The sequence below is a fragment of the Thermosinus carboxydivorans Nor1 genome (genome assembly GCF_000169155.1).
In the GTDB taxonomy this organism is placed as follows: Bacteria; Bacillota; Negativicutes; order Sporomusales; family Thermosinaceae; genus Thermosinus; species Thermosinus carboxydivorans.
Genome location: NZ_AAWL01000006.1, coordinates 1 through 57,671 on the forward strand (window position 1 = coordinate 1; position 57,671 = coordinate 57,671).

Below are 57,671 nucleotides of genomic sequence, written 5' to 3' on the forward strand. Positions count from 1 at the left end.
CCAGTCGCGGCAAATACCCACAATCTTCAAGAAGCGCGAAAGCCAGGAAAAAAGTACCAACAATTGGCAGGATGATGACCACAGCATAGCGGACGCCGAGGGTAAAAAGGCCATAATCCCCGAGGATTAGGGATCGCATCCATTCCTCGGGCAAATAAGCGAAAACCGCCCTCTCCACCATAGGATTTATTAAGTCTGCAAAAAGCCGCTTATCCAGACAGTCGACCAAAAAACCTGCACCAAAACGACCGACAAACTGGTATAACCCCAAATACAGCACTAGACACAGTAACGGTAGGCCGGTCAAAGGTTGACGGACATAATTATCGATACGGTCGGCTAATCTCATCTGCCGGTTTGGACCGTACCGAACGATACCTGCCAAAATTTCGTCGACCTGGGCTTGCCGCTCGGCTGCCAGAGCATACTCCAGTCCGTCCGGATACCGTGATGCCAAATCGCAAATAATTTCACGAATTGATGCAAACCGGGGCTCTTCCTGAAGTTTTTTCTGCATCTCCGGATCATTCTGCAGCATTAGTAGTGCCGCCATTCGTTTATTCATGCCGTAATCCTGCATCAACATGCCGGCGATGCGTTCGAGGGCTTCCTCAATTGCCCGGCTAAACTTGGGCAATAAGGGCTGTCGATATTGGTAGCGGCTAACCGCTATTTTTAATTCTTTTAGTCCCAGTTGGTAAACGGCCGACGTAGCAATGACAGGAATGCCCAGTTTCTCCGCCAGCAGGCTGCGCTTTATATAAACGCCGTCGCGTTCAGCTTCGTCCATAATGTTTAGGTCCAAAATCACCGGCAGACCTGCCTCTAGCAATTGGAGCGTCATATTGAGCATTCGCCTGATATTTTTAGCGTCGATGACATGAATGACTACATCAGGACGCTCACTAATTAGCAGCCGCCGGGTAACTTGCTCTTCCTCCGTTATAGGAATAAGGGAGTACAGTCCCGGTGTATCAATGATTTCCCAAGTATTGCCGTCAAACCTTCCCATTCCCCGGCTGATATCAACGGTTGTACCTGGATAATTCGAAACAGTGACATACACACCAGTGAAATTGTTGAATAAAACACTTTTACCTACGTTCGGCGCACCCACCAGCACCGCTTTTTTCTCCACACGCTGCGTCATGCTTTTCCTCCGCTTTCCAGTTACTACGATATTTCCTATTCACGGAGGAAGCCAATTATGAATCGCACTTAAATTAAAAAGGCGCATCAGGAAAACCCGATGCACCTTTAAACTATACCAGCGGTGATATCTTGGCAGCAATGGCCTGTTTAGGCATGAAGCCGATCAGTTTTTCGCCAGGCTCGCCATTTTTAAACAAGATCATGGTCGGCAGGCTCATCACACCGTACTTTTGCGCCAAAGACCGGTTTTCGTCGACATTGACTTTGACCAGCTTCACCTTGTCGCCCATTTCGTTGGCCAACTCATCGAATACCGGCGATAATTTAGTACAGAACCCGCACCAGGGAGCCCAAAAATCGACCAAGACCGGTTTGGATGAGTCTAGCACCTCTTCTTGGAAATTAGTCTCATTGACGTTCACAACATTCGCCATCTTAATTCTCCCTTCGGTTACAATTTAGTTTATGCTTTACGGTTGCGAATTTCAACCATAACGCAAGCATGATGGACAACATTAAGACCTAAGGTTTCCGCTGTACGGATTACTTGTTCGGCATCAGCCCCTGGCTGCAGCCACACATTTTTAATATTTAGTTTGGCGCATTCATGCATAATCTGCTCCCCTACGCGCGGAGGTACGACAATGTCTACGACATCTGGCTTTTCAGGAAGGTCGCTGAGCGTCGGATAGCATTTTTCGCCCTCAATTTCCGCAATGCCGGGGTTTACCGCATACACTTTATACCCTGCCTCACGCAAGAAGCGAAAAATTTTAAAACCAAACTTGTCCCGATTATTCGTCGCTCCGACTACGGCCCATGTTTTTAATTTGAGAAAATCATCTATAAGTTTCATTATTTACCTCCTTGTCCGTAAATTTTATTTACATTATATTCCTCTTGCTATTGTGAGTCAACTCGCGTCTTAATATACAGCTTTATGGTTTATTTACAACCATCCCCATATCCCCGTGCATTTACCGGACTAAAATGAAACCCGCATGCTTAATCGCATGCTTAATAACACTTAGACTTAGCCCTAAAAAGCAAAAAACTGAAACGGATGACTTCCGCTTCAGTTCATCTATATGTAAATTAGCCCGCGATGCCGTCACCTTAATATGTTCGAAACCCGCTTCTCGCAGGTGGGCATCCTAAGACGTGCTTTTGCCTTCCACTCAAAGGAGGCTTGGCAGCCACACGCCATCGGATTCCCGATGTCATTCCGTAGGTTGAACATAACTCAAGGCTAACGAACATCCCAGGCATATTCCGTATCAGCAGGATGTATAATACCATGAGACAATGACCGCGCTCAAGTCCGATCAATAAGAATTAAGGCTGTTCTCAATAAACTAAATTAAATTAAGCCGGTAAAGCTTTTTTATGCTCTTGTATAGCCGCTAATCCTATCTAGCACAAGAACGCAAGGATTGAGCGGCTAGCGCGAAACCCACCGGAGCAGACAGAACAATACAAAGGCAGATAATTTTGAGGATCCTCCATTTAGGCGGCAGTTGGTTCTGAGTCCCATAGTAGTGCAATCCTAATAATAAGATGAGGGATGGTATCCATAATAAGGCGTAAAAAAAGGCTAACGGCGCACCGGCTTCAATATAACCCTGAAAAAAAGTCTGGACTGTATGACTAATGTTTTGGAACATGCTCTTTCAACCCCCGCGGGTTACTACTGTGTACTATGATTTTATATACTCCTTTTCTGTAATAAAACCCTGCTGCCGTAAAGCGCCAAGGCCACCTATATTTTCGTCCCGGGACGGAAACTAGAGTCCTTTTAGGTGATGTACATCATTCACCAAGGTGACAACAGCACGATCGCGGTAATACTCAATGATATTCACCGCAGTATTATCCTGCCGGATATTCCATACATAATTAAGATGTATATTTAAAGCGGCGCACAAAAGGGTACGTATTGTGCCGCCATGGGATACAACTACAATCGTCTGGTTGGGATGTTCACTTACAATACGTTCGATAGCCCCCTCGGCACGAGCCTTAAGTTCCCGAAATGTCTCCCCACCCGGAATTACCACATCGTCCGGGTGGGTATATAGTTTTTTCATAATATCCGGCCACTGGCTATTGATGCCGTCATAGGTCAGCCCTTCCCACGCGCCGAAACGTATTTCCCGCAGCGCTGGTACGCTAACCACGGGCAAGCCATGTTTGGCAGCGATAAATTCGGCCGTTTTGTACGCCCGGCTTAAGTCGCTGGCAAATACGGCGGCAACGTTCTCACTCGCCAAGCGTTCGGCCACCAGTTGCGCTTGCCTGATTCCCAATTCCGTCAATTCGATGTCCGTATGTCCCTGATATTTTTGTTCCAGATTCCATCTCGTTTGGCCATGGCGAACCAATATAACCTTAGTCATTCCGTCCCCCGCATACTGTCGCCAGAATTCGCAGCAGCTGGTTATTTTCTTCCTCTTTTCTCACGGCCACACGTACATAATAAGGCGTCAAACCGGGATAGTTGCTGCAATCGCGAATTAATACATGCTCCTCCATCATAGCTTTCCGCAACGCAGCCGCCGTCATCCCCGTTCCGGCCACGTCGACAAGAATAAAATTGACTGCCGGCGGAAAGGGCTTCAGTCCGGGTATTTGGGCCAGCCCATCGTATAAAGCCTTCTTGGCGGCAGCTACATATTGGCGGCTCTTACTGCGGTACTCTTTATCCTGCAGGGCGGCGACACCGGCGGCCTGGGCCAAGGCATTGACGTTCCATGGATCTTTGCTGGCATGCATGATAGCAGCCAACCGGGGAGCAGTCAGCGCAAACCCCAACCGGAGCCCTGGGATAGCATAAAACTTAGTAAGCGAGTGAAGAACAACCAAATTAGGGTAGCGAGCGAGCAAAGTGCGACAGGTATATATGTCATCATTAAAAAGAAAATCAATGAAAGACTCGTCGACAACGACCGCAACATTTTTTTTGGCTGCGGCGTAAAGCAGCGGTTCCAGTTCAGCCGCCGTCAGCACCGTCCCGGTCGGGTTGTTGGGATTCCCGACAAAGACCATATCAATAAACGGGAGGGCGGAAATAATATTGGCTACCGGAAGGGCGAATCCTTCATCCGGTGAAAGCGGTAGATAGCAGACATCGGCTTTTGCCGCGCGAGCCGCTCGTTCGTATTCACTGAACGTAGGCGCTGCAACCATCACCCGTTGGGGACGAACGGCATGGCAAAGCACATAGAGCAGTTCCACCGCCCCATTCCCAACCGTAATTTCCTCGATAGGAACGCCGTAATGCCGGCTAATGGCTTCCTTTAACGCCCATGCTTCTGCATCGGGGTAGTTCACAACATCGTCGATGCCGTCCAATAAACTCTTCCGCACGCTAACCGGCAGACCAAAGGGGTTAATATTGGCGCTGAAATCAAGAAATTGTCCCACTTTTTCGCCCATTAGGCGGGCGGCTGCATAAATATTCCCCCCATGTTCATAGTAACCTTCCTGTACCATATACTAATCCCTCACAATCGTAAGGCCACCGGCAATAAGCCGAACCGTTCTAAAGAAAGTTATACTCGGACACGCTGCCAGAACAGCATTCACGCAAGGGCCAATGGCCGCTTTCCTGTCTGCCGGAAACAGGACGCCAAGGACAGTGCCGCTATGCGCGACATTTACCCCCACCGCGCCAAAACGCGCAGTTATTTCAACGATTGTTTCGAGACAAGGCTTATAAAGAATGGCTTGGTTGGCTATGGCACTAATGGTTGCCCCCTGTCCAATAAGAGAACTATCACCCGTCTCCAAGCCACGCCGGACTAAATCCAAGGCCTGCCGTACCTGTTTTTCCTTGGCAGCATTTAAAATAGCCAGATCACTGCGCCGATTAAAATACTCGGTATCTACTTCTCCACCCACGTCGAAAACAGCAATGAAAAGCGCTGGCGGCATGCCCAGAAAACGGCGGATGCGACCGTAGACATGATCCATCATCATAATACCCGGATAGAAAAGGCCGTCCGTTGGTTCAATACTGAGCGCAATATCAGCAATTTGATCAGGAGTCAAGCTCCTGCCGGCAAATAAGGCGGCAGCCTGACAGGCGGCGCTAATGTCGGCGCTGCTCGAAGCCATTCCCTTGCCAATGGGAAGATCAGAACGTACCCTGACTCTTACCCTAACATCGCCATGGCCAAGAAACTCGAGCGTTTTCCGCACGGCGGTCAGTGTCTTGTTCCCGGCATTCTGGTGCGACCGGCCGTCGCAAGTAATTTCCACTTCTGAATAGAGATCTACCGGACAAGTGATTAGGAAATTTACCCCGTCGATCGTGCCTTGGACCAGTTCCCCGCAGGTACCGGGGGCTCTAACTTTTACACCCATAGCGTCTCTTCGCCCACTTTTTATATTAGTTCAGTCATGTTACCGGCAAATCTTGTAAGGCATAGGCCACGCGCGCCTCGTCAAAGGTCGCCATTTCATTGAGAACCTTAACGCCGGCGTCCACTAGCGTTAACCCGAGGGCAGCGCCTGTACCTTCGCCAAGCCGCATACTGAGTTTTAGCATGGGCTTAAGGTTCAAATGTTCTAAAATAACTTTGTGACCTGGTTCGGCCGATAGGTGAGCTGCAACCAGATAGGGCTGAACACGGCTGGTGAGACGATAAGCCGCAAGCGCCGCAGCAGATGAAATGAACCCATCAAGTACTACCAGCACTCGCCGTGCGGCCGCTGCCAAAATTACGCCAGTCAAGGCGACAATCTCCAGCCCGCCCACCTTTGCCAAAACATCATAAACATTCTTAGGGTCCGGCCGGTTGACCGCGATAGCTTCCTCTACTACTTTAATCTTATGCATCAACAGTTTTGAACTAATCCCCGTACCCATGCCGACTACCTCATTGGGGGCTCTACCGGTTAAAACGCTCGTTAAAGCCGAACTGGCCGTCGTATTGCCAATTCCCATTTCGCCAAGGGCGATAACCTGAACCCCCTTGTCGATAACGGCGTTGGCCACATCCAGGCCGACATGAAGCGCTTGAACGACCTGTTCCTGACTCATGGCCGGCCCAAAGCGCATGTTAGCGGTTCCTGCCGCTACTTTGCGGTGTTGGATGGGCAAATCAGCGGGCAAATTAGCTCGGACGCCAACGTCAACTAACACGAGTTCGGCGTTGGCGTGGCGTGCCAGCACATTAATCGCGGCCCCACCTTTTATAAAATTATAAATCATCTGTTCCGTTACTTCCTGTGGATAAAGACTAACCCCTTCAGCAGCAACCCCATGGTCGGCCGCCATCAATATGACCGCTTTTTTGGGTAGTGGCGGTCGTTCTTGGCGCAGCGCTCCAGCTAGCTGCTTAGCCCTTTCTTCGAGGGCGGCTAGGCTCCCCAACGGTTTAGTCAAGTTATCCAACCGGAGTTGAACCCTGGTCATGACATCGTTATCCAAAGGCTCTATTTTGGCAATTGTAGCGTTTATTCTTTCCATGGCTATAACTCCATTTCTATACATATTATAAAGACAAAAAGGGTCAAAGCTTCGGTCATTTCTGTTATAGCCCCGTAGATATCGCCGGTAAGACCGCCAATTATCCGGGTGACATAGCGGCCAAACAGTACAGCGAAAACAAGTCCTGCCACCAGGCTAAAAACGGCGGCCCGACCGAACGGGATAATCAAAAGCAGGGTAAAGACAGTGGCTATATACAAAGCCCTTTTCCCGGCGTATTGGGCAAAAGCCTTGCCTATTCCTTCCGGCCGGGCGTAAGGAAAAATAGTAATACCGATTACCATGGCCATGCGGCCGATAACAGGGGCGATAAAAAGCGCTATGGGCCGGGAATAGGCGTCGATATCCAGCAGCATCGACCATTTCAGCAGCAGCAGCGCGCCAAAGGCCATAACACCGTTGGCCCCGACCCGGCTGTCTTTCATAATTTCAAGCATTCGCTGAGGCGTCCTGCCGGAAAAAAGGCCGTCAAAAGTGTCCATAAATCCGTCGCCATGCAGCCCGCCGGTCAGAACAAGACCGATAACGACCAACATTGCGGTCCAAACATGAGCCGGCAAATAGGCATTAACAACACTGTCAAGCACGGCAAGCATACTGCCGATAACCGCTCCGACTAAAGGAAAATACTTAACGCTGCTGCCGAATTCTTCCGGCGACCATGTATTTTGCCGAACAATATGCAGCCGGGTCAAAAACTGGAGGGCGATAAAAAAGTCACTCATCATTTTGGTTCGGCTGTTGCAACGCCGGCCTCCTCAAAAGTAGCCATATCCCGGAGAAGTTTGATGCCAGCGTCAAGTAGTGTCATGGCTAGACAAGCCCCAGTCCCTTCACCTAACCGCATCCCCATATCAAGCACCGCCCGAAGGCCTAAAACTTCAAGCATCTTGCCATGAGCAGGTTCTGCGGAAAGGTGCGAGCCAATCATATAGTTTCTCGCTGCGGGCGCTAAGCTGGCAGCGATAAGGGCCGCTCCTGTAGCAATAACGCCATCCACAACGGTAGGTACCCGCCGAGCGGCTCCTCCGAGAATAACGCCGGCCAGACCGGCAATATCGTAGCCCCCAAGTTTACTGAGAACATCCAGAGCATCGTCACGATTTGGCTTGTTAACCTTCAAGGCTTGCTGCACGGCTTGTAGTTTAACTTTCAACCGGCCGTCGCCAATGCCTGAACCGCGCCCCACTGCGAGCTCGGGCGGCAGACCGGTAAAAACGCTGGCAATAGCCGCCGTGGCCGTAGTATTGCCAATTCCCATTTCCGCCAGCGCAAAAAGCCCATACCCTTGGTCGATACACATGTTGGCAATTTCGATTCCTACCTCAAGGCCTTTCACGGCCTGCTCGCGGCTCATTGCCGGCCCCCGGGTGAAGTCTTCGGTACCATAGGCAATCTTACGGTTGATAAGACGGGGGTGTTCTTTAAGATCCACGCGAACTCCCACGTCAACAATAAACATATCGGCGCCGGCGTGACGAGCGAGCACATTGGCTCCTGCTCCCCCTGACAAATAGTTATAAACCATTTGTACGGTTACTTCCTGGGGATAGGCGCTTATGCCGTGAACGGCGACGCCGTGGTCTCCTGCCATCAAGACCATGGCCTTACGGGGAATTGACGGCAGCGGTTCGCCCGTCATGCCGGCATAGTTGGCCACGAGCGTTTCCAACTCGCCAAGGCTGCCTTGCGGCTTGGTCAGACTGTCGTAGCGGCGTTTTACCGCAGCAGCAGCTTGGTGATCTACGGGAGGAATGTTATGAATGGTTTGCTGTAATAGTTCCAATTCGTATTAACCTCCTCGGTATTACCATATAACCAACAACAAAAAAATCACCGTTAAAAACGTAACCAAATACATTATCCGTATCGTTTGTTTTATGTGACAAGGCGCCAAAGGGCTTTTCGCCTCCCCCATGTAGGGTCGGAAGGAAGGAATACCGCCATAGTAGTTTAACCCGCCCAACCGAATTCCCAGAGCCCCAGCCGCACCTGCCTCAGCTATGCCACTGTTCGGGCTGGGGTGTTTGGCCGCGTCGCGCCAAATAGTCTTAGCAGCCCCCCATGCGTCAAACCGCAGCAGCCACGCGGCAATAATGATAAAAATACCTGTCAGGCGTGCCGGCAGGTAATTAAACACATCGTCTGTTCGCGCGGCAACCATGCCGAAATTACGATATTTTTCGTTCTTATAACCTACCATCGAGTCGAGCGTATTCACCGCTCGATACAGAAAAGCGAGCGGTACTCCGCCGATAGCAGCGTAAAACAAGGGGGAAACGACGCCGTCGACAATATTCTCTGAAATCGTTTCTACCGTTGCCCTGGTTATTTCAGCTTCATCCAGTTTGTCGGTATCCCGCCCGACAATCCAGCCAACCTTGAAACGGGCCTGCGCCAAATCACCCGTCACCAGGTAGCCGTAAATCTCCTGACCAGCCTCGGCCAGACTGCGGGGCGATATGGCAAACGACAATAACAACGCTCCCCCGGCTAGCGCCGCTACCGGATGCCACGCCTGCAAAACTTTCATAATCAGCCAGGTTATCCCATAAACAATGGCAAGCACGCTCACTACCAAAACAGCCCCGGCCAGCTTTTGCGTAAAGGGCGCATGCTGCGAGCGCCGAAGTCCCTTCTCCAGACTGACAATCAGCTTGCCAATTAATACCACGGGATGAAATCGGAAGCGGGGATCGCCGATAAAGGCATCAACGCCGACTGCAATTAACGGCAAAAATTTATCCAATCCGCTCAACATCACCGGACACCCATGATATGATACAAAAGTTCCATGTTTAAACTATTGCGGACAACCTCAGCCAAACGATCGTAATTGGCCTGCTTCTTTGCCTGAATATCGGTGACCGTCGCCAGTGGGGCCAAACCTTTTCGCACCCGCAGTGCGTTAACCACGGCCCGGCGGTATTTGTCATTATCGAAAATACCATGAATGTAGGTTCCCATAACCAGACCGTCAGACCGTACCACACCGTCAGCATGATAGCAGGGCTTTCCGGAACGGCTGGTAATGATAAAGGCCGGCTGGACCGGGCCCGTAAACTCCGTACGGCCCATATGGATTTCATAGCCCTGCAGGTCGGTTTCGTCATGTCCCAAGCCCAAAAAGCCATGGCTAATGCAGCGCGCCGTTACCTGATGGGTAATTTTTTCCGGGGCAAAAGTCGTGACGGTATCAAGCAGGCGCAGTCCGTCCACCCGCTCATTATCCGATTCGGTGCGGTATGGGTCGCGAATTTCCCGTCCCAGCATCTGATAACCGCCGCAAATACCGACAATCGGTGTGCCTGCGTCTACCAGCCGAAGGATTTCCCGGTCATAGCCACTGCGGCGCAGATACAACAGATCCTCGGTGGTATTTTTGCTGCCCGGCAGTACAATAAGATCCGGCTTGCCAAGCGGCTCACCCTGTCGCACATAGCGGACGGTAACACCCGCTTCACTCGCCAAGGCATCAAAATCGGTGAAATTGGAAATCTTCGGCAGGCGAAGTACAGCGATTTCAACCTCACCCCTGCCGTCCGGCCGTTTATCATCAAGGGAAACCGAATCTTCGTCGTCGATTCCCAAGTGTTCAAGATAAGGTACTACACCAACCACCGGCTTGCCTGTCTTTTGTTCCAAAAAATCCAGCGCCGGCTGCAAGAGGCTTATATCGCCGCGGAACTTATTGATAATAATACCTTTGACCAAATCGCGCTCATCCGGTTCCAACAGTTCCAGGGTACCGACTACCGACGCCAAAGCCCCTCCCCTGTCAATATCAGCTACCAAAAGTACCGGCGCCGGCGCAAGTTTAGCAATACGCATATTGACAATATCATTGGCCTTGAGATTAACTTCCGCAGGACTGCCCGCCCCCTCAATGACGATAACGTCGTACTCGGCATGAAGCTTGCGTAAACACTCCTTAATTACCTGCAGTGCCTGCGTGCTGTACCCGGAATGATACTCCTTTGCCGACATAGTTCCGACCGGCCGACCAAGAACAATTACCTGAGAACACGCGTTGCCGGTCGGTTTTAGCAGTACCGGATTCATTTCTACTACAGGCTCAAGACCCGCCGCCTCGGCTTGGACCACCTGGGCCCGTCCCATTTCACCGCCTGTTTTTGTTACATACGAATTAAGGGCCATATTCTGGGCCTTAAAGGGCACAACACGCATAGCATCCTGGCGGAAGATACGGCATAAAGCGGTAGTCAGGATGCTTTTCCCAACATGCGAACCCGTTCCCTGCAGCATAATCGTTTTAGCCATTTACCTTCCCCCTGTCCTAAGGGCCAACTGTTTAATATCTACCGCTAAGCCGCTAACTACCAGGTATACTTCGTCAGCGGCCGCGGCCACCCGTTGGTTGACCTTACCGGCTACATCGCGGTACTCACGGGCAAGAGCATTATCTGGCACTATCCCCATGCCCACTTCATTGGTAACAAAAATTACGGTCGCTTGACTGGCCTGCGCTGCCGCAATCAGTTTATCAATGGCGTCGATAATGTACCGGTGGCGCTCGGCCGGCTCGGTCAATGTCGCGGCGGCCAAAAGCAGATTGCTGGTATAAAGCGTCAGACAATCAAATAGCACTACCTTAGCCGTTTGGGCGGCCTGAGCAATTGCCCGGTCCGCATCGGCAGGGGCTTCGATCGTAAGCCATTCGGCCGGCCGGCGACGCTGATGAAGTTCTACCCTTAGCCGCATTTCTTCATCACCGACTTGCGCGGTCGCAATATAGGCCACCGGTCCGCCCGCCGCGGCGGCGTACTGTTCGGCAAAAGTACTTTTGCCGCTGCGGGCGCCGCCGGTAACCAGCACAATTTTACTTCGCATGTCTGTCACGTCCTTTAAACTTAATGCACCGTTCGATGAACCTTCCGGCCGCCAACCTATTGCCGGCAAAATGAATATGCAGGTAAGAAGCCAGGATATTATCTGTCGCAAAACCCCCGCGGTAGGTTGTACCCGTGCGTACTTTCGTAAATTCGAAAGCCCAGGGAAAACCCGTGTGGTCGTCGGGAACCATGCGGGAAAAGTGGAATTCATGGCCCCGCAGCTTCTCACCGGCCAAACATAATACAGTATCGTGGAGCGCCCTTGTCTCCACGTATCCAACCGTTTGCAGGTTTGACTGCATTTCGCACACGGCTGGAATTAATCCCACCATATCAAAGGCTTGACCACCAAACCCGGAAATTTGTCTACATAAATACATCAAACCGCCACACTCGGCATAAATGGGCATGCCGTCTTTACCAGCCCGGAAAATAGCATCACGCATCGGGCGGTTGGCCGCAAGCCGCTCCAAAAACATTTCTGGGAAACCACCGCCTAGGACTAGTCCGTCGACGGGCGGTAAAAATTGGTCATATAGCGGGCTGAACTCTACCAGTTCCGCTCCCTGCGCAGTCAAAACCTCTAAACTTTCCGGATAGTAAAAGGAAAATGCCTCATCCTGGGCCACGCCGATCCGTACCTGTCCCCTGTCGCAACGATAATTATCCAATGGCGCGACCAGGGGCGGAGCCTGCTTAGCCAGATTGATCAATTCATCAACTGCGATTTGTTCAGCCATCCGGTCCGCCATAACGTCGACCGTTTTCCGCGCGTCGTGCTCAGTTACCGGTGTTAACCCGAGATGCCGCTGCGGCGTCGACAGCCGGTTATCGCGAAAAACAGCGCCGAGCAAAGGAATACCCAGACGCGAAAATGCTTCGGCCACCATGGTGCGGTGCGTTTCCGAGCCAAGGCGATTGACAATTACCCCGGCCAACCGGATATCTTGGTCATACAGTTTATAACCGAGCGCAATGGCGGCAGCGCTTTCGCCCATAGATTTGGCGTCAATAACCAGTATTACCGGAGCATCGAGCCTTTTGGCAATGGCCGCCGTACTGCTGACCCCACCTCGGCCGCCGTCATACAGCCCCATAACCCCTTCGATAAGGGCCAGCTCGCAACCGCTTGCCGTCTTTACAAACAGGCGAACCATTTCCTCCGGTGGCATCAGCCATGTATCAAGGTTATGCGCCCGCTTCCCGCTGGCCAGTGCGTGATAGCCAGGGTCAATATAATCGGGACCGACCTTATAAGATTGAACATTAAGACCGCGCCGGGCCAGCGCCGCCAGCAGACCGGTCACAATTGTCGTCTTGCCGACCCCGCTATGCGTGCCGGCAATGACAAGCCGCGGTATTTGAAAATAAGTCATGCACGATCCCCCTAATATTCCACGCCGCGCCTGGCGTCGATGCCCTGCGCCATGGGGTGTTTAACGGCTTGGCAAATTGTTATGCTATCGGCAAGATTTAGTATTTCTGCCGGCATCTTTCTTCCTGTCAAAACAAGCTTCATCTTTTCCGGCCGCAGACTGATCAGCTTTATTACTTTAGCGACCGGCAGCAGGCCGCGGTTCACGGCATGACTAATTTCATCCAATATGACCATATCGGCGGCACCAGCGGTAATAACGTCTGCCGCATATTCAAAGGCGCGGTCGACAAAGCCGTGGACAGGGTTACGGTTTTCCCGGAAGCAGCGACCGCATTTGCAGCACACCTTTATACCCATGCGAATTTCGACTGCATCTGGGCAACCGAACCCGAATTGGCGGAGAATAAACCGCCCGTCAAAATTGGGCGCAGCGAATAACTCCCCCGTATATCCCGTACCCTTTAGAAACTGGACCATGACAACGCGTTCACCGTTACCTGCCGCGCGCAGACCCATGCCCAAAGCAGCAGTGGTCTTGCCTTTGCCATCGCCAGTATAAACGTAGACTTTTCCCTTTTGCAGTGCAATACCCATCATGCATCCAACATGTAAAGAAGTGCATTAACGGCCGCCGCGGCTATAGGACTGCCGCCTTTGTTGCCGATAACCGTAATATACGGGACAGGGGACTTGGCTATTAAAAGCTCCTTCGCTTCAGCGGCACCGACAAACCCAACGGGTACGCCGATAATCAAAGCCGGTCTAATCTCCTGCTGTTCCATTAAACGAAAAATTTCAAACAACGCGGTTGGCGCGTTACCGATGGCGACAATGGCGCCATTAAGCCGCTGGCCAAAGGCGCGAATGGCCGCCATCGCGCGGGTGATGCCCTGCGTTTTCGCTAGGCGGGCAATTTCATTGTCGGCGACAAGACAATGCGCTTCGCCCCCATACTCTGCCAACTTGCGCTTGTTGATGCCGGTACGCACCATTTCGACGTCGGTAAAAATGTGGCATCCTGCTTTTAAGGCCGTACAGCCGGCATGAATGGCCTCAGGGTGAATCCGGATAATACGAGCATAATCGGGATCGCCCGCCGCGTGGATAATCCGTGAAAACAACTTGATTTCCTGGGGCGACAAGTTCAAATCGCGAAGATACGGAGCGATAATATCCATACTGCGAGACTCAATGGCTATTGGGTCAGTCAAAAATTCAATCATAAGACCTCCTGCACACGCTCCATTAAAATATCAGCAATACGGGGGTCGGCGCCGATATGCGGCGTCATAGTTATTGCTACATCGGGGAACTCCTGTTTGAGAGCATTGATTTCCTCGGGAATATCGCTTTGAATATGCATACCGTTAGCAAAAAACATAGGTACAATAATCACCCGTCGCGCCCCCCGCGCTATTAACTTCCTTACCGCCCCGGGGAGGTCCTGCAGTCCGGACTTGCGGTTCATGATTGCCGTTTCCACTAAGTCATGACCTGCCCGCGCTTTTACCATATCTGTAACCTGAAAAACCACTTGGTTGGCCTCGCCCACACTGGCGCGACTACCATGGCCAAGCACCACAATCCCTATATTCATCATAATTCCTCCCGTAGATAATCTAAAACCTCTGCCGGCGATGATGCCTTACGGCCATAATCAATACGCGGCCGGTCGATAACCACCAGCGACAATCCAAGCTCCATTGCCGCGGAAAACTTGGTATCCGTGCCGCCGATCGCGCCACTGTTTTTGGTAACGACGACCTCTGCACCACAGTCGCGAAACATGGCGACATTGAGTTCGTGGGAAAAAGGCCCCTGCATTGCAATAATATCACGCGGACTAAAACCAAGCTGCAAGCATTCGGCCATGACAGTAGGGTCAGGCAGCACGCGGGCAACAAGCCGGTGACTACGGAGCAACGGTTCCTGTTTGAATAACGCCAACGCCCGGCTACCAACAGTGAGAAAAATTGTTCGTCCCAATTGAGCCGCCATTCGCGCCGCTGCTGCCGCATTATCCGCAACGTACAGTCTTTCGTAGCGCGGCAGCGGCGTACCAGGCCGTTCATAACGCAGGTAAGGAACACCAGCGCGTTGACAGGCGGCGATGGCGTTTTCGGACGCACCGGCGGCATAGGGATGGCTGGCATCAACTACTAGCTTTATCGCGCGAGTACGAATCAAGTTATACAATCCATCCCTATCCAGCGGACCGGTATGCACAAACAAGCCCGTTTGCTGGGCCAAATCCCGGCCATAGCCGCTCACTACTGACACAAGCACGGAAAACCCAGCGCGCTCCAGTAGCGCAGCCAGCTCCCGCCCGTCTTGTGTTCCGGCAAGAACCAAAATCACAGCCGGTACCCCCGGGGTGTAATCATCCGGCCATCCTTTACATAAGTCTGGCTGTTCCCAATGATCACCAGCGAAAACATGTCAATGAACTCTTTGGTAAAATCAGCTAACGTGGACAAAACTACTTTTTCCTTCGGACGGGAAGCATGATGAACAATGCCAACAGGGGTGGCAGCCGGCCGGTGACGAAGAACAATTTCCCGCACTTCCTCAATTTGGCTGACCCGCCGCGTACTTTTCGGGTTATAAAGGGCAATAACAAAATCGCCGGCAGCGGCCATTTCCGTCCGTTTACGAATGACTTCCCAAGGAGTTAGCAAGTCGCTTAAGCTAATAACCGCGAAATCATGCATGAGCGGCGCGCCCAAGAGAGCTGCCGCTGCCCCTACAGCGCTAATACCGGGAATAATGTCGACGGCAGGCCGCACATCGGCCGGCGCTTTCAGCGCCAGTTCCAGCACCAGCCCGGCCATGCCGTAAATTCCCGGGTCACCGCTGGATACAACCGCTACCCGTTTACCGGCAATCGCCTGATCGACGGCGACCTGGCACCGTTCTATTTCCCGCATCATCCCCGTACCGATAACCTCTTTGTCCGCTAAAAGTTCCCGGACAAGTTCTAAATATGTGTCATAGCCTACTACCACCTCAGCCGCCACCAGGGCTTCCCGCGCCCGCGGACTCATGTCGCTAAGATGACCGGGTCCTATTCCCACCACCGATATTTGACCTCGGCGATGGCCACTGTTACATTGGGATATACCGTTTTGGGCAATAAAAGCGTTTGCGTCTGACCCCCGCACAGCGCCGCCGGTTCGCATACATTCCCCACTCCAATCTTTTCTTCTACAAATCTTGATGTTTCCAACCTGTGTTTATCGATGCACTGCTGCAATTGTTCGTTGGTAAAAAATTCATAAGGTACCTCAAGCTGCTGCACGGCCGCGAGCAGGCCGACCTCATCCTGCTTGACAACTGAGCTGGCAATAACCGCAATGCTTTTCATGCTCCGGCCGATTTTACGGCAGGCGTCGCCGAGGGCCGTCAAAATTTCGGCACTGGTCGTTCCCCTACGGCAGCCAATGCCTACCGCCAGCGTCGCCGGCCGGAGATAGACATGGGGCTTTACCATATAAAGCTCCTTGTCGGTAATGACTACGGCCGCGTCATATTTATCGGTATAAACCAGTTCCCCCATGTTGCGCAAGACTACCCCCATCTCTGCCGCCAAGTGGATATAATGGCTGGCATTGGCAAGGGTCTGGTCGATAAAAAAGGCTACTTGTTTGCCATTGACAATTGCCGCATTGATATGTTTAAGCTGATCAAAAGGTTCAATGGTTAAATCCAGTTTTACGGCCAAGATATCGGCGGCAGGCAGATTGGACACATCAGTCGCGGTGGTAATGACCGGTCTGGCACCGATAGCATTGGCTACTAACCTGGCAAGATCATTGGCGCCGCCGATATGGCCTGACAGTAAACTGATGGCGTGTTCGCCAGCTTCGTCGACTACGACAACCGCCGGATCAAACCGCTTATCGTGGATATGGGGGGCCAGCACGCGGACGACAATCCCGGTAGCCATAATAAAAATCAACCCGTCATACTGGTGAAAAACCTTATCTACAAGGTCGCGCAGACAGTCATAAACCTGCGGAATCCCCTGCGGATTGCGGCCAGCTTTTGCATAGACGTCAACGGGCCGCCCCAAGGCGTTAGCCAACCTTTCAGCGAGAAAAGCACCTTTGTTCGTTACAGATATAATTGCAAGTTTCATTTTGCCTCCCGGAACATATGCCCAAAGTCAGGCGAATAGAGACGGGACAAAGCGTACTTGCCATCAAGGCATTTTCCGACCACAATCATGGCCGTACGGTCAACTCCTGCCTCCGCCGCAATTGAAGCAATCGTAGCCAGCGTTCCCCGCAAAATCTTCTCATCGGGCCAGGATGCTTTTTGCACTACCGCTACTGGCGTATCTGGCGGATACCCGCCGGCGATAAGTTCGGCCACTACCGCTTCCAACATATGAACACTCAAAAAAATGCACATGGTTGCATTATGACTGGCGAGACTCGCCAATTTTTCCTTGGCCGGCACCGGTGTTCTCCCTTCCAGCCGGGTAATAATCACTGTTTGGCTAACTTCGGGCAGCGTATACTCCCGTTTTAAAGCGGCCGCTACTGCCAGGAAGGAGCTCACACCAGGCACTACTTCATACTCGATGCCTTTTGCCGCCAGTACGTCCATCTGTTCTTGAATGGCACCATAGATACTCGGATCGCCCGTGTGAAGCCGCACTACTTTCTTCCCCATCGCTACCGCCTCTTCCATGACTGTGATGACTTCGTCCAAAGTCATGGATGCGCTATTATGAATTTGGGCTCCCGCTTTCGCATACTGCAGCAGGGCAGGGTTTACTAAGGAACCGGCGTAGATAATAACATCAGCCTCGGCAAGCAACCGGCGACCCTTAACGGTAATGAGTTCCGGATCACCCGGCCCGGCGCCGATAATATAAACCTTCATTTAAAAGCCTCCCTGCTTCACCAGAATTAAAGATAAATAATCCCGTTTTTTCTGTCTCATGCTATCCAGGTCATCAGTAACAAACTGGTCGGGATAACCCAGCCGACTGATATAAACGGCACTGTCCTTAAGTCCCATATCTGTCAGCACGTCCACGATTTCGTTATACTGGCCGGCCACTTTCATCAATACAGCATTAGGAAAAAGCCGTAAAACTTCCCGTAATTGCCCTGGATCGTCGACAGCCGGTATTATGGCCAGCTTTTCATTTCCCTCGGCTAATGCGGTATTTAAGTGCGCCGCGGCAGCAGCAAAGGAGGTAATGCCAGGTACACTCTCGACCTCAATGTCAGGCAATAACTGGCATACCTTTTTAAGCAAATATGTATATGTACTGAACAGCATGGCATCCCCGATCGTTATAAAAGCTACGTTCAAACCTTCATTCAGCTTTGCGGCAATTTTTTCCGCTCCGCGCCGCCATTCGGCTTCGAGCACTTGCCGGTCCCGCGTCATCGGCGTGGCCACTTCCATAATTTCCGCCGTGGCCGGTATATATTTGCCGGCGACCGTTAAGGCGAGACTATCGTTATCTGCCTTAGAACGGGGAATGCATACAACATTAATAGATTTTAAAATTTCTATTGCCCGGAGAGTGAGCAGATCAGGCGCTCCCGGCCCCACCCCGATACCAAAAAGTTTGCCCCGTTGTTTAGCGGTTGAAACCGTTGGCCTGTAAACCTCCGAAGAACTAGTTCGTAAGTTCATGGTCTCCTCCTTTTGTTCCCGCAATAATATAGACGGGATTTAGCGCTTGAAACATATTGGCAGCTCCTGCAGAACGGATACGCGTAACCTGCACCCCACAGGCTTCGGTTGCATAATCTGGTTTTTCGCGCAAAAAGTGAAGGGCGCTGTAGAGCGTTTCGACAGTCACAGCCATGATAACCATCCGCCCGCCCGGCCGCAGCAAACAGTCGCACCGCTGTAGTATTGCCGGCAGATTACCGCCGCTGCCACCGACAAATATAACATCGGCCAGCGGCAGTCCAGCCATAGCCTCAGGGGCGTTTCCCTGAATAACCGTAATATTCTCCCGCCCGAAGCGGCGGGCATTTTGCCTGATTAAGTCAACACCATTCCCATCCCGTTCAATCGCGAATACCCGCCCTTCTTTAACTTGAAAGGCCGCTTCCACACTCAGGGAACCTGTACCTGCCCCGATGTCAATAACCGTATTGCCGCTGGCAATTTTCGCTTTTGCCAAGGCAACAATGCGAACTTCCTGCTTGGTCATGGGCACATCGCCCCGAATAAACTCTTCGTCGGCAATGCCTGGAAAATAACGCTTCACGCCGCCACCACCATTACACAGTGGGTAAAACCTGTGATTAGCTTTGCTTCTGCCAGGCTAAGCCTGACGATTTTTTCATCCTCATAAGACAAATTCGCACACAGATGTACCGTCGCCGTCGCCGGCCAACCGAGGTCAGTTAGCAAACTCGCAATATAAGCGGGACTATGCTCCGCATCGGTCAAAATCCCCAATTTTTTGCCAGGAGTGTAGCGCAATGTTTCGGCAGGCGCCTGCCGTCCATGCAAGCTAGTTAAAATGGCATCTTGCCAAATATCGGCTATTTTAGCAAAGGCCAGTTGAACCGAGCTAATACCGGGAATTACTGTTAATCTTTCCGCGCCAAAAACCTGGCGCAGTACCGCGAGCAAACTATAAAACCCAGGGTCACCCGACACCATCACGACGACATCGCACCGGTCAAGCTCGGTGCGGATATAGGCGATTGTCCCTTCAACATCCTTATCAATTATCCATGTCCGGGCCGTTGGCGGCGCAAAAGCGGCCAGCGCCCGCCTGCTCCCCACCACTACTTTGGCGCTGTCAATGGTTCTTTTGGCCACCGGTGGCAAATAGTCGGGCGATCCCGGGCCGATACCAACGACAATTATTTTATATTCCACCCTAAATCGCCTCCTATCTTGCGTGCGTTATTGTCTAACCCCAGCATTTCGCCTTTCAGTGTAAGAATTACCGTTCCCACTGTTAATTCGCCGAAAACGTATCGCTGGGCGCGGGTACTAGCCCGTTCGGCGAGCACCTGATACACGGACGTAAAACCTCCGTTTTCAATGATGGTAACAGCCGCTTCGGCCGTATTGCAAGCGAGAATTTCCCTGATTACCGAAACCGGCGCCCCGCCTGCCGCCAAATAGGCGGCAATGGTCTCCAGCCGCCCATCGGCTACCCGGTTGTGGGTATGAAAGATACCGGCCGCCACTTTAACGATCTTACCGAGGTGACCAATGAGCAATACCTGTTTTAAGCCATGACTCACCGCACTTTCCAGCATGTGACCGATAAAGTTGCTGGTCTGTACTACCGCATCACCCGGGAGACCATAGCGTTTGACGGCATATTCCTGCCCCATTTTGCCGGGAACGAAAACAATACTGTCATAGCCTAACGCCTTTACTACGCTAATTTGGGGCGTAAGTGAATTTTTGAAAGCCTCCTCGGACATAGGTTCAACAATACCGGTTGTGCCAATGATCGAAAGACCGCCCACAACCCCCAGATAGGGATTAAGCGTCCGGGCTGCTAATTGTTCTCCGCCCGGAACAGAAATAGTGACAACCGCGCCGCACTCAGGCAATACATCCCGCACCGCCCGGATAATCATGGTGCGCGGTCCCGGATTAATCGCCGGCTGTCCAACCGGTACGGCCAAACCTGGTTTAGTAACTATTCCTACGCCTTCACCGGCCTGGAGGACAATCTCCGATAAAGAAGGGTCGATTTTAACGCTCGCCCAAATCGTGACCCCATTCGTAATATCCGGATCATCGCCTGCATCTTTTACTACCGAGGCCCTTCCCCCTTCGGCGGCGGCCGCCGCTTCTGCCACCGGCACCGTAATAACCCGGCCTTGCGGCGATATTACCTCGACAGTCTCCGGAAACATGCCGCGCCAGGCTAATACGGCCGCTTTGGCCGCCGCTGCCGCACAGGCCCCTGTCGTAATGCCCGAACGTAATTGTTGCGCCAATAAAAAAACCTCCTGCAGGCAGGAGGTAACTATAAACAAACAGACGTGCTTACATTACCCACCTGCCTATCTTCCGTAGGTCATAACGGTGTGTGTTAGAATAGGCAGGTCTCCTGACTCTGGTTCATTGCTAGCCGCACCTTCCCAGATTGCTCCAGTGGCATAACGCAGCCAGACTCCCCATTACAGTGGCGGGACCGTGCCGGTTTTTCACCGGACTTCCCTATTAAGCCGCAAGGCACCTATTCCCTTTGCCATATGAATTTGCTAATATGCCATTATTATGTTCTTATATTCCACCCTTATAACTTTATTCCTTCTTATATTGCGCAGAACCTTGAAATTTAAATTTTCAGTCCAGCAAAGAACATTGGGGCAAAATTATGCGAAATCACTGAATATCTTAATAGTTTTTTTATTTTTTGCTCCCTGATGCAAGGAATTGGCCCCTGCTTTTTCGAATAAATATTGGCAAATTTGTATCCTTTCGTAAGGCAAGGGAGTGAACATATGAAAAAGGTATGTGACAACTGGAACCAAGCTTTCCAAAAAGGCCGCACGGGATTAGAATTCTTTCCTGAATTTGAAATGCGGGCCAAGAATGCCGCCGCAGAAGTAATCCGGGTTAAAACGCTTGTTGAAGCGAAAAACGCTGCCGTTGATCTCATTAAACAGTCAGGCGCTAAAAAAGTAGTGGCAGTCGAATGTCCGCTCCAGCGGGCGGCCGGTATTCATCAAGCCATCCAAGAGTTGGGAACAGAGCTGCACTCTGCAGCCGCTGACATTGCCGCTCATGCCGCGACAGCCGATATTGGCATCTCGGGCGTAGAATTTGGCGTTGCCGAAACAGGCAGCGTCTGCCTGGACGCCTACTCGATCGAAAGCCGTCTCGTTTCCACCCTGCCTCCGATTCATGTCGTCTTCATGAATAGCAATAATGTAGTTCCGGATATTGCTGCTGCCTTTGAAATTTTTTCCCAAGTTTTTGAACGGGGTTATATTAGCTTAATTACTGGCCCCAGCCGTACTGCCGACATTGAACGCGTACTGACAATTGGAGTTCACGGCCCGAGCCGGTTTGTCATTATTGCTGTCGACGAGGAAATCACCGGAGGTGAAGCATAATGCAAAAGAGCGACCGCAATATCCGCAAAGAAATTCACGAAAAACTGCAGGATGAGGTACTGCGCGGCGCCCTGGGACGGTTTGCCGAGGCCTATCCTACGGCCCGGGCCAAAGCCTATGAGAATGTGGAAGATTTTGAAGCTCTACGGGAAAGCATCCGGCAAATTAAACAACAAACGGTAGCCCAGATTGAAGCGGTGGCTGACCGCTTTGAGGCCGAGGCGACCAAACGAGGGGCCAAAGTTTTTCGGGCCAAAGATGGCGCCGCTCTGAAAGAGTATCTTTTAAATCTGTGCCGGGAAAAAGGGGTTAAGCGGATTGTTAAATCTAAATCCATGGCCTCGGAAGAAATTCACCTTAACCACGACCTTGAAGCCGCCGGTATCCATGTCCGCGAAACAGACCTGGGTGAGTGGATTATTGCCCTGGCCGGACACAAACCATCCCACATGGTAATGCCGGCCATTCACCTTAACCGTCAGCAAGTGGCCGAATACTTTTCCAAAGAACTTAAGCAAGATATTCCCGATGATATCCCCTTCATGGTTCAAACGGCCCGGCAGACGCTCCGCGAGGAATTCTTGCAAGCCGATATGGGCATTTCGGGAGCTAACTTCGGTATCGCCGAAAACGGCGCCATTGGGCTTGTCACCAACGAAGGCAATGCCCGTCTCGTTACCAGTCTGCCCCGGATCCATGTCGTCATCATTGGCTACGAAAAACTCATTCCCACTATAAAAGATGCCGTGCCAATCCTTCGTACCCTGCCGCGTAACGCCACCGCTCAATTAATGACCAGTTATATGAGCATGATTGCCGGCCCTACTCCAATTATGGTAAACAAAGACGGCAAATGGGTAGAAGAAGAAAAGGAACTCCACATTATTCTGTTTGATAACGGCCGACTGCAACTTGCTAAGGATGAACGATTTAAGGAAGTTTACCAATGCGTTCGCTGCGCTTCCTGTCTCAACGTCTGTCCGGTATATACGCTTGTGGGCGGCCACGTATACGGCCACATCTATGCCGGCGGTATCGGCGCCATTCTTACGGCCTTCCTCAATAGCATGGGCGATTTTGAAAAAATTAACGAACTGTGCATTGGCTGCCGGAAATGCACTACCATCTGCCCCGGCAAAATCAATATTCCCGATCTTATCGAAGAACTGCGGGCCCGAGCAGTGAAAGAGCATGGTCTTCCTCTGGCCGTTCGCACTCTGTTTGAAAAAGTTCTCGCCAACCGTAAAGTTTTCCATACCCTGCTCCGCCTTGGCGCCATCGGGCAAAAACCGGTTAAGTCGGGTAATTTTATCCGCCATCTTCCCTTGTTCCTGACGGGACTGACGAAAGACCGTAGCCTGCCGGCCATTGCCGACGTGCCGCTCCGCGACCGTGTTGCCAAGATTACCAAAAAAATCGACAGGCCCGCCAAGCGGGTGGCCTTTTTCAGCGGCTGCAGCATGGACTTTGTTTACCCTGAAACAGGTGAATCGGTTTACAAGGTTCTCCAGGACCTCAATATGGAAGTCGTCTTCCCGCAGGAACAAAGCTGTTGCGGCAAACCCGTCTTAGGAATGGGCGACAAAGAAACAACAAAGCGCATGGCCAAGAAAAATATTGAAGCCTTTGAAGCGGCAAATGCCGATGTAATCCTCGCGGCCTGCCCAACCTGTACGGAAACCTGGCATGACGCCTATGTTAGCCTGCTAGCCGATGAACCGGAATGGAAAGAACGGGCCGAAAAACTGGCAGCCAAGTTCCGGGAATTTACCAGTTTTGTGGCTGAAGAATATGAAAAAGCCGGACGCCTTGCCCCCACCGCCGGCGGCGTCAAAGTTACCTACCATGACTCTTGCCATATGAAACGTGGTCTAGGCATTTATGAGCAGCCCCGTAAGCTAATCGAAGCAGCGGGCCATGAACTTGTGGAGATGAAAGATTGCGATAAATGTTGCGGTATGGCGGGCGCTTTCGGCGTAAAGCATGCCGAACTGTCGATGCCGATTCTGAAACAAAAATTAGACAATATTAAGGATACCGGCGCCTCAATCGTAGCCGTAGCTTGTCCTGCCTGCATGATGCAGATAAAAGGCGGGCTCGATAAACAAGCTCCCGCAGTCCAAATTAAGCACGTGGCTGACATCTTAGCTGAAAATATAAAAGATTAACAGGCTCTCATAAAAAAGTCTCCGCTTGTTGCGGAGACTTTTTTATGAAAGGTTTATGCACCTGCTGAAAAACCTTGCTTGTTTGCTTTGCTTTTGCGCCACTGCAAAAATAGTCCTGACGCCAGCATGACAAAACCGATGATATCGGTCGTCGAACCAGGGTCAATCAGCATAAGCCCGCCAATGAGAAACCAAAGCCGCTCCAAAACGTTCATATTGGCCATGAGATAGCCAATCATGGCCGCGCCAACGCCAATCATGCCAACGCTGGCGGTAAGGAAATTCATCGTTACACCGGCAACCGTCGATTTGATTAATAATAGTTGCGGCGAGTAAACAAATACATAGGGAATGATGAAGGCAGCAATGGCCAGTTTGGTTGCAATGACCCCCGTGCGGAACGGATTGGAGCGGGCAATACCGGAACCAGCATAAGCCGCTAGCGCTACCGGTGGGGTAATATCGGCTACGATACCAAAATAAAAGACAAACATGTGCGCCGCTAATAGAGGTACACCCAATGCCACAAGAGCGGGCGCCGCGATTGTCGAGGTAATTACATAGTTAGCCGTAGTCGGCGCCCCCATCCCGAGGATCAACGACGCAATCATCGTAAACACCATCGTCAGGAGCAGACTGCCTCCGGCCAAAGCTACCAGGCCATTGGCCAACTTAAGGCCTACCCCTGTCAAGGTTACAGTACCGACAATAATGCCGGCCGTCGCGCAGGCAATGGCGACCCCTAAGGCACTGCGCGCGCCCGCTTCCAAGGCATTAAGAAAATCGGTGAAATTAATGCGCGTTTCAGACTTAAGCATTCCGACAATAATAGAAAGGGCAATAGCAGCAAGGGCGGCCCGCGCCGGAGTATAGCCACTCATGAGGAAGTAGACAATACCAAAGAGCGGAATGATCAAATGGCCCCGTTCGCGCATGACCGTCCATACCCGCGGCAGTTCAGAACGGTCAATTCCCTTAAGGCCGAGCCGTTTTGCCTCAAAATGCACTTCTATCCAGATACCCAGGAAGTATAAACAGGCAGGTATAAACGCGGCCTTGGCTATCTCGATGTAAGGGATACCGGTGAATTCAGCCATCAAAAAGGCGGCGGCGCCCATAACCGGCGGCATAATTTGTCCGCCGGTAGAAGCAGCGGCTTCTACGGCGCCTGCAAATTCAGGGCGATAGCCCAGTTTTTTCATCATTGGAATAGTGAAAGTGCCGCAAGTGACGCAGTTAGCGACAGAGCTGCCAGTAATCATGCCGTGCAGCCCGCTGGTAAGAACGGCCACTTTCGCCGGTCCGCCAGACGCCCATCCGGCCAAAGCGTTGGCAATGTCAACAAAAAACTTGCCGATGCCGGTTTTTTCGAGGAAAGCACCAAAAAGAAGGAACAAGAAAATGAAGGTTGCCGATACACCGAGCGGAATACCTAGAATACCTTCGGTTGTAAAGTACATATGGGTAACAATGCGTTCGATTGAGTAACCCCGGTGAGACAAAAATCCTGGTAGGTAGTCGCCGACATAAGCATAAATTAAAAAAGAACTGGCAATTACAACAATAGGAAGACCGACAACACGGCGGGCTGCTTCTAAAGTAAAGAGCACGCCTAATATGCCGACAATCAAATCAGCCTGACTATAATTGCCGGCTGCTGTCATCAGACGCTCATAATTGAAGGTAATATACATACCTACGGCGCCGGCGGCAACGGCAGTAATATAGTCGACAATCCCTACCTTATTAGACGATGTCTTACGGGCTGGATAAAGAAGAAAGACCAGCACAAAAGCGAATGCCAGGTGAATGGAGCGCTGAAGTTGCGCTGCCAGCATGCCAAAAATGCCGGTGTACAAGTGAAAGCAGGAGAACGCGACGGCCAACCAAAAGACTAGTTTGCGCGGAATACCTTCCAGTTTGCGGTAAGTAGACTCCTTATCCACTTTTTTTAAGAGTTCTTCCACCTCGGCGGCCGACACTTCCGGCTCTGGCGGACCAGCATATTTTTTGACTTCATGGTCAGTCATAAAGACACCTGCCTTTCCACATTTGTAAATACGAAACCTTCATTACTTTGAATTGTAAAGGCTCACCAGGCTGTACCAAACTGGAAAGTAAAATGTGCTTATTTTTAATATGAAGGGCATGTTGCGCTACAGTGCCGACGAATAATTTGATTTCAGGCAAGGTGTAATTAACTCCCGACAATTCCAACATTCCGTCATGATTTAAGGTGAGTGTCTTGCCGTCTACGGCCGTTTCCGGCATTCCGGCGCCAAAGGCATCATACCGCGATTTAACTATTGTCAGATACTGGCCGTCAACGCGAATGTGGTCATAAACGGGACGCTTATTCACCGAATGAACAAAGGAAATAACAAACTCCTCCCCGTCATGAACGGGAATATACATGACCGGTCTGGAAGCTTTAACATCAGTGATAACTAACGCGGGAAACACAGGCCAAACCGCCGCTGCAACCAGGATACAGCCGAATAGAAATGCCCATTTTTGTACGGCACGCACAAGTAGCAAGCAGGACCGGGCAGAAACCCTGCCCGGTCGCCCTCCGATTACTTAATTATGCCTTTTTCCTTGTAATACTTGGCTGCACCGGGATGAAGCGGAATAGACATGCCTTTCACGGCTTTTTCCAGGCTAAGTTCCTTTCCTTTTGCATGAGCCTTAGCCAAGTCGGCTTGGTTTTCAAACAGCGCCTTGGTAATGTTATACACGATATCTTCTTTTACATCGGGATTGACAATAAGGGTAGCTTGAACGGCTACGGTTTTGACCGGCTCGGTTTGGCCCTTGTAGGTGTTGGCCGGAATAGTGAACGCAGTCAGGAACGGATACTTCTGCACCAATTTAGCAATCATGTCGTCTGGAATGGACACAAGTTTGATACTGTGCTGGCTGGCAATTTCCTGTACAGCCGAGTTGGGAATGCCGGCCGTGAAGATAAAACCGTCGATTTGTTTATCTTTAAACCGGTCGGCACATTCGGCAAAGGACAGATAATGCGGGTTCATGACCTTATAGTCAAGCCCATAAACGTCCAGCAATTGGCGGGTATTTGCTTCCGTGCCGCTGCCGGGAGCGCCTACGCCAATTCTTTTTCCTTTGAAGTCGGCGATACTGTTAATGCCACTGTCGGCACCTACGACAATTTGAATAATTTCCGGATAGAGAATGGCAATACCGCGAATATTAGGAAGCTTTTCTTTGAAGGCCTCTTTTCCGTTGTAAGCATAGTCCATCATATCGTTTTGAACTATTGCTAGTTCAGCTTCTTTCTTATTAACCAACCGGAGGTTTTCAACAGAAGCTCCGGTAGATTGAGCCGTCACATTGACATTGGGAACTTTAGTGTTGAAAATTTGCGCCATTGCCCCGCCTAACGGATAGTACGTTCCGGCCGTACCGCCCGTAGCTAAAATCAATTGCGTAGTTTTCTTAGCAGTTTCTTGGCTGCCACAACCTGCCAGCATACCAATTGCCAAGAGACAAATAACCGTAATTGCCAGTAGTTTTTTCATAATTTCCCTCCCAAAATAAGATTTTGAAAATAATGCAAAGGGCTCGGTTGTCCTTCTCTCCTCCCTTCCGCCCAAGCTAGCCAATATTAATATTATGATTTCTTCGCTTCTTTAGAATTTTTTTCCTGCTATTACATATTATAGTTAATCAGAAAATTTAAATTTGTTATAATAATAACTTACTTGCATTTTGAATACATATTTATCCATAATAAAAACCAAGGTACTTGGTAGAGTACCTTGGTTTTAGGAAAACTGCCGTTTAAAAACGTGATACATAAGAGCCAACCATATTACTATTCCAAGAAAAGTAACAACAGGACTGGACATAAACCCGAAAAGCAAGCTAATAATAATTGCGATTTTAATTACGCCTGCCAAAACGGCATTAATCTCAGGAAAAAGACGCGTCAGCCAAGCAATGAACTCCAAATACCCACTTCCCTCCATAAATAGCATCATACCGGTAGTATGGACCAAAACGGCAAGAGATAAACAAGAAAAGCGTTAGGGCCAAGCAATTAGTTGGTCTTGCTGGTAAAAGATAGTATAATTTAAAATATATAAATGCGAAGGGATGATGATTATATGGAGTTGGCTAACCGAAAACTAATGCTGCAACTAGCCCGCACTCTCTGGTCTAATATGTACCGGGGCAAAGTTGCCGACGCTTCCGGCGAATATTTGGCAACTATTCGCATTATCGCCCATATGCCCCTTGACCGTAGTGATGTTCCCGCTGACGCTCCTGTTGTAAAACCATACCTGACTGTATTAATTGAGGATGGGGCAATAACCCCCGCGACCCTTGTGGAATTCGAAAGCGAACTGTCAGACCTCTTGCTTGCCAAATTTCGCAGCGAACAATTCTTCCCCGAATTTTGCCAATTCTTTTACCCGAGCCCGGCCCAAATGCTATTTGCCTCTTGCCCATCCTGAAACTAATAATAGACTATATAATAACAGCCTGCCAACACAAAGCCGGGAGAAACGTAGTTCTCCCGGCTTTGTGCTGGCCGTGACTTTATTTTAGATACCGTTTTAAAAGAGCACCAAGACGCGCCACACCGGTTCGAATCAGATCAGGTGTCGAGTTAGAGAAATTAAGGCGCATAGTATTATGTCCACTATCATCGGCATGGAACGGAGTACCGGGCACATAAGCTACTTTTTCCTCTTCTATTGCCGCCGGTAGTAAATCGTTAGTATTAATGATCGCGGGCAATGTTACCCAAATAAACATGCCACCGTCTGGTACGGTCCACGTAACACTAGACGGAAAATGCTCCTCCATAGCCGCAAGCATAACATCACGCTGCTGCCGATACTGCTTTACAATCATGGCGATGTGCTGGTCCAGATCTTGGTCAGTTACAAACCTATGTAACGCCCGCTGAGTTAGAGAGTTTGTTAGAACATCGGTAAGCTGTTTAGCCGTCGTGAGTTTATCGATGATAGTTTCCGAAGCAATCGCCCAACCTACCCTGAGTCCCGGAGCCACAATCTTAGACACTGTGCCGACATAAATTACCCAGTCGCCACCGGGGAAACTTTTGACGGCAGGTAAAGAATCGCCGCTATAGCGAAGTTCGCCATATGGATTATCCTCAATAACCGGAATTTCGTACTCTGCGGCCAATTGCGCCAATTGCCGCCGTCGCTCCACGGTCATCGTCACTCCGGTTGGATTTTGGAAGGTGGGGTTGACATAGATGAATTTGGGACGAACCTTTTTGATTTGTTCGGCCAGCATATCTACCCGCATGCCTTCTTGGTCAAGCGGAATAGGGATAAATCTGGCCTGCGCACCTTTAAAAATCTGTATGGCAGACAAGTAGGTAGGGTTTTCCAAAGCAACATAGTCACCGGGATCGAGCATCGTCCTGGCAATGAGATCGATTATTTGCTGCGAGCCATTACCAATGATAATATTGGCTGCGGTGCACCGGATACCCTGGCGTCCCACGCGATCTGCCACCCAATCTCGCAAAGGCTCGTATCCCTCAGAAATTCCATACTGCAGTGCTGAGGCTCCTTGCTCGTTAAGAACAGTTGCAAACGCGGCTGCAAGGCCTTCTACGGGAAAGGAACGGGCAGATGGCAGCCCTCCGGCGAAAGAAATTACGTCCGAACGTTGCGTGATCGCGAGAATGGCTTTTACGGCCGGGTTTTCCATACAAGACATCCGTTCGGCCCAATTAATGTTCATCCTAACCACATCCTTACATAGTTGAATTGGGGCTGCTGTTCCTATCTCGCCTTTTCCGCCGTGACAAGAATAGCGCCCGTTCATAGTCTTCCACATACTTGATTTCTTCGGTAGTCAACCCATAAATTTGATAAACAAGCTCATCCATCCGGGCAGCGAGACGCTCCTGCTCTCTGCTGGCCATCCTGTCCCCCTGCTCAATGCGCTGAAGACAATCAGTCATTTTTTTAACTAGGCCGTTTGCTTCTCTGACTGCCTCCGGCGTAAAACGAACAGGCAACCGTTCCAGTGTTTCAATGTCTGTTTGGGCCATAGGCCGACCAAACTCGAGAGTAGTGGCATGATAGTAGAAAGACATGAGCCGTGAATTTAGGAGCAGCAGCAAATATTCCAAGCTAACTTCATTATTCTTCAGGACAAAGCTGTGAATATTGTTTAAATGATAGTATCCTTGCTCATCAATACAGGCGATAATATTGTAGCCAGTTTGGCGCACTAAAATTTTTCGCTGCCGCACCACTTCCGCCTGCCACCCTCCCTTATAAAGAAGGCGAGGGTCGATATTCAGCCAATGACCTTGATATTTCAAGCAATAACGGTTAACCTGACTGCCTGAAATAAGACCGGGCTGCCAAGTTTCTCCCAGGCGCGTTTGGGCAACAATGTCCTTCTGCCGCGTACGCGCGCGAATACCGGTATGGCCAACGGCAAATTTGCCTAGATATACGCCGCTATCGAGTTTATCTACTAGTCTTTTAGCCGTGAGATCAAAAAAGAGGCGAAAGCGGCAGTGCACTTGCCGGTTAAAGTAGTCCTGCTCATATTGGCAGCAAGATTTAGCCAAAGGAAGATCGGCATAGTCTTTTACGGAATACACCTTTACAGCGTTCCGAATACGTTTGCGCCCATCCAGTTCCTTCTCAAATATGCCGATAACAGAGAAACCAAGCGCCGCCTGGCGAAACACCGGGGCAGCGATGTGAACGATCGCTTTGACGGCGGTATAGTCGAGCAGATAGCGCCGCAGTTTAGAAAAATATCGCCCAAGCAGGAAACTATCAGGAACGATGAAGCCTAAACGCCCGCCTGGCTTAAGCAGCTCAATGCCGCGCTGCATAAAAAGGGCATAATAGCTTATCTTATACTCGGCACAAGCGACGAAAGCCTGTCGTAAATATTTGCCGTATCCCGGATCAAGGGCCTGTCCGCCCCTAAGCCCAAAAGAAAGGTACGGCGGATTACCGACTACATAATCATAAGCGGCCGCCCAAAAGGTTTTGTCGCTGGAGCCGCTATTTTCATCAGGCCGCCGTAAACTGTCGCACTGCCGAATATTGGGAATCAAGTCGCGGCTCGCCTCTGGTCGTTTCAGCAATAAACTTAAGGCGGCAATTTTGGCAGCAGTACCATCAATGTCCGCGCCCCACAGATTATAGCGGATAATATGACGGTGAATACCATCGTCTGACCAATCAATTTCGGGATATCTTGTCTGTAGGATAGGCCGGGCATCCCAAAACTTCTGCCGCAAAACGTCATACGCTTTTACCAGGAAATTGCCACAGCCGCAGGCAGGGTCAAGCACCCGGACATAGGGATTAAGCGTTACAGCGCACTCTTCTACCGTCCAGGACATAATAAAATCGATGATTTTCGCGGGAGTATAATAGCGGCCCTGGGCCCGCCGGCCCATAGCCGTTCTCTCATATATCTCGCCTAAAAGAAACTCTTTATTGCGAAACTGCTCCGCCCAATCTTGCAGTGTAACCGCCGTAACTGTCCCCATCTGCGGCTCATAACTAGGCAGGCCACATTCATGGTCTAAAAAACTTTCCTCAGAAGGAGTAACCACAGCCTGGCGTGCTATGCTGTCAGGACAGGACTGCCCCCCGGTGATAAAGGCCATTATTTTTAGTAGCCATTCATCAGGGCCCTGAATGCCCTGCCGGGATAACTCGTTTCTCATAAACTCATATTCCTTGTCAAACCGCTTCCAATCTACCATCATCCCTATTTAGCCCATCTCCGGCAACCTTGTCGTAAGCTTCGGCAAATAAAATTCGTTTCCCACCAAAAAATTTCTTTCTTAAAGTGAGCGTTCAGTTGAGGTTATTTCGGAGACAAATTCCCGGTGGGCCGCATAGGCATTGTGGTTATGAATCGACTCGTAGTTTTCGCACTCAACCTCAAACCACTCTACCCCTTTTAGACGTCGTAAGGCAAGCACGAGGTCGCGGAGTACGTCTTCGACAAATTTTGGGTTTTCATAAGCCCTTTCCGTCACATACTTTTCATCTTCCCGCTTAAGTAAGGGATAGACAGGGCAGCTTCCCTGCTCTTCCATCAAAGCTGCCAAATCTTCAATCCAAATGAAATGGCCTGGCCGGTGCTTGATTTTTACCTTCATTAAACCCCGTTGATTATGAGCGCCATACCGGGATATTTCCTTGCTGCACGGGCAAAGAGAAGTAAACGGCACCGCTAAGCCGAGAACAAATTTGAGGTGATCACCGCTGAGTAAAGTGCCGGAAAAAAGACAATCACAGTCCAAATAACTTTTTAAACCGCTTATCGGCGCTCGTTTTTCAAGGAAATATTTAAAGTTAATATCAATATCAGCCCGCTGCGCATCAAGCCGGTGCATGATATCGCTGAGAATACACTCCATTTCCCGGTAAGATACAGGTTTCTGACTCCATTCATTTAACACTTCGATAAACCGGCTCATATGGGTACCCTTATATTCTTTAGGCAGGTCAACAGTCAACTTTATTTTAGCCAATACGGACTGAAAACTACCGTTTTTGGTTTTGATGAGAAAGGGAAGGTCAACATCACTTACGCCGACCTTTTGGATGGCTATGCCGCGCATATCCGCCGCATTTTGCACATCTTTCATGCCAATCGCTCCTCAGCCCTTAAATTCTCCCACACGGCCGGTCAATACAGTTCATCCGCCGTTTTAAAATGAAGTTTCGCTACATCATGTAAGCAATTCTTACCGTAACGTTGGACGAAGGCCCGTGCCGCATCGGTCACCGCCGCGGATGCACCTTTGGGGAAATCCATTTTATACTGCACACGAAATAGTTCAATCCAATATAAAAATCGCTCCCGGGCCAAAATTGAAGCCGCGGCAACAGCTATATTCTTCTCGGCTCTTGGCGCCTGCACCAACGTGATTTCCCGCCCTTTGGCAAAGAGCCGGGAACGAATAAGGCTTTCGTCAGCAAATTTGTCGACCAAAGCAAAGCGACAGGGCGTGCGTGTCAGCACTTCTTCGATAGCGCTGGCATGGGCCCATGCCAGCAAGTGATTTAAATTTTTCCCTTCCGCCCGAAATCGCTGATATAGAACATTATATTTTGCCGGCGTTATTTCCACAAGAGCAAATCTTCCATGACAAATCTCACGGATACGCTGGGCCAGCACCTTGGCTTTTTCGTCGCTCAGTAATTTACTGTCACGCACACCGCTGGCGGTAAGAGCTGCCGCTGTAGCCGCGTCCACCATCACCGCAGCAATAACCAGCGGACCAAAAAAATCGCCTTTACCCGACTCATCTGAGCCAATCCAGCGGTTATCAAAATCGGAAACCCCTTCAAACCCTGCCGGATTGCCGTCGGTGGCCGGGCTGCAAACCAGATCGTTGGCAATCCTCTCGACTCTGTCTTTTAGCGGAGAAGCTGCGCCGCCAACGGTAATGCGAATGCCTTTTTTGCCGTTATAAATATTAACGGCTGTTTTGTATCGGTTATCTGTTACCACTAATTGCAAACCATACGGTATTACTTTCTCGTCCGTGACAAACAATTCTTCCCGCGTCAATGCCTGCTGCAGCGCAGCGCGGGTTTCTTCCAAACTGTTCATGACTCACCTTTTTTGCTTAATTCAGCAGCTTTGGCGATAGCTGCCTGCTGGATATCTTTGAGCGGAATATGCTGCTGCCTGGCCAAACGGAGACAATCTTCATATTCCGGGGCTATATTGCAGACTTGCCCCCGATATGAACCAATTTTTACCGCTACCTCACCCCATGGGAGCTCTACGGTAGCAAAGCACCGCTCCGCAGTTTCGCGGTTTACCGGATAATACCTCACGCCGAGAGTTGAAGTCTCGGTAAACAAAACTTCCAATACTGCGTCCTGATGTTTTTTGTCCACTAACAGCGCAAGTTTGGTCGCCGGGCGTCCCTTCTTCATAATAATTGGGGTCAGCCATACATCAAGGGCGCCTTTGGCCATTAATTCATTCATCACATGGTGGTAAATCTGGGGATTTAGGTCATCGATATTGGCTTCCATAACCATTAGCGTTGCCGGTCCCATCTCCGGCTTAATTTCCCCGAGAAACATTCGCACCACATTGGGGATATCAAGGTCCCAAGTACCGGCGCCATAAGCTATTTTCTCGCTGACAAACCCTTGGGGCATGCCACCGTAACCGGTGCCCAACGTAGCGATTAGCGCTGCACCGGTAGGTGTCGTCAGCTCTTTTGCCACATCGCCGGAATAAAAGGGAATACCGCGCAGCAGCTCAGCCGTAGCCGGCGCCGGGACGGGCATCCGCCCGTGACTGCACTGGATAAAGCCGCTTCCCACATGAATTTTAGAAGTGTATATTTTGTCTATCCTCAAATAATGCAGACCAAAAACAACACCAACAATGTCAACGATAGCGTCAACTGCCCCCACTTCATGGAAATGGATGGCATCGACCGTAGTGCCGTGTACTTTAGCCTCTGCTTCAGCCAAGCGCCAAAACACCCGTTTGCTGTCCTCTTTCACCTTTTGAGCCAAAGTCGAATTATCAATAATAGTCAGAATGTCGGGCAAATGCCGGTGATGGTGATGATGCTGCTCTATTTGTACATCAACGTATATGGCACTGATCCCGCATTTAACTACCCGGTTCACCTTCAGTTCGTAGCCGGCGACAGGCAGTTTGGCCAGTTCCGAGCGGAGCTGCTCCTCAGGCAGACCTGCGTCCAATAACGCGCCAAGCAGCATATTGCCACTAACCCCGGCAAAACAATCCAAATAAATTACCCTCATTCGATCACCTCATATGGTTGATAATGCTCGCAAGTCGGCCCGCCCCAAATCCATTGTCAATATTGACAACGGCCACTCCGGCCGCGCAACTATTCAGCATTGCCAACAAGGCAGCCAGCCCGCCGAAGTTGGCGCCGTAACCAACGCTGGTCGGCACGGCAATCACCGGTTTTGCAACCATTCCGCCTACGACACTGGCCAAAGCGCCCTCCATACCGGCCACCACAATAAGAACATTAGCCTCTTCCAGTATCTGCCGCTGGGCAAGCAGCCGATGAATCCCGGCTACGCCTACATCATACACTCGCCGAACTTTGTTGCCCATGATTTCTGCCGTGATAGCCGCTTCTTCCGCCACAGGAATATCACTCGTACCGGCTGTCATAACAACAATAATTCGGTCGGGGTCGACAACCACTGGCTGCCGCTCCACGACAATCAACCGGGCCTGTTCGTGAAACTGCGCATCAGGAATAACGGCGGCAACAGCCGTGTACATTTCCGGCGTGGCTCGCGTTGCTAAAATGTTATGGTTGTATTCAATCAAGCGCTCCATAATAGCCACTACCTGGTCGATTGTTTTACCCTGACAAAATACCACTTCGGGAAAACCTTGGCGCATCATGCGATGATGATCAATTTTAACAAACCCCAAATCTTCATAAGGGAGGTTTTTTAACCGGTCTACTGCTTCATCCATCGAGATAAATCCGTCGCGAAAAGCACGGAGTATTTCGCAGATATTATTCTTGTTCATTTTTTCCTCCTACTAACATTTCATTCATACTGCCGGTACGGTATCCGGCCAAATCCAGAGCTACATAGGTGAAGCCAAGCTGTCTCAATCGCATCGTTATTTCGCTAGCCCGTGCAACGAACAGCGCCATATCCTCTTTCGGCACTTCGATGCGGGCCGTATCGCCATGATGGCGGACCCGAAATTGTCCCTGGTAAAAAGTGCGCAGAAACTCTTCCGCCATTTCTACTTGCTTTAGCCTATCCGCCGTAATTTCCAAACCGTAAGCTAAGCGTGAAACAAGACAGGCGGCGCTAGGCTTGTCCCAAGTTGGGAGTCCCCACTCCCGGGAAAGGGTCCGGATCTCAGCCTTGGTCATGCCGGCTTCGAGGAGAGGGCTACGGACCTGAGCTAACTCTCGGAGGGCCCGCAGCCCGGGCCGGTAGTCATTCAAATCATCGGCATTACTAGCTTCAATGACCCAGTGAAAATTCCGTTCCTGCGCCCAGGCGACCAAGGCGCCAAACCGTTCCTTTTTACAAAAATAACATCGCTCCGGGTTATTCGCAGTAAACTCCTGTTTATCAAGTTCACCTGAAGGGAGAATAAAATGAGCAATCTCCAGAACCTGCGCCAACCTGCTAGCATCTTCCTGTTCCCGCTGTGGCGAGGTTGGCGACACGGCTGTCACTGCTACTACCTTTTCTCCCAAAACACGTTTAGCGGCAGCCGCTAAAAAGGTGCTGTCCACTCCACCCGAAAAAGCCACGACGGCATGTCCCAGTTCGGCAAGAATTTTTTCCAACTTCACCAGTTTTGCTGCAGTATTCATGGTCTACTCCTTCCGTCAATATTAAAAAAGACATAATATCCGTCTTGGAAATTATGTCTTCATGACAGCCTTTCTTAACTGTCAGCGGCTTCGACCGCAAAATCCTCTTATATAATTTTACCTTGCAAAGAAAAAATCCTGTCACCGCAGTTTAAAATAGCTTAATTTTGTAGATCCGGCGCTTTGGCGTTTTGTAGAATACTTTCCAACGCCTCAATAATCTTGAGCTCTGTTTCTTCAAGCAGACAGATCGCTTGGTTCAGAAGGAGTATTTGGGGATTAGCCCTCACTTTGACTTCCCGCGCGGCAAGTTCCAAATGTCCGACGGCAAGTTCCAGTTGTTCAGCCGCCGCCATTACCTGAGTGTCCAGTAATTTTTCCAGTAGCGCATGACAGTACACCTGCATAGAATCCAATGCTTGACTATAGCCTTCGCCGCCCGCCTGATAACGGACAAATAAGTTAAAATGCATTGTAAACTCTTGAAATTCTATATTACTGGCGACATTAAAATCGGTGCACAAATTGTAGATTATGCGATAAACCCGGTTGATATAAGTGCTTTGGAGCTGCATCAAGGCCAAGATATTATGCAATTCACTGGTTCGGTACGGTGTGAGGTGGATATGCTGCAATTCCACCATCTCCCCACCTCCTGCAAATGTCGTCACTATATACTATTCAGTTACTACGCATTATGTTTACAGTTTCGGACTGTGATGATAAAAAAGAAAAGGCACAACCCCTGTGCCTTAAATTACCGCAACAATCTTAACGTCCGGTTCGTGCATAAGGTTTAGCGGCCCCTGCTCCGTCCACACGATCGGCCGAGCAGGCCGCAATGTATTAATACGGATCACGGCACCGCGCAAACCGTTGTCCAAAGTTACAATATTGCCAATATTGTAAGGTACAGCAACCTGGTTAAAAGCTTTCACAACAACTTCATCGAACTGACTTCCAATTCCTTGATTTATAATCTCGACAGCTTGATATGGTTCCATCCGCGCCCGGTAGACCCGATCGGTAGTTAAAGCATCATATACGTCAGCTACCGCAACGATTTTTGCCAGCTGATGAATTTCGCTACCTGTTATCCCCCATGGATAGCCACGGCCGTCACACCGCTCATGATGCTGCAAAGCCATCAGCATGACGCGATGATCCAATTGTTCCTCCAACCGTAACAAGTTGTACCCAATCGCCGCATGCTCTTTGACTTGACAAAACTCCTCCCAACTAAGCGGGCCATTTTTATTCAAAATCTGCTGCGGAACTCGCGTTTTGCCGTAATCGTGGAGCAGTCCGCCCATGCCTAATAGGATGAGCTCTTCCTGTTCCAGTCCCATAGCCATACCGATGGCAATCGCGAACAGTCCAACATTAACACTATGCATAAATAAATATTCGCTTTTTATTCTTATATCATTAAGATAAATAAGCACATACTCTCTCGCGGATAGTTCGCAGACAACCTGAGTGATCACCTGTTGCAGTTCGTTAAGGTACACACAGAATTTTTCACGGTTGGAAAAGGCGTTCTGAACATTATAGATAAGTTTTAGCCTCGTAGCCTCACACGTTAAATTTTGAATGGAAGTAATTTCTCGGTTCCGGGAATCGCATTTATCTTTAACCCAAATGGATACAACCTGGTGTTTACGCAGCAACCCGATCGTTTCAGGGCGTAGCGTAACTCCGGCCGTTAGTAAAACTCTACCACTATTGTCAACCACGTCTTTGGCTAAAACCATACTGTCATTGGCGTTTGCTAACAAGACCTGCCTAATAAAGGCCACCCCCGCTAAGACCAGGTAGACTGCATTCGACGTTATGTGTTTGAATTCAACAAGATGGTCATATTTCCTGCTATTCCCTTATTAAAAAATAGCAACCCATTATTGGTAACAACAAAGACAAATTGTCAGCGTATCGGACAGGGAATACTATTAGTGACGTGAGCGTGATATAAAACAGCAGGAATTAGCAACTCACTAGGCGAAATACACTTCAATAACTCAAGGAGGATGTTATGCTTACCATATCACCGCAGGCACTTGAATATATCAAAACCCGCAATCAGGCTATTTACCTCGAATTACCGCCGTTAATTGACTGCTGTATTCATTTACGCGAAGCACCGATTATTCGTTTTGGCGCTCCCCCAAATTTAGCCGCCTATAAAACCAAAAATATTGACGGCATTACCGTCTATATTCCTGACGACCTGCCCGATATCCCTTTGACTATCGACTTGTCCAGTTTTTTCGGATATAAACGGTTGGTCATCGAAGGCTGGCGACTAGCATAATAAAAAGAGGCCGCATCGGCCTCTTTTTATTATCCCGCTTTCCTACACTTGCGGTATGCCGCCGCACCGGCCACAAACCGCTGCGCCCACTCAGTATTATTTACGGCATGAATATGATTATAAGCAGCAAAAGTGTTGCGGTAGAGAATGCCGTCCCACTGACCATTGATGCCAAAACCACGTTCAACACGATAAACAAAATCGACGCCGTCTCCAATATTGATAACTTTAGAATGGTGAAACTCATGGCCTTTGACCTGTGTTCCGGTCATAAAGAAGGGGTTGTCTCGCTCCACTGTCATGAGGGTGTAGCCATGCCCTTGCGGTTTCTTCTCCATCACCACGTCAATAGGGAGAACGCCGCACATTTCAAACTCACGATTATCCCATAAGATTTTGCGCCCCAAGTACATTAACCCCCCACACTCGGCATATATAGGCATGCCTAGTTCTGCCGCCCGCCGGATGGAGCTGCGCAGCGCGCAATTGGCCTCAATAGCCTCGCCAAATACCTCGGGAAAGCCGCCGCCAATATAAAGCCCGTCGATAGGAGGCAACGCCTGGTTTTTCATGCTATCAATATAGACGAGTTCCGCACCGGCCGCGCTAAGAGCTTCGAGGTTTTCCGGGTAATAGAAGGTGAATGCCTGATCACGAACTACCCCAATTTTTACTACGGGACTGACGGCAGTTCTTGTCTGAGCCGATACAGCCGGCAAAGCGGGCGCCGTTTTGGCCAATTCCATGATAGCCGATAAATCCAAGTATTGGGCGGCAATTGCAATGTTACATCCGACTGCTTCCTGCACCTTTTGGTGTTCGGCAGCCGGCACCAAACCTAGATGCCGTTCCGGAAAAAAGCTATTCACATTCTTCGGGATCGCCCCTAATACAGGAATACCGCAGTATTCCTTGATAACCGCGCGCAACATGGTCTCATGCCGCGCACGCGCCACCTTATTGAGAATGATGCCGCCGATTTTGACCTCCGGATCAAAATGCATAAAACCGAGAACTAACGGGGCAATACTGCGCGTCATCCGCGTAGCGTCGACGACAAGAATAACCGGTGATTGGGTAATACGGGCAATTTGCGCCGTACTTCCCGTCCCTTGCAAATCAACACCATCAAAAAGGCCCATCGCCCCTTCAATTATAACAATGTCGGCGCCGGTAGAACCCTGAGTAAGCGTTTGCTGAATTTGTGGCTCCGTCATCCAATAACAATCCAGATTACGGCAGGGCCGCCCCGCAGCATAACCCAACCAACTAGGGTCAATATAATCCGGCCCTTTTTTAAATGGTTGAACATTCACCCCGTTCTGCCGTAACGCCCCGACCAGGCCAATACTGATAGTAGTTTTTCCTGAATGTCCATGAGGAGCCCCAATAACAACACGTGGAACATTCCAGTCGCGACTACTCGGTTGTACGTTGGCAGCGGTAACGGTCGGCATGACGACCCCTCCCATTATTGTTACATAATTCCCCATCGACGGACATATTCTAAGTAAACTTGGAATTCCTGGTCATGAAAACCGTGTTCAATCAAGTATCTTTTCGCCGCTTGGGCCTCCACTTCTTTCGAATCGGCGTAGATACAATCTTTGCCGGCCGAAAAGGTAAAACCTTTGGCCGCTAACAGTTCCATCATCGCCGCTACTCTTTCCGCACGGTTGCTAAGTTGCCGGCCAAAAGCACGAACATCTTCCGCGCTAGGCGGATCGGCTTTACGAACAAGATCAAACGGAATAGGATCGTCCAGCAGTTTCAAAGTGATACGCGTCAGGTGATGCACCATGGAACGATAGTTTTCCACCACAATTCCCACTCTCCCCGGCATCAGTATACCATAAATTAAGCCCGGCAGACAGGCTGCCGGGCTTAATTTTTACACAAGCTAACCTTTTCCTGGCAACTACTTAACACTCAGCCAGTAATCAACAAAGACATGGTTGGACAGCCAATAACCAAGCGGAACGTTGAGCGCTACGCCAATGGCAAAGGCAAGCAGCGGCTTCCAGCCGAAGGAGGTTAATTCACGGAAACGGGTCGTGAAGCCGATGCTAAGGAAGGTCCAGGTAAAGGTCCAGTTCCGAAGTACCTTAATTGCTCCTAAGGCGTCGGAAGAATACTTGGCTCCCAGTTTAGGATCAAGACCTGCGACTACTATCGTAGTGAAAATCGAAGCAATGAAGAAGCCGATAACGAATTTCGGGAAACGGTTCCATACTTCCCCATAGTTAACCCTTTCTGCTTGCGCTGCCGGTTTCTTCTCCCAGACTGTTACCGAGAGGAAAGCAACGATGATTGCCCAGATACCGACAAACATATCACGGCCGACGACTTTCATCAGCGTAAAGGTTTTGATCGCCCGCTCGTCGCCGATCGCGGCAGCAGCGGCAAAACCGGCGGCATCGGCAAATTCGGAAGTACCGATCCAGGCGCCGGCGGGACCGGGTTCCATACCCAGGGCCTTACACCATAACGGCAGCAGGAAGATCATAACAACGGCCCAGATAACGACCATGGAAATTGCAACAGAAACATGTTCTTTTTCGGCACGACAGGCGCCACCGATAGCGATCGAGCCAGACACGCCGCAAATCGAGCCGCCGGCGCCAAGGCAGGCCGCAAACCGGGGATCAAGTCCGAACAAGCGGGTAGCAGCCACAAAAATCGAAACAAAGGTAACGACCGATACAATGGTAGCTTGCAGCATGGCAAGCGGACCGGCTTTAAGGATAATAGTAAACGGTAACGTAGCTCCCATGAGGATAATGCCTGTTTTTACATAGAACTCAGTCTTTAAGGCCGCCTGAAACCACTGCGGAAGCTTTACCGTATTACCCACAACAAGCCCCAACGCCAAGGCGATAAGGGGAGCCTCCAGCCAGTCCTTGGTAGGACTGTAGTTACCCAGAACTACAACCCCCACAGATAAGAGGAAGAGTACCGTATAACCGGCAGCAAAATGGGGAACCTTTACCCCCATTACCCTTGCCGCAAAGCCAAAAGCGATAAGAAAGAATAACCACAAAATGAAGAGTCCGCCCGACTTACTCGTTACACCGGCTATCGCTTTGCCGAAATCTTTCCAAGCAGGGAAGCCGACCGCCATGGATTTAAAAAAACCAATTGAGCCGGCAAAAAAGGCAAGAGTGATGGCCAAAACTAAACCTAAAGCAATAAAGATAGCCCATGTGTCTTCTCTCTTAAACCACGGAATAGATGTTTGCGGAACACCAGCCATACCAACTACCTCCTTCGCAATTTACAAGGCGTTACCTATGCTGCCTTTTCAGGCAAACAAGAAATTTCGGTCTATTCCCGACGCTTTCCCCCCTTTCGTCGTAATCAGCTATAGAACTAAACTTGCCGGCCGCGGCTTATGCTGTATATGATGCTTTTGGATATGTCACGCCGCTGCCTTAGGCAAGATAGTCTTGAAGGCGACCACTATGGAAAGAGTTTCTTTTCACAAAGGATTGGAGAAAGATACCACCTGCGCCATCTTACACAGGTGGCATCCGTCGAGGTATCAGACGCAACCGGTAGGTTTGGGGAGACCGGCTAGCTTACAGGCGCCTTTCGCCGGCCCGGAGGGGAACATGTCGTAGATTTGTTTCAGCGTAAAGCCGGTATCCTTGCAAAGTTTGCGAATCATGGGCGCAATACCGAATTGCTTGTAGTAGTCACGCAAGTAGTTGATGACTTTCCAATGGTCTTCGGTAAGCTCGGCTACATCTTCTAATTTGGCGAAAGCCTGGACAACCTCTTCGTTCCAGTCTTCCGGGTTTACAAGGAAACCGTCTTCGTCAATTTCGATTTGTTTTCCGTTAACGTTTAGGAATGCCATGGTTTTTTACCTCCTGTTAATGGTTGTTATTCTAAAATGAGTGCTTTGCCTAATAGATCCATGACACCGCCCATCTTCAAGTCACCCATGCCGTAATGGTTCATCACCAGTGGCAACTGGGCCTTGCAGATGGAGCACGGGGTGGCAAAGTAGTCCAAATGGCCTAATTCTTTGACTTGCTCGGCCTTTTTCTTGCCAAGCTTCATCCGGATTTCCATCATTTCATCCATCAGAATGCCGGAACCGCCGCCGCAGCAGAAGTTGCGCTCGCGGTTAGGCGTCATCTCAACAAACTCAGTGACACAAGCGCGAATAATAGCACGGGGCTGCTCGATGATATCGCCGGCGCGAGCATAGTTGCAGGGATCATGAAGGGTTACCCGCATCGGCAGTTTTTTCAGTTTAAACTTCGGCAAGTTTTCGGCGGCATAGTCCAAAACGTGAACCAATTTAAACGGCGCCGGACCGTTCGCCCCTTCGGTGTACATCTTCGCTGCACGCCAGCCGTGGCCGCACTCACCTTGCACTACTAAAGAAGCGCCCACTTCCGCCGCGGCTCTGCGCAGGCGCTGGTTGTGCTCCTTCATGGTATTGAGATCAAACAGCAAGCCGAAGTTGGCAGCTTCAAGAATGGACGAAGAAATTGTCCAGTTGACGCCAAGATAGTGGAACATCTTGGCAACGCCAATCATGGTATCAACGTTGGTAAAGAAATCGGCCGATGAAGGAACGTAGAGCACATCGGAGTTGGGTTTATCGACAGGTATTTTAATCTCTAAACCTGTTTCTTCCCGCATCTCGTCTTCCATGAACTCACAGCAGTCGAGAATAGCCGGTTTGGGAATGCCCATGTTGTTGCCCGTCTTGGCCATATTATTGGCGATACCAATCATGAAGCGGGGCACAACCCCAAGCTGGGTTAGAATGTGCCGCGCGGCGATCGTAATTTCAGCCGTATCAATGCCGAAAGGACAAAATACAGCGCAGCGGCGACATTCATTGCACTGGTAAAAATAAGTAACCCATTTCCCCAGTGTCTCGGCGTCAAAGTCTTCCGCACCGCTAAACCGCGCCAGCAGCCGGCCGGTAACCGTGAAGTACCGTTTATAAATTTTGCGGAACAAGTCGGCACGAGCAGCAGGGATGTTGTTAAAATCTCCTGTTCCCAAATAGCTGTGACACTGTTTGGCGCAAGCCCCGCACTTCGTACAAGTCTCTAACATGACCATCAGGGAGCGGGCCATTTGCCGATATTCTTCGATTTGCGCCAATGTCTTCGCCTTTTGCTCAGCTTCGGGAACGGGCGTAATGCCGATAGATTGCACTTCTTTGTCTTTTGCCAAATGGAGTGGAATTTTCATGCTACACCCCCCTGGTTACCGTAGACTGCCCCGTGCCAGTTCCCGGCAGGCCAGTCTGCTTGCTGGCGAAAGAAGAGCGGACAGGTGTTCCGGCTGGCGTCGGATAAACAGGCGCCGCTTCAACCAACATTGCACGGTTGACGAAGAAACCGGCAACATGCATTAGTTTGGAGAAGGGGAAGTAGATAAGCAAAATGTTTACAAGGAGAAAATGCGTAATGAATACCAAATTCTCCGGGATCGGTGTCGGCTGGAGAGTCAGCAGTCCGCCGATATAGGCTTTGATCGCCGGTAAATCGACATGGACGTTCGGCAGTCGCATATGGTTGCCGGTAATTACAATCGCCAAGATTAACAGTACGTCAAAATAGTCAGCCGGGTCGGAAAGGCGTTTAACTTCGGGGTCAGAAATCCTACGCCAGAATAACACTATTAATGCGACCATTAGCACAATGCCGGCAGTTGTGCCCAATACGGAAGAAAGGGCCTGACTCGCCTGCGGCGTCAATCCGATTAAGGTGAACTGGTTCATGAGGTAATAAATTCCAACAACGTGGCCTCCTAACACCAGCGCAAGGGACACATGCAGCAGCCACACCCACAGCCAGAGGCTTTTATCATTTTTGTATAGACTCTTTAAGAAAACCATTTCGGTAGCGACAGCCGCCACGCGTCCCGCGCCGTCCTTCGGCGCCGGGAAGAGAGTCAGCTGAAAGGGCACCGGCGCTTTCAGCCAACTCATTACCCGGTAAACCACGCCTATTAAGAATATACTACCCGCAATATAAGGAAGTACCTGTCCTATAAAGTACAGCATTTTACACCTCCAGCGGGTGGCCAGGCGTTAAAAACGGAACTGCGTCGTCGTACGGAAGGTCGTAGGCGAGAAAGTGAAGTCGTCGATATGTTTATCGGTAAACGGTAGGCCGGTAAGTTTGAAGAACCGCTCCCAACCGATGCGGTCAATCCACTCGCCCATCCGCTCACCCGGTTTCGCATGGGCTGCCCAGACTTCCACCAGGTGTTTAACCGCTTCGGTAACTTCGGGCCAACGCGGCGGATTATTAGGCAGGTACGGAATGGCGAGACGGGAGAACTTAGGAGCCGTTCTGGCATTCGACACTTTACCGCCAACCCAGATAGAAATGCCGTCATTTTCGGGGTCCTGAATTTCCATGGACGGACACATGGTATAGCAGTTGCCGCAGTACATGCACTTTTCTTTAATGACTTCAACGCTCTTAAGTTTCGGGTTCGGGCGAATAGCGCCAGTCGGACAAGCGGCAATAACCGACGGAATTTCGCAAGCCTTGGCAACACCCTCATGATTGATACGCGGCACCGCTCTATGTATGCCCACAATGGCAATATCCGAGCAGTGGCAGGCGCCGCACATATTCACGCAGCACGCTACGGCCAAACGCAATCTTGCCGGCAGCTTCATGGTCGTGAAGTAGCCATGAAGTTCGTCCATCATGGACTTAACGATACCGGAAGCGTCAGTTGCCGGAGTATGGCAGTGCACCCATCCTTGCGTATGAACAACGTTGCTGATGGCATTGCCGGTGCCGCCTACCAGGAAATTGCGGGATTTGAGTTCATCCAGCAGCGGCTGCAGTTTTGCTTCATCGGAAACCAGGAATTCGACATTGTGACGAGTGGTGAAGCGGAGATAACCGTCACAGTATTTATCGGCAATATCACAGATCTCTTGAATAAAATCGGTGCTGACCAAACGCGCCGAAGCAATACGAACCGAATACAGCACTTCACCCGATTCACTAACATGCTTCAGGACGCCAGGCTGCGGAATAGTGTGGTACTTCCACTTGCCGTAGTTTCTCGCAATCACCGGGGGGATCATTTGCCGATAATCGGGCGGTCCGAAATCTGTTCTAGCCACGATTAACAACCTCCTCATCCTGCCAGAAAATATACGGGTTAGCCCGCGGAGCGCTTACCATTTGCGGTACGGGCGGCAAACCGATGGCGCGCAGGAAGTTGCCCATGCCTACACGATAGATGAGTTCGCCAATACGCTCACGAGGCTTGGCATGTTCATCAAAGTATTCGGTAATTTTGGCTATGAGGTCAAACAGTTCGGTGTAAGGAGCTTCACACTTAATGAACGGCACAATAACCCAGCCAATAAAGGCCGACTTAACTACCGGCGCCTTACCGCCAATGAGCACGGTTGCACCGCGCTCCGAACCGATCGAAATAGCCTTGGGCATCATGTTAATACAGTTCATGCAGCGAACGCAATCTTCAGCGCAGAACTTGAGTTCTTTCTTCTCGGCATCCCAGTCCAGCGCTTTGGTCGGACACTTACCGATTACCAGACCATAAATATTGAAACCGTTATTTACATACTCGCGAACTGCCTCTTGGTCAATTTTCAGAGTATCGCGCCAAGTGCCGATTATGGCGAGGTCCGAACGGGCTGTTGCCGCGGCGCAATCGTTCGGGCAGGCGGAGCATTTAATTTTAAACTTATAAGGCCAGGCGGGACGATGCAGTGCATCTTGGAAATGACGGGTTACTTCCAGGACAAAATCCATGCTGTCAATGCAGGCAAACTCACAGCGAGCCATGCCCACGCAGCCGCTCGGGGTACGAAGGCCGCCGCCGGAACCGCCCAGGTCCCAGCCCTTCTCGCTCAGCTCATCAAAGCAGGGCTGCAAGTTTTGCGTGCTGGTGCCCAGCAGAATGATATCGCCGGTAGAACCATGGAAGTTGGTAAGACCGCTGCCATACTTGTCCCAAGTTTCGCAAAGATCGCGCAGAGCTTTGGTAGTGTAGAAGAAGCCAGGCACCTGATTGACGCGAAGAGTATGGAATTCAGCTACATTGGGGAATTCGTCAGGACGAGCCGAGTAACGGCCGATAACGCCGCCGCCGTAACCCTTGACGCCAACAATACCGCCGTGTTTCCAGTAACCGATTTTGTCCTTATAGGACTTTTCAAGTTGCTGCATTAAGTCTTTCGCGTTTTCTTTTTTGGCTGCGGCCTTCTTCATTTCAGTAACAAAACTAGGCCAAGCGCCTTTTTCCAGCTCATCCAAAAGCGGAGTTTTGGATTCTGCCATGCTATTCACCTCCGTAGAATTTAAAAAACATTTTAAAACTCCATAACCGTTACAGCGCCAACAGGGCAAGAAATGGAGCATGTCTGACAGCCCAGGCACTCGGCACAGTCGCCGCATACTTCGGCCTTGCCGTCAGCCATCGCCAGAATTTTGGCGGGGCAAGCAGAGGCACACTGGTTGCAGCCTACACATTTTTCGGCGTCAATAGTTACCATGTACACAACTTTTCACCTCCCCCACAATAGCATCAAACCACTATGTACGAACCTTTGAGCCCTATCCGGCACAGAAAAGGTGAATTCCGGGCAGCTCACCCATTCCGTCCTTTTGTGCAAGTATGTGACATTTGTTACAATATAAGCGTACCAGAATTTTAAGACAACGACAAGTATACTCCGCCTCATACTGGGTATCATATTTGGTTTGCCTGTTATAAATAATTATTTATAAGCCTTATAGCTACCTTTAAAAAGGCATGCCTGGGCACATTCCTATTTCGGTAAAATCGCGCTATCTTTGGCAGGAAAAGGGCTCATCCTTGTGGAAGTTTTAGCCAAAATCAAACAAACCTATGAGGCGGTGATGTCATGGGTCTAGGTTATACCCGTAAGGAGCTGGGAAAACTGCACCGACAGTTTTATGAAGAGCGCCTTGCCCGAAATACGGAAGAAGAGGCTTTTCTGCGCGCTCTCATGTCAATGATTAAAGCTACGCTGGACGTAATTGCTGCGAACAACCGAAAACTGGAAGAAGATTTGCGTGTCCTGCTCAACAACCATAAATCCCCAGAATAAAAACGCCTCCCTTAAAGCATGTTTGTGCTTTAAGGGAGGCGTTTTTATCATATTGCTAAAATACTGGCCAGTTCATACAACGCCAGATCGATGCCGCGTTTATTAGCGAAAGCCTGTTCATAAGGCACGGCGACGAGTTGCCCCTGCTGGTATGCGATGAGCCGGTTAACATTGCCCTGAATAACAGTATCTACGGCCAACGCCCCCATACGACTGCCCATGATATTATCAAAAGCGGAAGGGCTACCCCCCCGCTGAATGTAGCCAAGAACGGTAACGTGCGGCTTGAAACCTGTCCGTTCTGCAATTTGAGCAGCAACATCAAATCCCTTACCCGCCCCCTCGGCTACCATAACGATACTGTACAATTTACCGCGCTGATGACTTTGTTTCAGGCCCTTACAGATATCATCCATATCAGCCGGATGCTCGGGCAACAAAATTGCTTCGGCGCCGCAGGCCAGTCCCGCCATCAAAGCAATATGACCGGCACTGCGCCCCATTACTTCTACTACCGCTACCCGTTCGTGGGATGCAGCCGTGTCGCGTATTCTGTTGACAGCCTCAAGCACTGTGTTTAACGCCGTGTCAAAACCAATGGTGTATTCCGTTCCCGGCATATCGTTATCAATGGTGGCAGGAATTACTACCGTAGGAACTTTGGCTGCGGCAAGGCGCGCAGCACCAGCCATGGAGCCATCGCCACCGATAACGATGAGGGCGTCAACAGCCAATTCCCGCAATTGACGAATGGCTGCAGCAAACCCCTCCTCGGTTGTAAAACGCTCGCTCCGTGCGGTTTTAAGCATGGTACCGCCGTGCTGGATAATACCGGCCACAGAATTTAGCCCCATGGGCCGGAACAATCCGTCAATGACACCTTCATACCCCCGCTCGACGCCAAAAACATCAAACCCGTGATAAATACCTTTGCGAACAACAGCCCGGATGCAAGCGTTCATGCCGGGAGCGTCACCACCGCTAGTAAGGACAGCCAACCGTTTCACTAATCTCATCTCCTTATGCCTGCACAGCATTTGCCGGTTCTTTCTTTTTAAAGTAGTTTTGGAGACGGTCAACCAATAAGTAGACAAGAGGAACAACTATCAGGGTCAAGAAAGTAGAGGTAATTAGACCTCCGATGAGCACGACACCCATGGAAGAACGAAGCTCGGCGCCGGCGCCAATGCCAAGAGCCACGGGCAACATGCCAAATATCATCGCCATCGTCGTCATGAGGATTGGCCTAAGCCGTACTGCGCCAGCTTCCACCAGGGCTTCGGTGATGCCCATTCCGCGCGAGCGAAGTTGATTGGTATAATCTACCAGCAAAATCGCGTTTTTTGTCACCAAACCCATTAACATGATTACGCCGATTAAAGACATAATATTAATCGTTTTGCCAGAAACAAGCAGTCCCAAGATAGCACCTATCAATGAAAATGGCAGTGACAGCATTATCGTAAAAGGATGGACAAAACTTTCAAATTCCGCGGCCAAGACCATGTAAATTAGGACCACTGCCAATATCAGCGCTTTAGCAATCTCCTGGAAAGATTCCTGCATAGTCTGCGCTTGGCCTACGAACTTATAGGAATAGCCAAGCGGCAAATTAAGCGTCGGCACAATTTCTTTAACTTTATTAATTATTTCGCCGGCTGATACGCCGACCGTGTTGGCGTACACGATGACCTGACGCTGACGCGCTTCCCGGTCAATCTGCGTCGGACCAGATGCCAGACGGACATCGGCAATATCCGCAAGCCGCACAAAAGTGCCCGTTTTGGTGGAAATACGCAAGTTGGCAACATCTTCAATGTTAAGGCGGTTTTCCGGCGCCATTTGGACGCGAATGTTATAATCGCTGTCGGCCACGTTGTACTGGTTCTTGGTCGTCAGCCCCAAAAACGCCATTTGAATAACGTTGCCGGCGGCAGTAGCGTCAATGCCTACATCGCCCATGCGCGCCGGATCCAAGCGAATCTGAATCTCCGGTTCCTGCTGCTCACTGGAAATATCCACGTCGGCAGTACCGGGGATTTGCCGCAGTTGTTCAGCCAATTCATAAGCGTAGTGGTTAAGCACTTCCAGTTCGGGACCGCGGATAGCCACCTGGACGGGACGGGAATCACCGCGCCCAATCCCCTGGTTATTGGTTACGGAAATTTTCAAGCCCGGCACATCACGGAACTTTACCCGCAGTTCATCCATAATCTGGTTCATCGAGCGCGACCGTTCACTTGCGGGGATTAAGCGAACGCCAATAAACGATTTATATACCTGCCGGTTGGCACCAACAACCATGTACGCCGCCTCAAGCTCCGGTATAGCAAGCACTTCCTTTTCCACCGGCCCAACTAATTCCCGCATCTTTTCCAGGGATGTGCCGGCCGGGGCCGCCATATTGATGTTAAATTCACCGGAGTCATAGGTTGGTTGAAACTCAACCCCTAAGAACGGGAGCAAAAGGACATTGAGGAACAAGGACAGCAGGGCGACGGCTACGATTTTTTTCGGCCGCTGGAGCGCCCAGCGCAGAACGTCCTGATAAACCTGGCGCAGGCTGACAAAGCCGCGCTCCCAGGCATCAAGAATATTCTGCAGCCAACGCCAACCGCCCTTGAGTTTTCCCGCTTCACCGTGGCTAGCCTTAAGCCAGTAGGCGGAAAGCATGGGCGTCAAAGTAAAGGCGACAAACAGCGAAAAAGCTACGGCAAAAGCAACGGTCAAACCAAACTGTTTAAAGAACTGGCCGATGACCAGCCCCATATTGCCTACCGGCACGAAGACAGCAAGGATAGAGAAGGTCGTAGCTAAGACGGCCAACGCGATTTCCGCCGTACCGTCACGGGCTGCCTGCATGGCCGATTTCCCTTCCTCCAGGTGGCGGAAGATGTTTTCGATGACGACAATGGCATCGTCAATCAGGATGCCAACGGCCAAGCTAAGCCCCATGAGCGACATATTGTTAAGGGTGAAGTTCATCGCTTTCATGAGGAAGAAGGTGGCGATAACGGATGTGGGAATAGCAATGGCCCCGATGATGGTCGCGCGGATGTTCTGCAGAAACAGGAAAGTAATTATAACGGCCAGCAGACCGCCAAAGAAAAGCGACACCATGACATCTTCCACGCTGTCCCGGATATAAGTAGAGCTATCGCGGACTATCGTGACTTTAATATCAGGCGGCAAAACGGTACTTTGCATACGCTGCATCGCCTTCTTCGCCCGTTCCGCTACATCCACCGTGTTGGTTCCTGACTGTTTCTGGACAGCTACCAAAACGCTTGGTGTCCCATTAGTACGGGCGTGGACCCGCTCTTCGCCCCAGCCGTCCACTACGTTTACGACATCGCCAAGCCGTATTAGCCGCCCGTCTTGATTAGCCACAATAATGTTTTTGATATCTTCAACATTTTTAAACTTGCCCAGTGTTCTTACCGTCAGCTCCGTACCTTTTTCGTTTACCCGGCCGCCAGGCGTGTTAAGGTTCTGGCTGTTGACTATATCCAAAATCTGCTGGAACGTGATGCCATAGGCCTCAAGTTTTTTCGGATCAGCATAAAGGAGAATTTCCCGCTCGGTAGCACCGTAAACGTTTACTTCCGCCACGCCATCCAGGCGCTGCAATTCGTCTTTTACAATATCGACGGCCAGCTTGCGGATCTCATTGCGACTGCGCGTATCGGAAGAAAGGCTGAAATAAATAATAGGCTGGGCAGTAATATCATACCGCTGCACTACCGGCTCGTCGATTTGATCCGGCAGGCGGCGACGTACGCCGGCTACCTTTTCCCGTACTTCGTTGGCAGCTAATTTGGGATTGGTGCCAAATTCAAATTCCAGCGTCACTTGCGAGACGCCTTCCCGCGAAACCGATGACAAGGTTTTTATGCCGGAAACCGAGCTGACGGCATCCTCGATCGGCTTCGTAATCAGGCTCTCCATTTCTTCCGGTGAAGCACCTGTATAGGTAACGGTAACGTTCACGATGGGGAACTCGACATCGGGATAAAGGTCAATACCAAGTGAAGGATATGAATTCAGGCCGAATACTACAAGCAGGAGAACCAGCATGGTAGTAAAGACCGGGCGTTTGATAAAGGTAGCAATCCCCACTACTGGTCACCTGCCTTGGCTTCGCCGGCGGCGGCTATTTTTATGGATACACCGTCCCGCAGCTTATTTTGGCCGCTGACGACAATACGGTCGCCTTCTTTAAGCCCCTCCAGCACTTCGGCCCAGCCATCGGCGACATAACCTATTTTCAAGACTACCTGCTGTACCGTATTGTTGTCTTTTACGACATAGACGGTTTTCTGATCTTCCCGCATTACCAAAGCGCTTTCCGGTACAGCCAGCACACTTTTCTTAACCTTTGCCGGAATGCTGACTTTAGCAAACATACCGGCTTTAATCTCCCCATTTTTATTCGGAATAGTAACTTCGGCCGTAAAGGTCCGTGCGGGCATCGCCGCGGCGGGCGAAATGCGCGTAACTGTACCGGAAAACTCTTTATCCCCCAGAGCACTGATTTTTATCTTAACAGGCAATCCGACGGCCAATTCGCTCACCTGCGCCTCGCCAACGGTTGCTTTAGCCAGTAAACTTGTCACATCGGCAAGATTAATGATAGGCGAACCGGCTTTGACATAATATCCGGACTGCAGATATCGCTTGGTTACAATGCCATCCCGCGGCGCCACAATATTGGCGTTGTCAAGACGGGCCGTAAGCAGGGCTAGGTTGCCCTCCGCCGCTTTAACCTGTCCGAAAGCCAGATCCCGTTTTATTCTGGCCGTGTCCAAAGCCTGCACCGATACCGCTCCTTGTTTAAAAAGCGCCTCGGTGCGGGCAAGGTCTAGCTCCGCCTGCTCTAGTCCGGCCCGGGCCGCGAGTAAATTACCTTCGGCCTGCATGACCTGTGCCGCCAGCTCATTAGTATCCAACACAGCGATTATCTGACCGGCCTTGACAAAATCGCCCTCCTCAACCAGCATCCGGTCAATGCGGCCGTCCACTTTCGCGGAAATATCCGCCGACCACGCTGGTTCCAGGTTACCAGAAAAGCTCATAACCGGTACGATATCCCGACGCGCGACACTGGCCACTTCGACCGTAACCACCCGCCCCTGGGACACACGCCCGGCTCGTTCTTTATTGGCAGCGAGATTAGCATAAATGCGGTAACCGATAATACCGACCAAAACAAGCGTAATCGCCATTACAATGTATAAAGTTTTTTTCCTCGATGCCAATCTAACACTCCTCCAATATCTTAATAATTTTTTGGTTACTATTCGCTTCCGGCAGTCACTCTCCTGCTCTTGGACTAGATTTCAGGATAATGGAAAAAGCGGCCACATCTTGACCGCTCATAGTCGCCGTATCCGCCAGTTTACCGGACTTGCCGCCCCCTGTTCACTCCGCCGCAACCTGGGACCGGCCGCGGCTTCATGTGCAGTGCCGCCGACTATTATTTCCGGGATGCGCATCGTCGGCTGTGCGTCAGAAACAGGAGCGCCTTGACCGTCTTTGCCGCAGGTGCCGATGGTAAAGCCTAAATCACTGCCTACCATATCAACCATTTGCAGCACCTGTGGCCCATTGCCCGTCAGAGTCGCGCCCCGGACGGCGTGAGCAATTTCACCGTCCTTGATAAGATAGCCCTCTGCGACGTCAAACACAAAATCACCGTTGACCGTATTGACCTGGCCCCCGCCCATCTTCCTGACCAGCAGTCCGTTTTTAATCGATTTGATAATGCTATCCGGGTCGTCCTTGCCAGGAGCAATATAGGTATTGCGCATACGGGGAATGGGCTTGTGCTCAAAAGACTCTCGCCGTCCGTTGCCGGTTGGCGTCACCTTGTCCCTTGTCGCCGTGAGATAGTCATACATGTAATTCTTCAGTACACCATTTTCAATCAGCGTGGTCTTTTGCGTCGGAAAACCCTCGTCATCAAAACGCAGCGTCCCGTATTTGCCCGGGATCGTGCCGTCATCAACAACCGTCACTAATTCTGATGCCACCATTTCGCCTTTACGGCCTGCGTATACCGACAACCCTTTTTGCACCAAATCGGCCTCCAAGCCATGTCCGCAGGCCTCGTGCACCATCGTGCCGCCCGCTTCGCCAGCCATGACAACCGCCATCTTACCTGCCGGCGCCGGTTTGGCTTCCAGCATGGCAATGGCGCGGTTGGCCGCTACTTGACCCAGGCCAGCACAATCATAGCTATGCATAAGCTCAAATCCCCGGGTAGCGCCGACCGATTCGAAGCCGGTTTGGATTTGCTCCCCGTCGGCAGCAATTGCGTTGACCGACAGTCTTGTTCGCACCCGCCGGTCCTCAACCCACCGACCCAAGGAGTTGGCAATGGTGACATCCTGAACAACATCACCATAAACCACCATAACCTGTTTAATCCTTTCGTCTACCGCCCGGGCCGCTTTGTTCACAGTCTCAACGACAGCGACTTTATCGTCGATGGACACCTCAGTAGGCAAAATTTCCGCCGCCGGGTTGAGATCGGAAACAATTTTTTTTAAGTTTACCGTGATCTCGCCCCCGCCATGCTTAGCGGCACGGCTTACTATATCGGCAAGATTGATAAGTTCCTCTTTCGTTATTTTGTTTGTATAGGCATAAGCGGTGGTATCACCGTAAAGAAGCCGTATCCCGGCTCCGATATCAAGACCCGACTTGATTCGCTCAATGCGGTTTTCCTCGCAGGCGACCAACGTCGTAACCCTCTTCTCAATAAAAATATCGGCAAAGTCGCCACCGCGCTTAAGCGCGGCGTCCAGCACCTCGCCAAGTATTTTGCGGTCCAGCATACCCTAACTCTCCTTTGTCTGGCGCGCTCTTTATAGTGTCCCGTGCCGACGCAACCGTTATGTAATTTCCGCCAAAACACGGCTCACAATCTGTTCAGGAACGTCGCTATGCACTTGTACCTCACCGACTGTACGCAGCAATACCCAGTTTATCTTGCCGCCGATAACTTTTTTGTCGTGCAGCAGATAGGAATACAGTTTCGCCGCCGAACAACCGGCGACGCTGAGGGGCAAATGAAACCGGCGGATCGTGTCGCACACCGTCTCGACGACCTCAGGCGCCGCTATCCCCATATATTGACTTACGAGGGCCGCGCCGCGCATACCTATAGCCACAGCCTCGCCGTGATTAAATTGTGCATAGCCTGTTCCCGCTTCAATGGCATGGGCAATGGTATGACCGAAATTTAACACCATGCGCAGCGCCGCTTCCCGCGCGTCCTGCTCCACAATATCCGCCTTGATCCGGCATGACCGGCTGATTATCGTTGCTAAAACAGTATTATCCATGGCCAGAATGGCGTTACTTTTTTCATTAATATAGTGAAAGAAGTCCCGATCGGCAATAAGACCGTATTTAATAACCTCGGCTAAGCCGGCGTACAACTCTCGCCGCGGCAAAGTAGCCAGCACCTTTGGGTCAATTACAACTAACTTCGGCTGGTAAAAGGCGCCAATAAGGTTTTTGCCAAGCGGGTGGTTGATGGCCACTTTCCCGCCCACGCTGGAATCAACCTGCGCCAAAAGTGAGGTCGGCACCTGAATAAAAGGCACGCCGCGCAAATAAGTTGCGGCCACAAAACCGGCCAAATCGCCGACGACGCCCCCACCTAAAGCCACGATAGGGGAGCGCCGGTCCAGCCCTTCCTCAATGGCGACCGTATATAAAGTCATAGCCATTTCATAATCCTTGGCCATCTCGCCTGGTTTCACACAAACAAGGCGCGGCGAAAATCCCGCCTGGCGCAAGGTTTCAACCACTGCAGCACCGTAAATGGCACCCACATTTTCGTCTGAAACCACCAGCGCTTTAGCCGTAAAAGAGAACTGCCGCATCAATTGGCCTAGTTCGGATAAAATTCCGGCGCCAATATAAATATTGTAGCTATCCCTGCCAAGATTTACTTCGACTACGTCCACGCAGATACCCTCCTTGCTGGAGAACGTCGATAATCTCATCCACTACCTGCCACGGCTTCTTGGCCGTTGTATCAATCGTAAAATCGGCCGCGGCCTGATACAACCGCCGCCGCTCCGCAAGCAGCTCGGCAATCGCATCCCGCGGATTGGGACGATCCAAAAGGGGGCGACTACCACGCCGGCGCGAAGTTCGCTCAAAAATAACATCAGGCGAAGCTGTCAGCCAAATAACCACGCCCTGCTGTTTCAGACAAATAATATTATCCGGATTTAAAACTGCGCCGCCTCCAGTAGCGATAACCGTATTCGTGTAGCGCGCGACTTTGGCGATAGTCGCTCTTTCCCGCTGACGAAAGTATGCTTCGCCATAAGTGTGAAAGATCTCGCTAATGGTCATTCCCTGCTCAAGCTCGATTTTTTTATCGATGTCGACAAACACCCGGCGCAGACGCTGAGCAAGCAATCGCCCCGTGCAAGTCTTGCCGGTACCCATAAAACCAATCAAAACGATATTCTTCACACAATCACCTTATGCGTCGCCGGTAGTAGTCAATTGCGGCCTGCAAATCACCCCAGGCGTCGCCCCCAAACTTTTCCAATAGCGCTTCGGCCAACACCCAGGCTACTACGGCTTCGCCAACAACCGCCGCGGCCGGCACGGCGCAGACATCACTGCGTTCCCGCGCCGCAGCCGCTGCTTGTTTGGTGCGTATGTCCACGGAAGCAAGCGGTCGCATCAGCGTGGGAATAGGCTTCATTACCGCCCGTATGATGATGTTCTCGCCATTACTGATACCGCCTTCCATTCCACCGGCGTTATTAGACCTGCGATAATAGCCCCGCTCAGCTTCATAGAAAATTTCGTCATGAGCCTGGCTGCCGGGCAAGGCCGCATAAGCAAAGCCGGCACCAACTTCCACGCCCTTGATAGCGGGAATGGACATCAACGCCCCGGCCAAACGGGCATCTAAGCGGCGGTCCCAATGAACATGACTGCCTAAACCGGGAAAAACGCCAAAAGCAATAATTTCAAAAATCCCGCCAAGCGTGTCTCCCTCCTGTCCGGCCCGCTCAATGGCTTCTTTCATCCGCTCTTCAGCATCCGCATCAAGACAGTTTAACGCCGAAGACTGAAGACGACTAGCCCATGCCGCCACATCGCCCGTCCGTATTTCGTCCGCCGCGGCCCAAATGCCGCCGATGTTCGTCACATGCGAAATTACCGTAATACCGACGGCCCGTAACAACTGTTTGGCCACCGCCCCTACGGCCACCCGCGCCGCCGTCTCCCTGGCGCTTGCTCTTTCCAGAATATCACGTATATCCTCGCGTGCGTACTTTATAGTCCCAGGCAGGTCGGCATGCCCCGGCCGGGCGGCGGTTACCGGCTGAGTGTCGCTCCCGGCCACAGGGTCCATTCGCTGTCGCCAGTTCTCCCAGTCGCGGTTGCGGATGACCAGTGTCACCGGACTGCCAATAGTGACGCCAAACCGCACGCCGGATAAAATTTCCACCTGATCCCGCTCAATCTGCATGCGGCCGCCGCGGCCGTACCCGCGCTGGCGCCGCGCCAATTCACCGTTAACTTGTGCAACATCAAGGGGCATGCCGGCCGGCAATCCCTCAATGATCGCTGTCAGGGCCGGACCATGCGACTCGCCGGCCGTCAAAAATCGTAACATACTATCACCTCTGCTTGGCCGCAGCCTGGGGCTGCGGTGCCACACTATAACTGAAAATAAGGACGGATAATTTGCTTTCAAGTTGTCCTGCCCGGGACTGC

General features: G+C 50.8%; 58 protein-coding genes, 1 other RNA gene and 1 riboswitch (1 of these 60 running past the window's edge). Of the genes, 5 read left to right on the forward strand and 54 right to left on the reverse strand.

Annotated features, from left to right (window positions below):
* The 25 genes from TCARDRAFT_RS05755 to cbiD form a co-directional block, all read right to left on the reverse strand.
* On the reverse strand, positions 1-1,150 hold a 1,150-nt coding region (locus tag TCARDRAFT_RS05755; protein ID WP_040683106.1), incomplete at its 3' end, for a FeoB small GTPase domain-containing protein.
* Positions 1,151-1,262: 112 nt separating this feature from the next.
* A complete protein-coding gene (trxA, locus tag TCARDRAFT_RS05760) occupies positions 1,263-1,586 on the reverse strand; it encodes a thioredoxin (RefSeq protein ID WP_007289068.1) in 324 nt (107 codons plus the stop codon).
* A gap of 29 nt (positions 1,587-1,615) precedes the next feature.
* Complete coding sequence (locus TCARDRAFT_RS05765; RefSeq protein WP_007289069.1) at positions 1,616-2,008, reverse strand: CoA-binding protein; 393 nt, start codon at positions 2,006-2,008, stop codon at positions 1,616-1,618.
* Positions 2,009-2,245: 237 nt separating this feature from the next.
* Positions 2,246-2,423, reverse strand: a non-coding RNA gene (gene ssrS, locus TCARDRAFT_RS14915) — 6S RNA.
* A gap of 513 nt (positions 2,424-2,936) precedes the next feature.
* On the reverse strand, positions 2,937-3,548 hold the full coding sequence (gene cobC / locus TCARDRAFT_RS05770; RefSeq protein WP_007289070.1) for an alpha-ribazole phosphatase: 612 nt from the start codon (positions 3,546-3,548) through the stop codon (positions 2,937-2,939).
* Positions 3,541-4,644, reverse strand: coding sequence for a threonine-phosphate decarboxylase CobD (gene cobD / locus TCARDRAFT_RS05775; RefSeq protein WP_007289071.1), 1,104 nt, complete (start codon positions 4,642-4,644; stop codon positions 3,541-3,543). The genes cobC and cobD overlap by 8 nt, the downstream gene beginning before the upstream one ends.
* A 3-nt stretch (positions 4,645-4,647) precedes the next feature.
* Positions 4,648-5,517, reverse strand: coding sequence for a GHMP family kinase ATP-binding protein (locus TCARDRAFT_RS05780; protein WP_007289072.1), 870 nt, complete (start codon positions 5,515-5,517; stop codon positions 4,648-4,650).
* 34 nt (positions 5,518-5,551) lie between these two features.
* The gene (gene cobT / locus TCARDRAFT_RS05785; protein WP_007289073.1) at positions 5,552-6,625 is read right to left on the reverse strand and encodes a nicotinate-nucleotide--dimethylbenzimidazole phosphoribosyltransferase; all 1,074 of its coding nucleotides are present in this window, start codon (positions 6,623-6,625) and stop codon (positions 5,552-5,554) included.
* 2 nt (positions 6,626-6,627) lie between these two features.
* Positions 6,628-7,371, reverse strand: coding sequence for an adenosylcobinamide-GDP ribazoletransferase (cobS, locus tag TCARDRAFT_RS05790; RefSeq protein WP_040683107.1), 744 nt, complete (start codon positions 7,369-7,371; stop codon positions 6,628-6,630).
* Positions 7,371-8,432 (reverse strand): nicotinate-nucleotide--dimethylbenzimidazole phosphoribosyltransferase, encoded by a 1,062-nt coding sequence (cobT, locus tag TCARDRAFT_RS05795; protein ID WP_007289075.1) that lies wholly within the window; start codon positions 8,430-8,432, stop codon positions 7,371-7,373. Before cobT (TCARDRAFT_RS05795) ends, cobS begins: the two co-directional genes overlap by 1 nt.
* 21 nt (positions 8,433-8,453) lie before the next feature.
* The gene (gene cbiB, locus TCARDRAFT_RS05800) at positions 8,454-9,407 is read right to left on the reverse strand and encodes an adenosylcobinamide-phosphate synthase CbiB (RefSeq protein ID WP_007289076.1); all 954 of its coding nucleotides are present in this window, start codon (positions 9,405-9,407) and stop codon (positions 8,454-8,456) included.
* Complete coding sequence (locus tag TCARDRAFT_RS05805; protein WP_007289077.1) at positions 9,407-10,927, reverse strand: cobyric acid synthase; 1,521 nt, start codon at positions 10,925-10,927, stop codon at positions 9,407-9,409. Before TCARDRAFT_RS05805 ends, cbiB begins: the two co-directional genes overlap by 1 nt.
* Complete coding sequence (gene cobU, locus TCARDRAFT_RS05810; RefSeq protein WP_007289078.1) at positions 10,928-11,497, reverse strand: bifunctional adenosylcobinamide kinase/adenosylcobinamide-phosphate guanylyltransferase; 570 nt, start codon at positions 11,495-11,497, stop codon at positions 10,928-10,930.
* Positions 11,487-12,875 (reverse strand): cobyrinate a,c-diamide synthase, encoded by a 1,389-nt coding sequence (locus TCARDRAFT_RS05815; protein WP_007289079.1) that lies wholly within the window; start codon positions 12,873-12,875, stop codon positions 11,487-11,489. Before TCARDRAFT_RS05815 ends, cobU begins: the two co-directional genes overlap by 11 nt.
* Before the next feature lie 11 nt (positions 12,876-12,886).
* Complete coding sequence (locus tag TCARDRAFT_RS05820; RefSeq protein ID WP_007289080.1) at positions 12,887-13,474, reverse strand: cob(I)yrinic acid a,c-diamide adenosyltransferase; 588 nt, start codon at positions 13,472-13,474, stop codon at positions 12,887-12,889.
* Positions 13,471-14,097, reverse strand: a complete 627-nt coding sequence (locus TCARDRAFT_RS05825) for a precorrin-8X methylmutase (RefSeq protein WP_040683127.1) — start codon at positions 14,095-14,097, stop codon at positions 13,471-13,473. The genes TCARDRAFT_RS05820 and TCARDRAFT_RS05825 overlap by 4 nt, the downstream gene beginning before the upstream one ends.
* Positions 14,097-14,477, reverse strand: a complete 381-nt coding sequence (locus tag TCARDRAFT_RS05830) for a sirohydrochlorin chelatase (protein ID WP_007289082.1) — start codon at positions 14,475-14,477, stop codon at positions 14,097-14,099. The genes TCARDRAFT_RS05825 and TCARDRAFT_RS05830 overlap by 1 nt, the downstream gene beginning before the upstream one ends.
* Entirely contained in the window at positions 14,474-15,235 is a 762-nt protein-coding gene (gene cobK / locus TCARDRAFT_RS05835) for a precorrin-6A reductase (protein ID WP_007289083.1), read from the reverse strand. The genes TCARDRAFT_RS05830 and cobK overlap by 4 nt, the downstream gene beginning before the upstream one ends.
* Positions 15,232-15,921 carry a precorrin-3B C(17)-methyltransferase gene (cobJ, locus tag TCARDRAFT_RS05840; RefSeq protein WP_040683110.1) on the reverse strand — a complete coding sequence of 230 codons (690 nt, stop codon included), beginning with the start codon at positions 15,919-15,921 and terminating at the stop codon, positions 15,232-15,234. Before cobJ ends, cobK begins: the two co-directional genes overlap by 4 nt.
* A 20-nt stretch (positions 15,922-15,941) precedes the next feature.
* Positions 15,942-17,015: a cobalt-precorrin 5A hydrolase gene (locus TCARDRAFT_RS05845; RefSeq protein WP_007289085.1), complete on the reverse strand. Its 1,074-nt coding sequence runs from the start codon at positions 17,013-17,015 to the stop codon at positions 15,942-15,944.
* Entirely contained in the window at positions 17,012-17,767 is a 756-nt protein-coding gene (gene cobM / locus TCARDRAFT_RS05850; RefSeq protein WP_007289086.1) for a precorrin-4 C(11)-methyltransferase, read from the reverse strand. The genes TCARDRAFT_RS05845 and cobM overlap by 4 nt, the downstream gene beginning before the upstream one ends.
* On the reverse strand, positions 17,768-18,535 hold the full coding sequence (cobI, locus tag TCARDRAFT_RS05855) for a precorrin-2 C(20)-methyltransferase (protein WP_007289087.1): 768 nt from the start codon (positions 18,533-18,535) through the stop codon (positions 17,768-17,770). It abuts the gene before it with no gap.
* Positions 18,519-19,121, reverse strand: coding sequence for a precorrin-6Y C5,15-methyltransferase (decarboxylating) subunit CbiT (gene cbiT / locus TCARDRAFT_RS05860; protein WP_007289088.1), 603 nt, complete (start codon positions 19,119-19,121; stop codon positions 18,519-18,521). The genes cobI and cbiT overlap by 17 nt, the downstream gene beginning before the upstream one ends.
* Complete coding sequence (cbiE, locus tag TCARDRAFT_RS05865) at positions 19,118-19,744, reverse strand: precorrin-6y C5,15-methyltransferase (decarboxylating) subunit CbiE (RefSeq protein ID WP_007289089.1); 627 nt, start codon at positions 19,742-19,744, stop codon at positions 19,118-19,120. The genes cbiT and cbiE overlap by 4 nt, the downstream gene beginning before the upstream one ends.
* Positions 19,729-20,829 (reverse strand): cobalt-precorrin-5B (C(1))-methyltransferase CbiD, encoded by a 1,101-nt coding sequence (cbiD, locus tag TCARDRAFT_RS05870; RefSeq protein ID WP_007289090.1) that lies wholly within the window; start codon positions 20,827-20,829, stop codon positions 19,729-19,731. The genes cbiE and cbiD overlap by 16 nt, the downstream gene beginning before the upstream one ends.
* Positions 20,830-20,915: 86 nt before the next feature.
* A riboswitch (cobalamin riboswitch) is annotated at positions 20,916-21,090 on the reverse strand.
* 249 nt (positions 21,091-21,339) lie between these two features.
* Between cbiD and TCARDRAFT_RS05875 the strand changes: the two genes are divergently transcribed.
* Together TCARDRAFT_RS05875 and ldhH are read left to right on the forward strand one after the other, a co-directional pair.
* Positions 21,340-21,954, forward strand: a complete 615-nt coding sequence (locus TCARDRAFT_RS05875) for a LutC/YkgG family protein (RefSeq protein ID WP_007289091.1) — start codon at positions 21,340-21,342, stop codon at positions 21,952-21,954.
* On the forward strand, positions 21,954-24,122 hold the full coding sequence (gene ldhH / locus TCARDRAFT_RS05880) for an L-lactate dehydrogenase (quinone) large subunit LdhH (RefSeq protein ID WP_007289092.1): 2,169 nt from the start codon (positions 21,954-21,956) through the stop codon (positions 24,120-24,122). The genes TCARDRAFT_RS05875 and ldhH overlap by 1 nt, the downstream gene beginning before the upstream one ends.
* Before the next feature lie 53 nt (positions 24,123-24,175).
* Here ldhH and TCARDRAFT_RS05885 read toward each other — a convergent pair whose 3' ends face one another.
* The 3 genes from TCARDRAFT_RS05885 to TCARDRAFT_RS05895 form a co-directional block, all read right to left on the reverse strand.
* A complete protein-coding gene (locus tag TCARDRAFT_RS05885) occupies positions 24,176-26,152 on the reverse strand; it encodes a TRAP transporter permease (RefSeq protein ID WP_007289093.1) in 1,977 nt (658 codons plus the stop codon).
* A complete protein-coding gene (locus tag TCARDRAFT_RS05890) occupies positions 26,145-26,585 on the reverse strand; it encodes a DUF1850 domain-containing protein (protein WP_156784647.1) in 441 nt (146 codons plus the stop codon). Before TCARDRAFT_RS05890 ends, TCARDRAFT_RS05885 begins: the two co-directional genes overlap by 8 nt.
* A gap of 113 nt (positions 26,586-26,698) precedes the next feature.
* Entirely contained in the window at positions 26,699-27,664 is a 966-nt protein-coding gene (locus TCARDRAFT_RS05895; protein ID WP_007289095.1) for a TAXI family TRAP transporter solute-binding subunit, read from the reverse strand.
* A gap of 588 nt (positions 27,665-28,252) precedes the next feature.
* Here TCARDRAFT_RS05895 and TCARDRAFT_RS05905 point away from each other — a divergent pair.
* The gene (locus TCARDRAFT_RS05905) at positions 28,253-28,603 is read left to right on the forward strand and encodes a hypothetical protein (RefSeq protein WP_007289096.1); all 351 of its coding nucleotides are present in this window, start codon (positions 28,253-28,255) and stop codon (positions 28,601-28,603) included.
* Between the two features lie 85 nt (positions 28,604-28,688).
* On the opposite strand, the gene TCARDRAFT_RS05910 is transcribed toward TCARDRAFT_RS05905, so the two are convergent.
* The 9 genes from TCARDRAFT_RS05910 to TCARDRAFT_RS05950 form a co-directional block, all read right to left on the reverse strand.
* The gene (locus tag TCARDRAFT_RS05910) at positions 28,689-29,969 is read right to left on the reverse strand and encodes an aminotransferase-like domain-containing protein (RefSeq protein WP_156784648.1); all 1,281 of its coding nucleotides are present in this window, start codon (positions 29,967-29,969) and stop codon (positions 28,689-28,691) included.
* Positions 29,887-31,881 carry an Eco57I restriction-modification methylase domain-containing protein gene (locus tag TCARDRAFT_RS05915; RefSeq protein ID WP_007289098.1) on the reverse strand — a complete coding sequence of 665 codons (1,995 nt, stop codon included), beginning with the start codon at positions 31,879-31,881 and terminating at the stop codon, positions 29,887-29,889. The genes TCARDRAFT_RS05910 and TCARDRAFT_RS05915 overlap by 83 nt, the downstream gene beginning before the upstream one ends.
* A 78-nt stretch (positions 31,882-31,959) precedes the next feature.
* The gene (gene folE2 / locus TCARDRAFT_RS05920; RefSeq protein WP_007289099.1) at positions 31,960-32,772 is read right to left on the reverse strand and encodes a GTP cyclohydrolase FolE2; all 813 of its coding nucleotides are present in this window, start codon (positions 32,770-32,772) and stop codon (positions 31,960-31,962) included.
* A gap of 41 nt (positions 32,773-32,813) precedes the next feature.
* Positions 32,814-33,743, reverse strand: a complete 930-nt coding sequence (gene rnhC, locus TCARDRAFT_RS05925; protein ID WP_156784649.1) for a ribonuclease HIII — start codon at positions 33,741-33,743, stop codon at positions 32,814-32,816.
* Entirely contained in the window at positions 33,740-34,927 is a 1,188-nt protein-coding gene (gene larC, locus TCARDRAFT_RS05930) for a nickel pincer cofactor biosynthesis protein LarC (RefSeq protein ID WP_007289101.1), read from the reverse strand. The genes rnhC and larC overlap by 4 nt, the downstream gene beginning before the upstream one ends.
* Before the next feature lie 4 nt (positions 34,928-34,931).
* Positions 34,932-35,684, reverse strand: a complete 753-nt coding sequence (gene larB / locus TCARDRAFT_RS05935; RefSeq protein ID WP_007289102.1) for a nickel pincer cofactor biosynthesis protein LarB — start codon at positions 35,682-35,684, stop codon at positions 34,932-34,934.
* Positions 35,671-36,495, reverse strand: a complete 825-nt coding sequence (gene larE, locus TCARDRAFT_RS05940; protein WP_007289103.1) for an ATP-dependent sacrificial sulfur transferase LarE — start codon at positions 36,493-36,495, stop codon at positions 35,671-35,673. Before larE ends, larB begins: the two co-directional genes overlap by 14 nt.
* 161 nt (positions 36,496-36,656) lie before the next feature.
* The gene (locus tag TCARDRAFT_RS05945; RefSeq protein ID WP_007289104.1) at positions 36,657-37,139 is read right to left on the reverse strand and encodes a hypothetical protein; all 483 of its coding nucleotides are present in this window, start codon (positions 37,137-37,139) and stop codon (positions 36,657-36,659) included.
* 108 nt (positions 37,140-37,247) lie between these two features.
* A complete protein-coding gene (locus TCARDRAFT_RS05950; RefSeq protein WP_232199101.1) occupies positions 37,248-38,294 on the reverse strand; it encodes an HD-GYP domain-containing protein in 1,047 nt (348 codons plus the stop codon).
* Positions 38,295-38,527: 233 nt separating this feature from the next.
* Between TCARDRAFT_RS05950 and TCARDRAFT_RS05955 the strand changes: the two genes are divergently transcribed.
* Entirely contained in the window at positions 38,528-38,806 is a 279-nt protein-coding gene (locus TCARDRAFT_RS05955) for a CC/Se motif family (seleno)protein (RefSeq protein WP_007289106.1), read from the forward strand.
* Positions 38,807-38,835: 29 nt separating this feature from the next.
* On the opposite strand, the gene TCARDRAFT_RS05960 is transcribed toward TCARDRAFT_RS05955, so the two are convergent.
* The 9 genes from TCARDRAFT_RS05960 to TCARDRAFT_RS06000 all read right to left on the reverse strand — a co-directional run bounded on the left by TCARDRAFT_RS05960 (position 38,836) and on the right by TCARDRAFT_RS06000 (position 47,330).
* On the reverse strand, positions 38,836-40,263 hold the full coding sequence (locus TCARDRAFT_RS05960; RefSeq protein WP_007289107.1) for a cobyrinate a,c-diamide synthase: 1,428 nt from the start codon (positions 40,261-40,263) through the stop codon (positions 38,836-38,838).
* Between the two features lie 20 nt (positions 40,264-40,283).
* Complete coding sequence (locus TCARDRAFT_RS05965; RefSeq protein ID WP_007289108.1) at positions 40,284-40,628, reverse strand: hypothetical protein; 345 nt, start codon at positions 40,626-40,628, stop codon at positions 40,284-40,286.
* 96 nt (positions 40,629-40,724) lie between these two features.
* Positions 40,725-42,059 carry a YeiH family protein gene (locus TCARDRAFT_RS05970; RefSeq protein WP_007289109.1) on the reverse strand — a complete coding sequence of 445 codons (1,335 nt, stop codon included), beginning with the start codon at positions 42,057-42,059 and terminating at the stop codon, positions 40,725-40,727.
* 288 nt (positions 42,060-42,347) lie between these two features.
* Positions 42,348-42,665, reverse strand: coding sequence for a TusE/DsrC/DsvC family sulfur relay protein (locus TCARDRAFT_RS05975; RefSeq protein ID WP_007289110.1), 318 nt, complete (start codon positions 42,663-42,665; stop codon positions 42,348-42,350).
* 26 nt (positions 42,666-42,691) lie between these two features.
* Positions 42,692-44,026 carry a sulfate reduction electron transfer complex DsrMKJOP subunit DsrK gene (gene dsrK, locus TCARDRAFT_RS05980; protein ID WP_007289111.1) on the reverse strand — a complete coding sequence of 445 codons (1,335 nt, stop codon included), beginning with the start codon at positions 44,024-44,026 and terminating at the stop codon, positions 42,692-42,694.
* A 1-nt stretch (position 44,027) separates the two neighbouring features.
* On the reverse strand, positions 44,028-44,843 hold the full coding sequence (locus tag TCARDRAFT_RS05985; protein WP_007289112.1) for a respiratory nitrate reductase subunit gamma: 816 nt from the start codon (positions 44,841-44,843) through the stop codon (positions 44,028-44,030).
* 27 nt (positions 44,844-44,870) lie between these two features.
* Positions 44,871-45,929, reverse strand: coding sequence for a dissimilatory-type sulfite reductase subunit beta (gene dsrB / locus TCARDRAFT_RS05990; RefSeq protein ID WP_007289113.1), 1,059 nt, complete (start codon positions 45,927-45,929; stop codon positions 44,871-44,873).
* A complete protein-coding gene (gene dsrA / locus TCARDRAFT_RS05995) occupies positions 45,922-47,115 on the reverse strand; it encodes a dissimilatory-type sulfite reductase subunit alpha (RefSeq protein ID WP_007289114.1) in 1,194 nt (397 codons plus the stop codon). Before dsrA ends, dsrB begins: the two co-directional genes overlap by 8 nt.
* A gap of 32 nt (positions 47,116-47,147) precedes the next feature.
* On the reverse strand, positions 47,148-47,330 hold the full coding sequence (locus TCARDRAFT_RS06000; RefSeq protein WP_232199103.1) for a 4Fe-4S dicluster domain-containing protein: 183 nt from the start codon (positions 47,328-47,330) through the stop codon (positions 47,148-47,150).
* A gap of 372 nt (positions 47,331-47,702) precedes the next feature.
* On the opposite strand from TCARDRAFT_RS06000, the gene TCARDRAFT_RS06005 reads away from it, so the two are divergent.
* Positions 47,703-47,909 (forward strand): hypothetical protein, encoded by a 207-nt coding sequence (locus TCARDRAFT_RS06005; RefSeq protein ID WP_007289115.1) that lies wholly within the window; start codon positions 47,703-47,705, stop codon positions 47,907-47,909.
* A 47-nt stretch (positions 47,910-47,956) separates the two neighbouring features.
* Here the strand turns inward: TCARDRAFT_RS06005 and pfkA are convergent, their stop codons facing one another.
* The 8 genes from pfkA to TCARDRAFT_RS06045 form a co-directional block, all read right to left on the reverse strand.
* Complete coding sequence (gene pfkA, locus TCARDRAFT_RS06010) at positions 47,957-48,916, reverse strand: 6-phosphofructokinase (protein WP_007289116.1); 960 nt, start codon at positions 48,914-48,916, stop codon at positions 47,957-47,959.
* Positions 48,917-48,929: 13 nt separating this feature from the next.
* Positions 48,930-52,028 carry an efflux RND transporter permease subunit gene (locus tag TCARDRAFT_RS06015; RefSeq protein WP_007289117.1) on the reverse strand — a complete coding sequence of 1,033 codons (3,099 nt, stop codon included), beginning with the start codon at positions 52,026-52,028 and terminating at the stop codon, positions 48,930-48,932.
* Positions 52,028-53,167 (reverse strand): efflux RND transporter periplasmic adaptor subunit, encoded by a 1,140-nt coding sequence (locus tag TCARDRAFT_RS06020; RefSeq protein WP_007289118.1) that lies wholly within the window; start codon positions 53,165-53,167, stop codon positions 52,028-52,030. Before TCARDRAFT_RS06020 ends, TCARDRAFT_RS06015 begins: the two co-directional genes overlap by 1 nt.
* A gap of 117 nt (positions 53,168-53,284) precedes the next feature.
* A complete protein-coding gene (locus TCARDRAFT_RS06025) occupies positions 53,285-54,748 on the reverse strand; it encodes a TldD/PmbA family protein (RefSeq protein ID WP_007289119.1) in 1,464 nt (487 codons plus the stop codon).
* A 57-nt stretch (positions 54,749-54,805) separates the two neighbouring features.
* Positions 54,806-55,888: a 3-dehydroquinate synthase gene (gene aroB / locus TCARDRAFT_RS06030; protein WP_040683113.1), complete on the reverse strand. Its 1,083-nt coding sequence runs from the start codon at positions 55,886-55,888 to the stop codon at positions 54,806-54,808.
* Positions 55,854-56,408: a shikimate kinase gene (locus TCARDRAFT_RS06035; protein ID WP_007289121.1), complete on the reverse strand. Its 555-nt coding sequence runs from the start codon at positions 56,406-56,408 to the stop codon at positions 55,854-55,856. The genes aroB and TCARDRAFT_RS06035 overlap by 35 nt, the downstream gene beginning before the upstream one ends.
* 4 nt (positions 56,409-56,412) lie before the next feature.
* Entirely contained in the window at positions 56,413-57,570 is a 1,158-nt protein-coding gene (gene aroC / locus TCARDRAFT_RS06040) for a chorismate synthase (protein ID WP_007289122.1), read from the reverse strand.
* Between the two features lie 4 nt (positions 57,571-57,574).
* Positions 57,575-57,671, reverse strand: partial view of a type IV pilus inner membrane component PilO gene (locus TCARDRAFT_RS06045; RefSeq protein ID WP_007289123.1) — the final stretch only. It continues 476 nt past the right edge of the window; 97 of the gene's 573 nt are visible here — the last part of the coding sequence; its start codon lies off the right edge, out of view — the gene reads right to left on this strand; its stop codon occupies positions 57,575-57,577.

Excerpts from the sequence above, each read along its gene's own strand:
- trxA (WP_007289068.1), bottom strand. The coding sequence starts at position 1,586 with ATGGCGAATGTTGTGAACGTCAATGAGACTAATTTCCAAGAAGAGGTG.
- TCARDRAFT_RS05765 (WP_007289069.1), bottom strand. The coding sequence starts at position 2,008 with ATGAAACTTATAGATGATTTTCTCAAATTAAAAACATGGGCCGTAGTC.
- cobC (WP_007289070.1), bottom strand. The coding sequence starts at position 3,548 with ATGACTAAGGTTATATTGGTTCGCCATGGCCAAACGAGATGGAATCTG.
- cobD (WP_007289071.1), bottom strand. The coding sequence starts at position 4,644 with ATGGTACAGGAAGGTTACTATGAACATGGGGGGAATATTTATGCAGCC.
- TCARDRAFT_RS05780 (WP_007289072.1), bottom strand. The coding sequence starts at position 5,517 with ATGGGTGTAAAAGTTAGAGCCCCCGGTACCTGCGGGGAACTGGTCCAA.
- cobT (WP_007289073.1), bottom strand. The coding sequence starts at position 6,625 with ATGGAAAGAATAAACGCTACAATTGCCAAAATAGAGCCTTTGGATAAC.
- cobS (WP_040683107.1), bottom strand. The coding sequence starts at position 7,371 with ATGAGTGACTTTTTTATCGCCCTCCAGTTTTTGACCCGGCTGCATATT.
- cbiB (WP_007289076.1), bottom strand. The coding sequence starts at position 9,407 with ATGTTGAGCGGATTGGATAAATTTTTGCCGTTAATTGCAGTCGGCGTT.
- TCARDRAFT_RS05805 (WP_007289077.1), bottom strand. The coding sequence starts at position 10,927 with ATGGCTAAAACGATTATGCTGCAGGGAACGGGTTCGCATGTTGGGAAA.
- cobU (WP_007289078.1), bottom strand. The coding sequence starts at position 11,497 with ATGCGAAGTAAAATTGTGCTGGTTACCGGCGGCGCCCGCAGCGGCAAA.
- TCARDRAFT_RS05815 (WP_007289079.1), bottom strand. The coding sequence starts at position 12,875 with ATGACTTATTTTCAAATACCGCGGCTTGTCATTGCCGGCACGCATAGC.
- TCARDRAFT_RS05820 (WP_007289080.1), bottom strand. The coding sequence starts at position 13,474 with ATGATGGGTATTGCACTGCAAAAGGGAAAAGTCTACGTTTATACTGGC.
- TCARDRAFT_RS05830 (WP_007289082.1), bottom strand. The coding sequence starts at position 14,477 with ATGATGAATATAGGGATTGTGGTGCTTGGCCATGGTAGTCGCGCCAGT.
- cobJ (WP_040683110.1), bottom strand. The coding sequence starts at position 15,921 with ATGAGTCCGCGGGCGCGGGAAGCCCTGGTGGCGGCTGAGGTGGTAGTA.
- TCARDRAFT_RS05845 (WP_007289085.1), bottom strand. The coding sequence starts at position 17,015 with ATGAAACTTGCAATTATATCTGTAACGAACAAAGGTGCTTTTCTCGCT.
- cobM (WP_007289086.1), bottom strand. The coding sequence starts at position 17,767 with ATGAAGGTTTATATTATCGGCGCCGGGCCGGGTGATCCGGAACTCATT.
- cobI (WP_007289087.1), bottom strand. The coding sequence starts at position 18,535 with ATGAACTTACGAACTAGTTCTTCGGAGGTTTACAGGCCAACGGTTTCA.
- TCARDRAFT_RS05875 (WP_007289091.1), top strand. The coding sequence starts at position 21,340 with ATGAAAAAGGTATGTGACAACTGGAACCAAGCTTTCCAAAAAGGCCGC.
- ldhH (WP_007289092.1), top strand. The coding sequence starts at position 21,954 with ATGCAAAAGAGCGACCGCAATATCCGCAAAGAAATTCACGAAAAACTG.
- TCARDRAFT_RS05885 (WP_007289093.1), bottom strand. The coding sequence starts at position 26,152 with ATGACTGACCATGAAGTCAAAAAATATGCTGGTCCGCCAGAGCCGGAA.
- TCARDRAFT_RS05895 (WP_007289095.1), bottom strand. The coding sequence starts at position 27,664 with ATGAAAAAACTACTGGCAATTACGGTTATTTGTCTCTTGGCAATTGGT.
- TCARDRAFT_RS05905 (WP_007289096.1), top strand. The coding sequence starts at position 28,253 with ATGGAGTTGGCTAACCGAAAACTAATGCTGCAACTAGCCCGCACTCTC.
- TCARDRAFT_RS05910 (WP_156784648.1), bottom strand. The coding sequence starts at position 29,969 with ATGTGGAAGACTATGAACGGGCGCTATTCTTGTCACGGCGGAAAAGGC.
- TCARDRAFT_RS05915 (WP_007289098.1), bottom strand. The coding sequence starts at position 31,881 with ATGATGGTAGATTGGAAGCGGTTTGACAAGGAATATGAGTTTATGAGA.
- folE2 (WP_007289099.1), bottom strand. The coding sequence starts at position 32,772 with ATGAAAGATGTGCAAAATGCGGCGGATATGCGCGGCATAGCCATCCAA.
- rnhC (WP_156784649.1), bottom strand. The coding sequence starts at position 33,743 with ATGAACAGTTTGGAAGAAACCCGCGCTGCGCTGCAGCAGGCATTGACG.
- larC (WP_007289101.1), bottom strand. The coding sequence starts at position 34,927 with ATGAGGGTAATTTATTTGGATTGTTTTGCCGGGGTTAGTGGCAATATG.
- larB (WP_007289102.1), bottom strand. The coding sequence starts at position 35,684 with ATGAACAAGAATAATATCTGCGAAATACTCCGTGCTTTTCGCGACGGA.
- larE (WP_007289103.1), bottom strand. The coding sequence starts at position 36,495 with ATGAATACTGCAGCAAAACTGGTGAAGTTGGAAAAAATTCTTGCCGAA.
- TCARDRAFT_RS05945 (WP_007289104.1), bottom strand. The coding sequence starts at position 37,139 with ATGGTGGAATTGCAGCATATCCACCTCACACCGTACCGAACCAGTGAA.
- TCARDRAFT_RS05955 (WP_007289106.1), top strand. The coding sequence starts at position 38,528 with ATGCTTACCATATCACCGCAGGCACTTGAATATATCAAAACCCGCAAT.
- TCARDRAFT_RS05960 (WP_007289107.1), bottom strand. The coding sequence starts at position 40,263 with ATGCCGACCGTTACCGCTGCCAACGTACAACCGAGTAGTCGCGACTGG.
- TCARDRAFT_RS05970 (WP_007289109.1), bottom strand. The coding sequence starts at position 42,059 with ATGGCTGGTGTTCCGCAAACATCTATTCCGTGGTTTAAGAGAGAAGAC.
- TCARDRAFT_RS05975 (WP_007289110.1), bottom strand. The coding sequence starts at position 42,665 with ATGGCATTCCTAAACGTTAACGGAAAACAAATCGAAATTGACGAAGAC.
- dsrK (WP_007289111.1), bottom strand. The coding sequence starts at position 44,026 with ATGAAAATTCCACTCCATTTGGCAAAAGACAAAGAAGTGCAATCTATC.
- TCARDRAFT_RS05985 (WP_007289112.1), bottom strand. The coding sequence starts at position 44,843 with ATGCTGTACTTTATAGGACAGGTACTTCCTTATATTGCGGGTAGTATA.
- dsrA (WP_007289114.1), bottom strand. The coding sequence starts at position 47,115 with ATGGCAGAATCCAAAACTCCGCTTTTGGATGAGCTGGAAAAAGGCGCT.
- TCARDRAFT_RS06000 (WP_232199103.1), bottom strand. The coding sequence starts at position 47,330 with ATGGTAACTATTGACGCCGAAAAATGTGTAGGCTGCAACCAGTGTGCC.
- TCARDRAFT_RS06005 (WP_007289115.1), top strand. The coding sequence starts at position 47,703 with ATGGGTCTAGGTTATACCCGTAAGGAGCTGGGAAAACTGCACCGACAG.
- TCARDRAFT_RS06025 (WP_007289119.1), bottom strand. The coding sequence starts at position 54,748 with ATGCTGGACCGCAAAATACTTGGCGAGGTGCTGGACGCCGCGCTTAAG.
- aroC (WP_007289122.1), bottom strand. The coding sequence starts at position 57,570 with ATGTTACGATTTTTGACGGCCGGCGAGTCGCATGGTCCGGCCCTGACA.